Here is a 56,733-nt window from a genome sequence, read left to right as displayed (position 1 = left end):
AAGCGAGCGATAAGGAGACTTTATTATGACTCAAGCCAATAAAGGTTGGACAACCGTTTGCAGTGAAGGTGATCTTATTCCTAACCTGGGTGTTTGTGCCCTGGTGGAAGGCGTTCAGATTGCCCTGTTTAAAGTAGACGACCAAGTATACGCATTGGATAACCACGACCCATTCAGTCAGGCCAATGTTATTTCCCGTGGCCTGGTCGGCGATCTGGAAGGGAAGCTGGTCGTGGCATCACCGATTTATAAACAGCACTTTGAGTTGAGTACCGGTCAGTGTCTGGAAGATGAGACTGTTTCACTGAATGCCTATCCGGTTGAAGTGGTGGACCAGAAGGTTCAGGTGTCACTGGCATCGGCTACCGTAGAGGCAGCCTGATATGACAGCGGCATTACAGGCGGCCAGAAGCCCTGAGCGAGTAAAAGGCCCTGAGCGAGTAAAAGGCCTTCAGCGGGTAAATAGTGACCATCACTCGTCCGCAAAAAAACAGTTGCTGGTGGTGGGTAATGGTATGGGCTCGGTCCGCTTTCTCGAAAAGCTGACTGAGCAGCATGGCCATCAGTATCAGGTCACGGTTCTTTCTGAAGAGCATTGCCCGGGATACAACCGTATCCAGTTATCCAAACTGTTGGCAGGCAGTGTCGATCTTCAGGGCATTCAGCTGCAGCCAGAGTCCTGGTACCAGGATCAGAATATCAGCCTGTTGTCCGGTAGTGACTATCGGGTCAGTGCGCTCGACCTTGAATTAAAGCGAGTCGAGACCGAAGGCGGTCAAAGCTTTGATTACGATCATCTGGTTTTGGCAACAGGCTCTCTTCCCAATCGTATTCCTGTGTCTGGTGCTGATCTGGAAGGGGTTATGGCTTTCAGGAATCTGGATGATGTTGAGCAGATGCTGACAGCATCTTCCCATCCGGAAGCTCAGGCTGTTGTCATCGGCGGCGGTCTGCTGGGGCTTGAATGTGCCAGTGGTCTTGCCAGACGAGGCATGAAGGTCACCGTGGTTGATACCATGCCCATTCCCATGGCCCGTCAACTGGACGAAAAGGCCGGTAACCTTTTGCAGGAAGCGCTGGAAGAAACGGGTATTGAATTCCGCTGCAGTGCCATGCTGGATTCCTACACCGGCGAAGACGGAAAAGTCACCGGCGTTCAGTTGAAAGATGGCGAGTGGTTGCAGGCTTCGCTGGTAGTGGTCACTGCAGGGGTTCGACCCAATATCGAACTGATCAGGGAAACCGAACTGGAATACGACAGAGGTATTCTGGTCAATGATAGAATGCAGACTTCTGATCCATCGGTTACGGCTATTGGAGAGTGTGTTCAGCTGAACACCGATTTATTTGGTCTTGTTGCTCCCGTTTATGGTCATGCTGAAGTAGCTGTCCATCGTTTGTTGGGTACTTCGGGAGAGCGGTTTGAGCCGGTTCCCATCCCTACCAGCCTGAAAGTCGATGGTATTGATCTGTTTTCCAGCGGTCAGTTTGTCGCCCGGGAGAATGATGAAGAAATCATCATTGATGCTGCAGGGGTGGGGATCTATCGCAAACTGGTGGTCAGCGATAACAAGCTCAAGGGTGCATTGCTTTATGGTGATGCGTCCGATGGTCTCTGGTACCAGGAGTTGATGGAAACAGGGCAGGATATTTCGGATATTCGCGACCGACTGATCTTCGGAAAACGTTACCTGAGCGCAGCCTGAGAGCCTTTTAATTGTTTGCAGGCTCTTTGAATCAATAAGAAAGTACGGACAAAGGAAGTATGCCCATGGCTGGCAGCATCAATATAAGCAATGAACATCCGAAAGTCATCCATACAACGTGTGCCTATTGTGGTGTTGGCTGTGGCATCAAGGCGACAGTTACGGATAAAGAATTGCATTTGGTTGATATTGAAGGCCGGAAAGATCATCCGGCTAATCTGGGGCGACTTTGTTCAAAGGGCAGTGCACTGGGGGAGACGGTTTCTCTTGAGAACAGGTTGCTCACGCCATTTATTGATGAACAGAGAGTCGGTTGGGATAAAGCTCTGGATGAGGTTGCCAATCGACTGAAAGCGACATTGGACGAATATGGTCCGGAAGCCGTCGCTTTGTATGGCTCAGGTCAGCTGTTAACGGAAGATTACTATGTAGCCAATAAGCTGATGAAGGGTTTCATTGGCACCGGCAATATGGATACCAATTCCCGTCTTTGTATGGCCTCTACCGTTGCAGGACAGAAGAGAGCCTTTGGTTCGGACACCGTGCCTGGCAGTTATGAAGATCTGGAACTGGCGGATATGGTTGTTCTGGTCGGTGCCAATACGGCCTGGTGTCATCCGGTTCTGTTTCAAAGAATTCGGGCAGCCAAAGAGCAGCGTCCAGAGATGAAAGTGGTCGTCATTGATCCACGGGTAACCGACACCTGTGATATTGCTGATTTGCACCTGCCGCTGAAGTCAGGCACTGATACTGCACTCTTTAATAAACTATTCAGCTACCTCCAAAAGCACAATAAGGTGGATACAGCGTATGTTGATCAGCATACCCAGGGCTTTGAAGAGGCTCTGAAAGCAGCAGAAAAAGTAGGCGACTTTTCTGCAGTGGCTGAACTGTGTGGCGTTGAGAAAACGGCACTTAAGCAATTCTGCCAGTGGTTTGCCGACACTGACAAAGTCGTCACTGCCTGGTCTCAGGGGGTGAATCAGTCGGTTGCCGGTACCGACAAAGTTAACGCCATTGTTAATTGTCATCTGATCACTGGTCGTATAGGTAAGCCTGGAACAGGGCCATTGTCTCTGACGGGGCAACCTAATGCCATGGGCGGCAGGGAGGTGGGCGGATTAGCGAATCAGTTGGCTGCCCATATGGAATTTGCAAACGCTGAAGATATTGATCGTGTCAGACGGTTTTGGAATGCTCCCAATATTGCCCGGTCTCCTGGTAAAACGGCGGTTGATTTGTTTAATGCCATGGATAACGGTGAAATCAAGTTTGTCTGGATTATGGGCACCAATCCGGTGGTCAGTATGCCTGATGCCAATACGGTGATCAGTGCTCTTAAAAAGTGTCCGACTGTGGTGGTCTCTGATTGTATTGAGAAAACAGACACTTCTGAGTTTGCCCATATCCGTTTACCCGCCGCTGGCTGGAGTGAAAAAGACGGTACGGTCACTAATTCAGAGCGAAGAATCTCCAGGCAAAGAGCCCTGTTTGACCTTTCCGGAGAATCAAAACCCGATTGGTGGATTATTTCGAGAGTGGCTGAAAAAGTCGGTTTTGGTGAGGCATTTGATTACCAGAGTTCAGCAGATATTTTTCGTGAGCATGCAGCTTTATCGGCCTTTGAAAATAATTCGCAGGGGCGTGTTCGGGACTTTAATATCGGTGCGGTGGCGTCTATTTCTGATGCCGAATATGAAGCGCTTGAGCCATTTCAATGGCCACTGATTAAAGGTCATAAGGCAGCACAACCGCATACTCGTTTATTTGCTGATGGAGGCTATTTCACAGAGACGGGTAGGGCAACCGTAGTTTCTACCGAGTTCAAGGTCTCTTACCATCAGCCCAATACTGACTATCCACTGCTACTGAATACAGGCAGGGTACGTGATCATTGGCATACTATGACACGGACCGCTCTGTCACCCAGATTGAGTCAGCATATGGATGAACCTTTTGTAGAAGTTCATCCTGATGATGCTGAAAAATATGGCCTTGCCGATCAAGCTTTGTGTCGTTTGAGTACGGCCTTTGATTCCATCCTGATCAGAGTGACTGTCACACCTTCAGTGGGTAAGGGTAATGTTTTTATGCCCATGCACTGGACTCGTCAAAACAGTAAAACAGGGCATTGCGGTGTTTTGGTGAAGTCAGCCGTAGATCCCTGGTCAAAGCAACCGGGTTGCAAGCATACTCCGGCCAGTATTGAAGCGGTCTCATTGCAGCAACAAGCCGTTCTTCTGAGTCGTCAGAAACAGTGTTTTGATCGTTTTGACTATGGGACAGAAGTGAAGTTTCAGCAGGGATTTCGCTATGAGCTGGCGGGTCAATCTATTGATACGACCGCACTGGACATCATCGGCTCAGAGAAAGAGCGGATTGATTATACGGACCCTGAGACAGGCAGCAGCCGAAGTGCCTGGTTTGCTCTTGGTCAGTTGCAGGCGTTGCTGATTGTGGGAGAAACACTATCAGACAGTGACCGTTCATGGTTGCAGGGGGCTTTTGATAAAGAAGATATACCGTTTTCAGAGCGGTGGCGTCTTCTGGCAGGCATGCCACCCCAGGGCGAAGATACCGGTAAGGTCATTTGCGCTTGCTTTGGCGTTGGAGAAAAAACGATTTGCCGGGCCATTGAAGAAGAAGGCTTTAGTGATCCTGCTGAAGTGGGTCAGTCGCTGAAGGCAGGAACCAACTGCGGGTCCTGTATTCCTGAGATTCGTAAATTGATCAGTCAGGTTGAAGATTTGGCGATTAATGCTGCCAGTTAGTGCAGTTATGGACTAAGCCCGATACTGTTCGAACTGAGCCTGACGAAGTGCGTGTCCAGCATCCTTCGACAAGCTCAGGGTGAGCGGAGTTTGTATAGCAGCTCAGGGTGAGTAGAGTATTTATGAGCTGCACCTTTTGTCACTTCTCAATACAGCGATCAATGAGGTTGGGCTTTCTTAATGCTGAACCAGGTTGTTGCTATTCGATGGAGAATCAAAGCTCCCCAATACGTGTTCAAAGCAATAAAGACCCCGCCTGACGATAGAACAACTGGATTTATAATATGGCTGTTTTCATATTGTGCTTCTCCTCTATAAACAGCTAATGCAAACTTTAACCATTCATAGGGGAAAATACCCCATCGGAATACAAAAAATGAAGTGGCAAACAGTAGACGCATAGCGGCGTGGTATTTCAGGAAGTTCAGGTAGATGGTAGAGAACTCCACAATAAGTCCGTCAGTGACCAGATGTATCCGACCCAGAGCGCAAAACGTGGAACAGGTGACGAATATGGTTGTTCCATGAATAAAAAAGGCTGCGCTGCCATGTTGAATAGAGTCAAATATTTCCCAGGCGGCGTAACCAAAAGTAATCAGAGGTAGAACGATTTCCCAGACATTAGCAGGTTCTCTCTGAAGGGTGATGCGCTCAACATAGGATGTATTGCGGCTGAAATAAAGATAGTTGGAACCTGTTCCGGTAATAGCTGAGTGCACGAAGGAAGGGACGGTATCCCCTCCAGTGTATTGTTTAAGTGTGAGAAATAAACTGCCCGAGCCTCCTGCAATCCAGACCATCATATCCTGTGGAATGTATGAACTTGAATCATGAGTGACCATCGATGTATTAGAGTCAGGGGGCGTCGTCATTAACATCGGGCTGTTGGCTTTTTCTGCTGCGCGGCAGGCCAGTTCTTTGCGAATGATTTCTTCAGGCGTCTCTTTGAAACCTGAATGGGTAGTGGCGTCAGAAATTTTCACATGATCCAGAGGGACCTGAGCTTCATACAGCATGTCATTATTATCATGTTCACTTTTTACAATGCCTCGAAGTGACAGACTTTGGGCAGGAAAAGACAGGCTCTTCAGAGTGGTTTGTGCGCCTGTTGATCCGGAATCATCAGCCAGAGAGCCGTACACTTTAAGCCATTGTTCCGGGTCATTGCCCGAGGACTGCTTCAGTAAGCCCAGTGCTTCCTTAGGAACAATGATCTTTAACCAGCCTTTTCCCTTGTCTGACTTCTTTTGAACGATTTTGACCGTAGCGCCGTTCAGAATGAGTGGCGCATTTGTGTTATTTATTTCTGTGGTTGCTGACTGGCAATAACGTTTGAGTGTGATGGTGTATCCGGATGGGATGACTCTGGGGAGATCGACTTGAGGATCATCAGGGTAAAAGGTGAGGTCTGAAGTGGCATGCAGGGACTGAATGAAAAGAGAGGCTAGAACGAATAAATACAGACTTCTCACTTGGAGCTCCCTGGTCAGATAATCCTTTTGGATTGCTGAGAGTGAATGGGTGAGGAGTTAGTATAGTGACCACACGCCAGGGAGCTTTTTTTATTGCAAATTCACTTAATACCTGAATCGATATCAGATTCTTTTAACACCGGGTACTGATCAGCATCCGGTAACTGATAGTGCCACCATTCGCTTTGAATGGGGTTGAAGCCAGCCACATTCATGGCACCGGCCAGTATTAACCGGTTCTTTTGGGCGAGATCAGAAACCTGATCATTGCCATGGTGTGCAAGAGGGCGAAAGTCATCAAACTCGGTCCCCATCTCCAGCTCATTGCCAAACGGATCAATCAATGTGAGGTCAATGGCGATGCCTCTGCAATGAGGTCGCACACCGGTTTGTGGGTGAGAGACATATTCGGGGTCGGGTGCACAGCGGTAAAGTTCCTGCTGTGCCTCCTGAGGGCGAAAGGCGTCCCAGATTTTTAGCTTCAGACCCATTGGCTCCAGAACTTCAATGGCTCTTTGCAGTTTATTGGCTGCTGCTTCGTGCATCAGGCACAGAGGCTTTTTATAAATGGGCTTACCGGTAAAGTTGTTCTCGGTGGCATAGGCGATCTCGAGAATAACATCATGACTTTGCGGTGTAATTTCAACCAGAGAGTGAGTGTTCTTCATAAATTATGATCTGACCGTCAGGCATTCTCTTTGCAGAGTAACAGTAATTATCGACGACAGGCAGAATTTCTTTCTGCGAGGAAAGCTGGCACTTTGTGAAATTTTCGAGCCAGTGCAACCAAGCGTTTTACTTTGTAACGTTTGTTTTTAGCCTGTCGAAGGGCATGGTCAACATCCTTCGACAAGCTCAAGATGAACGCAATACAAGTTCAAGATAAACGCAATACAAGTTAAGGATGAGCAAAGTGCGCAAGATTATTAGCGCTTACTGATCGTTTTTATTCAGATTCAGGTTTGTAAGGTTTCATAAGGTTAACTGCCAGAGCTGTCACCAAAGTACCTGCAATAGTCGCCAGTATGTACCAGAGCCGGCCATCCACCACAGGCAGAACTATCCAGCCGCCCCAGGGCGCATGATTGATGACTCCTGCCATAAATCCAATAATATTGCCCGTAATGCCTCCCAGAACAATGGCGGGTATAACCCGTATCGGATCAGCAACGGCAAAGGGAATGGCTCCTTCCGAAATACCTATCATACCCATAGCCAATGCAGCTTTTCCGGCTTCTCGCTCTTCTGCCGAGTACTTTTTAGGAGACAGTAGCGTAGCCAGCCACATACCCAGTGGCGGGGTGCAGATGGCAACACCGACTCCGCCCATTAAATAAGGGTGATCCTTGACCTGAGTCTGGGCGAACAGGGTGGCCACTTTATTAATGGGGCCTCCCATGTCAAAAGCAGTCATACCACCCAGAATGGCACCCAGAGATACTTTGGAGAGCCCCTGTAAACTGTGCAGCCATTCATTCAAGTAGTTCATCATGTTGGCAATGGGCTGGCCAATCACCCAGATGACCAGTGCAGAAGTCAGGAACGTACCTGCCAGAGGGTAGATAAAGATTAAGGCGACGGGTCTCATGGTGGTGGAGAGAGGGATTTTTTTGAGGGCATTGACGATATAGCCCGCTATGAAGCCAACAATCATGGCACCAAGAAACCCTGCCCCGTATTGACCCGCCAGCCAGGCGCCAATCATGCCGGGTGCCAGTCCGGGGCGGCTGGCAATAGACCAGGCTATATACCCTCCAAGAACCGGTATAAACAGGGTGAATCCTGCAACGCCCATATCCCACAAATCTTTGAGGAGTCCATACTCGGGCGGTTCGCCTTTACCATGAAGCATGACTGACAGCGAGAGCAATACGCCGCCAGCCACCACAAAGGGAATCATGTGGCTGGTTCCCGTTAAAAGGTGAGACCTGAGCTTGATGAGTTCTGCTTTCAAGGTATCCATCGGTATTGCCAGCCTCAGTAGCTGATGCCCTGTGGGGTGTCGGGAGTGTGAGAGGTGTTAGTGTGATCCACCGGATAGTAAGTGCCCGGGATCGGTTGTTTGTTATCTTTGATCATTTCGTTTCGGCGCTTCTCGTCATTCCGGGCATTGTCTATTTCTGCGGTGGTTTTGTCTTTTTGCTCATGACACCAGGACTCAGTACATGGAGGTGCCTTGGTACTGTCCTGCTGACTCATGTCACTGGCACAAGCACTGAGTAGAAGGGCTGCACCTATCAGAATAAAGCGGCCAAGTGAGTAATGTCTGAACCGGTTGAGTCTCATGGGGACCTGTTGAGCTTTAAATGTGAGTTCTGAATTCTAGCAGTTCAGGGGGGGTGTCAAGTATGAAGGCAGGATTTGCCGCTTCCAGTGTTGGACGATCATGCCATCCCCATGCCGCAGCAACAGGAATAGCTCCGGCTTTACGGGCTTCGTGAAGGTCTCCGGAAGTGTCGCTGATGAAGTAGCAGGGCTGATCCGAATGCTGCTTCATAACAGTCCGGATTTTGTCTGTTTTGCTGAAGCTGTGTTCCATTCCCAGTACTTCTCTGAAGCAGCCAATGTTCTGGTTTTCCAGAAAGTGTTCAGCCGCTTCTGCAAAGTTGGAGGTGACCAGATAAAGAGGGAAGTCTTGAGAAAGGTGCTGCAAACCCTCGCTGACATGAGGGATTGATGGGCATTTCTTCATAAATTGTAAATGGGCCAGGCGGGCATGGCTCAGAAAAGCGGGTTGCATCCAGTTGCCAGGTACCTTGTGGCTCAATTCTTCAAAAAAATTGCCTTCGAACAATGCCAGTATTTGTTCTTCCGTCGCCATCTCTTCTGCACCCAGATTGATCAGAACCTCGGACCAGAATGAGAAAAAGGGTTCCCAGGAATCGGCAATCACACCGTCCATGTCAAACAGAATTGGGCAGGACATAACAGCTCCAGATGTCAGTGGTGTTATTCAGTGTGTGGCGAATGATCTGCTATTACTGCCCGGATTGTCGCGATCGCAAGCGACTATTGAGCATCTCGACAGCAAGGGAAAACGCCATGGCAAAGTAGATGTAGCCTTTCGGGATATGGAAGTCCAGACCTTCTCCCATAAGAGAGACGCCAACCAGAATCAGGAATGAGAGCGCGAGCATTTTGAATGTAGGGTGGTTGCTGACAAACTCTCCGATAGGGGCTGCCGCAAACATCATAATACCCACTGAAATAATAATGGCAGTGACCATGACCCACAAGTGTTCTGCCAGCCCGACTGCGGTGATCACTGAGTCCAGGGAGAAAACGATATCGATCAGCGCAATCTGGACAAGGGTAATGACATAGCCTCTTGGCTTAAGGTTAGGGCCTTCATCCTCTCCGGGCTCAATAGAATCATGGATTTCATGTGTCGATTTTGCCAGCAGGAAGAGGCCGCCACCCAGAAGAATCAGATCCCGACCCGAAATAGCATGATCGAACAGGTGGAAGAGAGGAACCGTGAGACTCATGATCCAGGTAATGGAGAGCAACAGGGCGATTCGTGTGAACATAGCCAGTAACAATCCCAGCCTGCGGGCACTGTTACGTTGATGCTCGGGCAGTTTATCAACAACGATTGTAATAAAAATAATGTTGTCGATGCCCAGAATGATCTCCAGGATCGTCAATGTTGCCAGAGCAATCCAGGGCTCCGGGGTTAGAAGAAGTTCAGTCATGTTTCTATCGTTTAAGCTCTGTTGTTGTTTTGTTGTCGTCAGCACTATGAGCCCAAAGCAAAATATTAACAGAGCTTTTGTTTTTGCTGGGCTTAAGGCTGAGGCACTCATTCACGGCCAGACATTTAGGTAATATCGGTTAAAAATAGCTGAGCTGAAAGCAGGCAGAAGGGTGTTTTGACCAGGCGGTATGGCTGGCTGACCTTAAAAAGTATTCTGAAGAGTGGTTCCTGCCTCTTTGGAGGAGGTGACATAAGGCTGGTGGGGTGGAATTTTTTTGTATTAATCCAGCGAATAATCTGTTGAATCAATAATTCTGAAGGCAGGGAGGGGGGTCGGGGGGGGAAATACCTGCTACGTTGTTTGAGGGTTGTTGGAATGTGATTTATAAACTAAAAATAAGTCACATTATTAAAGCTAATACATAAGTCTCAAAGTTTGGTTTAAGCTTATTGGTTTTATAGGATGTTATGATGTCTTCTTTCAGACTGAAGAGTCACAGTCTTTTTTTCTCTGGCCTTCTGTTCATTTCTACAATGCTTAACGCAATGACAATGACAGAGATTTCTTCTGCCCAGAGTTATGCATCAACAAAAATGTATCAGCCAATACCACTTGACCTGTTGCTCACTCTTTTTGGCTTGACTCTATTTAAATCAGACTATAGCAGAAGCTCCTATTTATCTTTCAGACAGGATAATGATAAGGCGGATGAATTTGCCAGTGAGTTAGAAAACTATCTGTTTTCGGATGAAAGCTATATTAATAAATTACTCATTTTTTTAGAAAAAACAAAAATTATTACTGAGAACAGTGTTATTCAGTTTTTCATAAAAACTCATGCCGATGAGCCTATATCTTTTCATGATAATATGAATGTAAAGGGTGAATATATTTCGTTTGCTGAGTCCGATCTTATCGATTATGGGCAAGGGGATCTATTAGATAATACCTATGCATTCACGTCCATTAAATTAATCGTTTTAGCATCAGGTAATAATTCCGAAGGTAATAACAGTTTCGATAATGGCTGTGATGAAAGTGGTGATGAAAGTAGTGATGAAAGTAGTGATGAGGATGAAGATTGCGATGTAAATAGTAGCGGAAGCTATGAATCTAGCAGTGACAGCGATAGTAGCAGCGTCAGCAGTGATATAGATACAAGCTCGTCAGGTTCTCAAATTACACATTATGGTTTAATAGACGATGTTTCTGATCCTCAGAAAACTGCAATACAATATAATGTCGTATCAAAGTTTGGCGTTGATTGTTATGTAAGGAAAGGCGAATCTCAAAGACGGATTTGTAGAGCAATTGCTGACTACAACCTAGGGCATCAATGTCAGATATTATATAAAAGAAAGCATATATTTATTGTAGGAGAAACGGTTGTTAAAAGCCTTTATCCTCCCGGAAAGCCCAAAAAAATAGTTGCTAAAATTTGTTGTAGTGAACAATCTGACATGCGGCATAGTGTCAATGAGGTAAGTTTTTTAAAACAGCTGAATCATCGAAATATAATTAAAATGTTAGGGTATTTAAAAGTATCGACAAAGAGCTATTTTGGCAAAATAATTATTCTTGAACGTATGGATTGTTCGCTGACCGAACTGGTAGTCGATAAATTTCCTAAAATTAAGCAGCAAATATTTTCAATTGCTTATCAAATATCTGCTGCTATTGCCTTTATACACAGTAAAGGGATCATTCATGCCGATATATCTATCCATAACATTCTTCTAAAAAAATACGGAAGTTTTTATCTCGTGAAAATCAGTGATTTTGGATTGACTCTTGATCATCCAATACTGTGCTCTCGGGGGAATCGAGATTTTATTGAGCCTGAAGCAGGCTATCAATCAAAAGGAATAGTGCAGGCATCGGATATTTATGGGATAGGCGTAGTGATGTTTTTCTTATCGGGGGCACAAGATTTAAATGATAAGGGATACGAGGTATTTAGAGCGATGTTAGAAGGAGAAGATCACTCAAATTATCATGGCTTCTTTTTTAAAATATTGACCCCTGATGTGTTCTCCCAGGCCAGTATCAGACTCAGTAATTGCGGTGTAAACCCATTAGATAAAGATAAGGTTCGTGATTTGCATAACGACTCTGAGTTTTTAAAGCTGATGAGCGTAGAGTGCACTCATAAAAGAGATCAGAGAATAACAGCTCATGAGCTGCGGGAGTATTTTTTACAGTATGAATCTGCACAAAAAAGAACAGGCCAGATAGAAGATTCTCCTGTTGACGATGATATCCATGAAGCTATGCATAGGTTGTTTGATGGCAACACTGAAGACTGATATCTGTTGCGAGCCGCAATAGGACAGTCTTAAGTTCGACGGTCTCCTGGTAGCTTGCATGATCATATAGTAACCGGTCATTTAAGGACGTCTTTCAACACTGGCAATTTATGATTATGCTGCCCGGCAATGTCATCCTCAGGGTGCGCCAGTAACATGTTCTTCCCTGTATCCGGTGTCCGAGTGTGGTTGTGCACCCAGCCCACCGATATGCGAAAGTCCTATGACGGGCTGTTAGCACTGGTCAAGAGCCAGCTTCAGGAAGATCCTCTCAGTGGCCAGCTGTTTGTGTTCATCAACCGCAAAGGCAACTAGGAGGCTGACCGAGAATAGACAGTCCGGCCTAAAATTCAGAAAGAACGGCCATCTTTTCCACTGAATTTGCTTAAATAGGTCAACTATTCGCACAAATTCAGTGAAAAAGCTGACTCGTTCTACTGAATTTTATGCTCGGACGCTATTCTCGGTCAGCCTCCTATATTCTCGGTCAGCCTCCTAGAAGGAGGTCCTCCTTATTCACCCCGTAATATGATGGGTTTGATTCTCTATGGCATTATGCAAGGCATTACCTCGTTGAGAACTCTGGAACGATTAGCCCGTGTCGATCTTGGCTGTATGTGGGTTACCGGAGGGATTTTTCCAGACCATGCCATTATTGGTCGCTTCATCAATATGCACAGCGAGTCCATGACCGGTGCTTTCTTTGAAAGCCTGACACGAGCCGTTCTCAAAAAAACAGACTCCGATGGAAGTTGTCTGGCTGGTGATAGTGCTGTCGTAAGCCCTACAGAGCCTGAAGCTGTTGTCCAAAAGATGAGTTGATTCCCATTGGTAAGATAAAAGGGAGCGCTCGCACAAAGGAGCAGAAGATATATGGCAATGGGCCTTGCGAAAGCTGCCTTCTCAAAGATAAATGCACGAGCAATAAGAAGGGGCGGCGCATAAAGCGCTATGCAATGGATGATGCTAAAGATGCACTGAGGTAGGTTATGCAGCATCCGAAAGCCAAAAAGTCTTTCAGCAAAAGGAAGGCGATGGTTGAACCTGTGTTTGCCTATTTACGGGATGTACAGGAATTAAACCGCTTCCGTCGCAAGGGGCTGGAAAAGGTTAAACTGGAATTTGGTTTGCACTTGCTGGCTTACAACCTGAGTAGGGCTGTAAAGGCCAATATTTACGCTATTTTATGGTACAACTGGCTTCTCTGGGTGTTGTTTGAGAAGTGTCACCCATTTATAGAAAAAATGGACAGCTGGGAAAGAGTCCCAATGAAGTGTCATTCTACACCGAGCAAAGCGCCTCACTGGGTTTGAATTTTGGCTTTTAAGACACCCTCTTACTCCATGGTATGACAACCGCATAAGCAATACCCAGGCGCATAGGGTCGCGGCCAGTCATAAGAGCAGCACGTGTAGGTGAACATATAGGGGTTGTATAAAAACGATCCAGTTGCACACCCTGAGCTGCCAGCTTATCCAGAGAGGGAGTGTCTATATCCTGATTGCCATGAAAGCCTACATCGGCCCACCCAAGGTCGTCTGCCTCCATCACGATAATATTAGGTTTTTCTGTGGTCATTTCATAAGCGTTCAGTGTCGTCAGGAACACCATCAGGAGTAAGCGGCTTATTGTTATTTTCATGACCGTGGACTCATTGATTAGTGAAATTCATGAGCAGAAAAATCCAGCTTCCTGCGAAATAAAAAACATCTTTATCTAAAAGTGCTTCACAATCTTTCATAAAATGGGATTAAATACAATAAAATACCACTTTGAGATTTTTCTTATAGCTTTGGATCGTCTGTCATTGGCAGGAAAGGGTCATCGGTTTTTAAAAGGCTGAGTCATAACTGCTCTGGCGTATGGCGAAAGGACACAGTGTCCATTGCGAAAGAAAAGGCAGTATTGAGAAACTTTATGTCTAAAAGCACTACAAAAGCCCGCGCAACTCATGAGTGTATTCTGAAGGCAACGATTCACTGTTATGGCGTTTACGGTGTAGAAAATACGACTTTGGAGCAAGTAGCTGCTGAAGCGGGTATGAGTCGTACGACAGTTTATCGTTATGCAGGGAACCGTCGTGAGTTACTGAATAAAGTATTGCTCAGAGATGCCAATCAAGCTCTGTCAGAACTCGAGGTGATCACCCGTTACTACGACAATCTGGAAGAGGTGGTATTAGAAAGCATTCTGTTCTTGATGCGACGACGCAATAACTTCGAAATGCAGCATATTCTTTACGGAGATTCATCCGGAGCACAACAGGATGATGGGCTTCCTCTGAATATTCTCACTGATCTGGTTGAGCAATCCCTAACTCATCATTATGCCAACGCAGAAAGCAAGGGTCTTGTTTCCAGCAAGTTGCCGCTGCCTTTGCTGGCTGACTGGTTAGGCAGAATCACGATATCCCTGATCAGTCAGCCTTCTCATTTTACACAGACAGAAGAGTCACTCCGAACCTATTTGAAAGCAGTGCTCTGCCCGATTTTTCACCTCCCTTCGTCTACTCCCCAACCAAGGAACGAATAATGGGCACAACCTCTATCATGGGTAAAACCCTGCTGGTGACTGGCGGAGCGTCAGGTATAGGCCGTGGAATCTGTGAACTGTTTTCGGAGCAGGGGTCTATTGTTTATGCCGCAGATATCAATACCGATGCGCTCAATGCACTTTGTTCCGATTACCCCGGTATATTGAGAACAATGATCGTTCTATTATTTTCCCGGCGATCAACAAAGTCATTACACGGCTCTATCAGCTGATTCCTGGTTTGATCACGCGAGTGGCTGTAGCGCCCATGGCCAAACCCAATCAATAATAACATCAGGGAGAGTGGTTCAAGTGATGAATTCAACGACCCGGGTTCTCTGTGCGGGCAGTTTGCCCAATGTCCGTTTTCACGAACGAGTCGAAGCTGCACACTCAGCGGGGTTTGATGCTATATCCCTGTTTCCACATCACTACCTGAATGCCCGCACCCGGGAAAAGCTCAGCGTGGCAGATATGCAGGCACGACTCAGGGAACGGGAGATCAAGGTAGTCACCATTGACCCATTATTGGACTGGTTCAGCCCCGATGAATCAGCGGCTGAAACACTGATTTATGAAGCTGCGACAGCATTGGAAGCACCGAGCATCAATGTGTCTCCTGCTTTTGCCCCGAAATTGAGCCAGACAGCACTCACCGAGACGGTCTACAGAGTATGCCAGCGAGCAGCCAGGCATGGTTTGCGTGTGGATTTTGAAATTCTGCCATGGACGATTATTCCTGATTATCTTACGTTGTTTGAACTCATCTCGGCTTCAGGGCAAGACAATGCCGCTGTCACTTTTGACTGTCTGCACTTTTACCGCAGTGGCGGTAGAGTTCAGGATTTGAAAAGGCTGGGCCGTCAGCAGCTTCGGCGCATCAGTAATATTCAACTGTGTGATATCTCTTCTCAACCTCAGCCGTTGACTTGGCATCAGGATATTAAAGCCAACCTTTCCCTGCTAGCCACTGGCTGGGAAAGCAGCCGATCCATCGGTTTTAGAAAATTGCTTCACATCGCTTCAAAAGGCTACACAGGTAGAAAAGATGCACAAGTCTTGATGAAGGAGGCTTCGTGCAGTCGCCTGTTGCCAGGGCAGGGAAGCATTCCTCTCGTCGAGATCTTGCAAACCCTGTCAGATCATCAATGTCAGCCTTTATTGGGGATGGAGGTTTTCTCCCTTAACCAGAACAGATTGCCTGCCCATCAATCCGCAAAGCATTTAATGAATGCCTTACAACGGCTTGAGCAACAACTTGAGCAACAACTTGAGCAACAACTTGAGCAACAACTTGAGCAACAAGTAGTGGGCACACCATCAGTCATATCCTCTGACTCAAACAATAAGTCAATGTCCTGTTAAATGAACACCTGAATGGCTCGAACAGAAAAATAATTAAACTGAGTAAAAGCATGAACTTTCGCAAAAATAAGAAAAAGCCCTCTAAGAAAATCACCATGGCTAAACCGGTTGATCTTAAGGGCAAGCATATGATTGTTACAGGGGCTGCACCGGGCTCTCTGGGTTATGAAACCGCCAAGCAGCTCTTGCTCTGGGGTGCATCTGTCGTCATAACAACGCGCAATGACACCCAGGACGTCGCAGCAACACTTAAACAAGAGCTGGGTCTACCCGCAGATAAAGTGAGTTTGGGCAGCCACACTCTTGATCTTGCCAATACAGCCTCCGTACAAAATTTTGTCAGCTGGTACACAGCGAATTACGGCTCACGGCTTGATGCCTTGATCAATAACGCCGGTATCCATCTGGATTTATTGTCAAAATGGAAGGAGCCACGTCTGACTGAAGATGGCCATGAAATGCATTGGCGCATAAACCACCTCGGCACAGCCCATTTGACAGATGAACTCCTGCCTCTGCTGCGTAAAACTGGACGAGAGCATGGCGAAGCGCGGATTGTAAATGTGGTTTCTCAGTTGCATTCACGGGGTAACAACACGCTTTTGTTCAACCCCGATCGTCCGTACGAATCATGGCAGGCTTATGGGTTGTCAAAACTGGCGACGATGCACTTCAGTAATGAACTCCATCGACGTTTTAATGCAACAGACAATATAAAAAGCTACAGCCTGCACCCTGCGCTGAAGAGTGGGGCCACCTCGAACATTGCAAAAAGGGGGCTTGAAGAGCAGCCCTTCTTGAAGTGGTTGTTAACCATTTCTTCCAGGCTGGGTGAGGCATTTATGGCATCGACACGGGAAGGTGCACAGACGCAACTGCATTGTGCCACGGATAAAGAGGCTGAAGGAGGGCACTATTACGTTAATTGCCTGATAGCGCCGGTCAGCTCCGATGCAAACGATAAGGAAGCAGCAAGACGGTTATGGGAACAAACGAATCGTTGGTTACGAGATAGTGGGTTGCAAGGCAAAGAGGTCAGTAATAAGGAAGGTGAACATGTTCTTGAAGTCTAATAAAGTTCATCAGGAAGTCATCGACTTAAAGGCAAGTCCCGATCAGGTACGGGACTTTATCATGACGCCGCAGCGTATTATGGATTACTACCCCTCGCCACTGGAAGCTGGAGTCCTTGAACCCGGCTCCAGCTTATATTGCAAGGGAAAGTCGGGTATATCGCTTCTGGAAATTCAGGCCGACCAAAGTCACGAACAACGCTCAAGCATCAAAGTGGTCGTCAAAGTCACTACCGCATTGAAACTCAAACCTCCTTTTACCACTGAGCGTATAAGAGAAGCTGCTTTTTTTACGATGTTTGAAGACTGGCAGCTGGAGCCACACTCCAGTGGTACCAGACTCACAAAAACCTGGAGAGACGTACATAAAATCAAACACAAGATACTCCCCATGAGCTGGATTGTTCGAAAGTCGGCCAAAGGTGAATCGGCTCATTTAAAAAAAGCCTGGGATAGCGTGGCAGACTAACCCAAAGATCAATCGATAGCGTTGTTCTTTGTCTCTTTGGAGAAGATAACAAAAAGCAGGTGGGTCAGGGCCAGCAGCGTGATGTAATAAACCAGCGAGTATATGTCACCGGTAAGCTGGTAGATTTGCTGGCAGATGACCGGAGTCAGCCCCCCTGCAAAAGTTAGGGCAATATTGTAACCGATGGCACCACCAGTGCATCGGGTTTCAAAAGGGAACATTTCGGTGATGGCTGTTGTTAATACTGCGGATGTGGGAGCCAGGGCTACAGCATACATGGAGAGCCCTATAATGGTGTACATCAGTTGCCCTTTAGCAATGAAAAAGAACATGGGATAACTGACAAGGATGAACAGAATCGCTCCGAACGCCATGACTGGCCTGCGACCCACCCGATCCGAAATATAACCACAAACAGGGATGAGAAGAGTACTGATGAGTAAGCTGACCAGAATTGCCAGGTTGGTTTCTTTTAGGCTCAAGTGAGTGCTGTGGGATAAAAACGAAGGAACAAAGCCCAGTAGAAAGTAGTTCCCCATCGCCATCATGATGCCATACCCAAAGGACATGAACAGAGAGCTCATCTGGTTAAGGAAAGAGGCTTTAATAGGGTTCTTGGTAAGCTCTCCCTTTTTCTGGTGAGCAAGAAAAACCGGGGACTCGTCTACTTTCAAAAGCAGGTAAGCGACAATCAGTCCAATAACCAGGAAAGAGAGAAAAGGTATTCTCCAGCCCCAGAGATGAATTTGCTCTTCACTTAATTCAACACTGATTAGATAGAAAGACAGAATTCCGACTGAAAAGCCGAGAAAAACACCGCACATCACACTGCTGGAAATCAAACCACGACGCTCGTTTAAGCCCAGTTCAATCAATAGTGCGGTGGAGTTGGTGGGTTCGGCAGATATGGCCATGGTCTGAAAGATACGAATGAGTACCAGAAGGACAATGGAGTAATAACCGAATTGATCATAACCCGGCAGTATTCCGATCAGCGCAGTACACACGGATGAAATAACAACCGTCGCCAGAAGCGTTTTTTTTCGACCATATCGATCGGCATAAGCACCTGAAATGAGTCCGCCAATCGGCCTGAACAAGAAGCCAACAGCGAAGATCAGGGAGTAGAGCAACAATGACGTTGAGTAAGAGGCGAAGGGGAAAAAAACCTTCGACAGAATGGGAGCAAAATAGGAATAAAGAGCAAAGTCGGCCCAGGCTATAGTGTTGCCAATAATGGCAGCTGCGACGAGTTTGGAGTGGACTTTCTTGTTCATCACGGCTCTGTCTGATGTGTAAGGAGGAGTAGCGCACGTGCTTTGCGTTATCCTCTGCAGAAAATAGGAAGAAAAAGAGATGTAAGAAGGGGCTGAATGAGTATAGGTCAATAAAATAAAAATGAAAAAAAGCTCAGAATTTCATTGGTTAGCTGAATCTATCTGGCGAAATAAGTCGCGCACAAAAAGCAATTTTGGGCATGTAGTCAGCCTCAGTATTGAATGGTTTCTCTTCAATAGATATTGGAGTTGAAAGGATGACACTGAATTCAACATTGGGTTTGTCACAGATATTTCTCACCTGGAAAAAAACCAATTGCCATTATCTGGGGTCTGGTGCTGGCTGAAACTGTTTTTCTTGCTCTTTTTCCCCTTAAAGCGGGTCAGGTATTGATGATGATCTTCTGGCAGGAGGAATAGGCTCTTTAATGAATCTGGCAGGTGTGTTAATGGTTTTGGCCTTATTGATGATGTTTCTCAGATTCTACGACACCTGGACTTGTGGGCAGATTCGAATTTCTTGAAGTTTGACTGGAAGTGAATGAAGGCGACGATGCTCTGAAGGTAATTTATAACCCGAAAGTACTGCTGAATGAAGCGGACGCAGTGAAAATGATCCTTTTCGTGCCATTATCTGATAGAACTGAGGGTTGAACAATTTATAGGAGGAGTAGCTGAAAGCCGATCAGGATGCCGGCTTTCAGCTAAAACGGTGACTAGCGATCAGAAACTGGAACAAAGTCTCTGGAAGTTTCACCGGTGTATAGCTGACGAGGACGACCGATACGGTATTCGCCGCTGATCATTTCATGCCAGTGAGCAATCCAGCCTGGTGTACGGCCAGTTGCAAAAATAACCGTGAACATTTCAGTAGGAATGCCCAGTGCTTTCAGAATGATGCCGGAGTAGAAATCGACATTCGGGTACAGTTTCTTGGAGACGAAATATTCATCTTCCAGAGCAATCTTCTCGAGACGCTTGGCGATCTTGAATAAAGGATCATCTTCCAGGCCCAGCTCACTCAGAACTTCGTCACAGGTCTGTTTCATTACCTTGGCACGTGGGTCAAAGTTTTTGTAAACACGGTGACCGAAGCCCATCAGACGGAACGGGTCGTCTTTATCTTTGGCGCGGGTAATGAACTCATCGATGTTCTTCTCATCACCGATCTCGTTCAGCATAACCAGAACTGCTTCGTTGGCACCGCCGTGTGCAGGTCCCCACAGAGCAGCAATACCTGCAGCAATACAGGCAAACGGATTTGCGCCACTGGAGCCAGCCAGACGAACAGTAGAAGTAGAAGCGTTTTGTTCGTGGTCAGCATGCAGCAGGAAAATACGATCCATGGCGCGGGCCAGCACAGGATTGACTTCGTACTCTTCACAGGGAGTAGCAAACATCATGTGCAGGAAGTTGCCGCCATAACCCAGGTCGTTACGAGGGTAAATGAAAGGCTGGCCGATGGAGTATTTGTAGGTCATGGCTGCCAGAGTAGGCATTTTGGAAATCAGGCGATACGCACAAATTTCACGATGACGCTCGTTAGTGATATCGAGTGAGTCGTGGTAGAAGGCAGAAAGTGCACCTACTACACCACACATTACGGCCATTGGGTGAGCATCGCGACGGAAACCGGAAAACAGATCAACCATTTGTTCATGAATCATGGTGTGACGCATGATAGTGGCTTCAAAGTGCTTTTTCTCTTCCTTGTCAGGAAGTTCGCCGTAAATCAGCAGATAGCAGGTTTCCAGGTAGTCAGAGTGCTCAGCAAGCTGCTCGATAGGGTAGCCACGGTGCAGAAGGACGCCTTTGTCACCATCTATGTAGGTGATTTTAGACTCGCAGGAAGCAGTGGATACAAAACCTGGGTCGTATGTAAACAGACCGTTGGCAGTCAGACTGCGAACATCAACAACATCTGGGCCCAGGGAGCCCGCATGTACAGGGAGTTCCAGCTGCTTGCCGTCAATCGAGAGGGTTGCTTTCTTTTCAGCCATCATAGGCTCCTGTCTTGCCGTTTATTCTGTCGTTATCGTCGAATCGGACCCATAATTATGGCGCTGGCAGAATAAGTTTTTATGGTGGGCCCCTTTCACGGTTCGACCACTATAGAGCCAGAAATTTGTTTGTCAAACGTGTGTACCGATGAAAAAGTCTGCGCAATATTTCAGGGTCCTATAGTAAATTTGCTTAGTGGGTTAATCAATTGTAATTAAAAACCGAACTGTATATACTTCGCCTCCGAAGTCGTGGAGGGCTTCATGAGGGGGGGTGAGAAAAGAACGTTAACAACAATTAACGCGGTTTCTTAACCTGCAGTCAGGGTGGCCTGTTCAGGTAACCTTGATTTGAGAGGACATGATCCGAGAGATCATAACCTCTGGATAATGTTGCTGATTCAGCTGTGCACGCCTCGGGCGTTGGGACAAAAAACGTGAATAGCAAAAGACCTGTCAATCTAGACATAACCACTATAAAACTACCTCTGCCAGCCTATACCTCGATCCTTCACAGGGTTTCGGGTATTTTGCTGTTTGTCGGGGTCGGTTTCCTGCTCTATGCACTGGACCTGTCACTGTCTTCAGAACAGTCCTTTGCGGAAATGAAAGCACTCATGTCGGGTGGCCTGGTCAAATTTATTGTCTGGGTTCTGCTTTCCGGTCTGATCTACCACTTTGTTGCAGGTGTTAAACACTTGTTGATGGACGTGGGTATTGGTGAAGGTAAGGAGTCCGGCAAGACCGGTGCTATCGTCACCATTATTGTATCAGCTGTACTGATTGTGCTCGCGGGGGTGTGGGTATGGTAACCAATATTACCAACTTGTCCCGAAGTGGACTCTACGACTGGATGCTGCAGAGACTGTCTGCCATCATCCTGGCTGCCTACACGCTGTTTATAGGCGGCTATGTTCTGATGAATCCAGGTCTGGACTTTCAACAATGGAGTGGTCTGTTTGATCAGACCTGGGTGAGGGTGTTTACCTTGCTCGCCATCCTGTCCATCGCTGCCCACTCCTGGGTAGGTATGTGGACTATTGCAACGGACTACCTGAATGCTCGTGCATTTGGAGAAAGGTCTGTTCTGATTCGTTTCCCCTTCCAGCTGATCTGTTTTGTCGCAGTATTCAGTTACATCGTCTGGGGCATTCAAATTCTCTGGGGGAATTGATCTATGTCAGCACTACGCACACTGACTTACGACGCCATCGTAATCGGCGGCGGTGGCGCTGGCATGCGCGCTGCACTGCAACTGACTCAGGCGGGTATCAAAACCGCTTGTGTAACCAAGGTGTTTCCGACCCGCTCTCATACGGTATCAGCTCAGGGTGGTATCACCTGTGCGATTGCAAGTTCTGATCCGAATGATGACTGGCGCTGGCATATGTTCGATACCATAAAAGGTTCGGACTATATCGGTGACCAGGACGCTATCGAATATATGTGTTCTGTAGGGCCTCAGGCAGTATTTGAGCTGGAACACATGGGGCTGCCTTTTTCCCGTACAGAAGAAGGTCGTATTTATCAGCGTCCATTCGGTGGTCAGTCCAAAGATTTCGGTAAGGGTGGTCAGGCTGCCCGTACCTGTGCTGCAGCTGACCGTACAGGTCATGCTCTGCTGCATACTCTTTATCAGGCCAACCTGAAGGGTGGTACTACATTCCTGAATGAATGGTACGCCGTCGATCTGGTGAAAAACCAGAACGGGCAGGTGGCTGGTGTTATTGCGATTTGCATGGAGACGGGTGAGACCGTTTATATCAAATCCAAAGCGACAGTGATGGCAACCGGTGGTGCTGGACGTATTTATGCTTCCACAACCAATGCTCTGATCAATACCGGCGACGGAATTGGTATGGCACTGCGCGCCGGTTACCCCATGCAGGACATGGAAATGTGGCAGTTCCACCCAACCGGTATTCACGGTGCGGGTGTGCTCGTAACGGAAGGTTGTCGTGGTGAAGGTGGTTACCTGATCAACAGTGAAGGCGAGCGTTTCATGGAACGTTATGCGCCTAATGCTAAAGATCTGGCTGGCCGCGATGTTGTTGCCCGTTCCATGATTCTCGAAATTCTGGAAGGTCGTGGTTGTGGACCTGATAAGGACCACGTACTGCTGAAACTGGATCACCTGGGTGAAGAAACTCTGAACCTGCGTTTGCCTGGTATTTGTGAATTGTCCAAGACGTTCGCTCATGCCGATCCGGTTAAGGTGCCGGTACCTGTTGTTCCAACCTGTCACTACATGATGGGTGGTATTCCGACCAATGTCGGTGGTCAGGCTCTGTTCCCTGACTCAGAAGGCAGTGACAAAGTTGTAGAAGGTCTGTATGCCTGTGGCGAAGCCGCTTGTGTTTCTGTTCACGGTGCTAACCGTCTGGGTGGTAACTCTCTGCTGGATCTGGTGGTCTTTGGTCGTGCAGCGGGTATTCAGATCGAGAAAAACCTGAGAGAAGGTTTTGACGGTGTTGATGCTTCTGATAGCGATATTGAAGCAGCTATGTCCCGTCTGGATCGTCTGAACAAGTCCAACAGCGGCGAGAAAGTGGCCGATGTTCGCAAGGACCTGCAAAACACCATGCAGCTGTACTTCGGGGTATTCCGTGAAGGTGACAGTATGCAGGAAGGTCTGAAGAAACTGGATGAGTTGGGCGAGCGACTGCAAAATACTCATCTGGAAGACAAGAGTCATGCTTTCAATACTGCACGTATTGAAGCGCTGGAACTTGAAAACCTGTATGAAGTGGCTTATGCGACTGCAGTTTCTGCAGAAGAGCGTAAGGAGTCTCGTGGTGCTCATGCCCGTAATGACTTTACCGAGCGTGATGATGAAAACTGGCTGGCTCATTCCCTGTACTTCCCGCTTGAAAAGCGTGTAGGCAAGCGTCAGGTCAATTTTGCACCGAAGACGATGGAAGCTTTCCCACCGAAAGCAAGAACCTACTAAGGAGGAGGCAGGAAAATGTTGGTAAGTGTCTATCGCTACAACCCGGAGACTGACTCCAAACCTTATATGCAGGACATTGAGGTAGAAATTCCTGAAGGTAAAGACCTGATGGTTCTCGATGTATTGAACCTGATCAAGGAAAAGGACGAAACATTAGTGTATCGTCGTTCCTGTCGTGAAGGTGTTTGCGGTTCTGATGGTATGAGCATCAATGGCGTTAATGGCTTGGCCTGTGTAACTTCTTTGTCAGAAGCCATGGGTAGTAAGAAGAAGCTGGTTATTCGCCCGCTTCCTGGTCTGCCAGTGATTCGTGATCTGATCGTGGATATGAGTCTTTTCTATAAACAGTACGAAAAGATCAAGCCGTTCCTGATTAATGATGAACCAGAGCCTGCTATTGAGCGTCTGCAGAGTCCTGAAGATCGTGAGAAACTGGATGGTTTGTACGAGTGTATTCTCTGTGCATGCTGTTCCACTGCTTGCCCATCTTTCTGGTGGAACCCTGACAAATTTGTTGGTCCATCTGGTTTGCTGCAGGCCTATCGTTTTCTGGCTGACAGTCGTGATACTGCGACGGAAGCGCGCCTGGCTGACCTTGACGATCCGTTCAGTGTGTTCCGTTGCCGTGGGATCATGAACTGCGTCAGTGTATGTCCAAAAGGTTTGAATCCAACCAAGGCTATTGGTCATATCAAGCAGATGCTGTTCGATAGTGCTACCTAATCAGGCACTATAGTCGCAAGCGGCTTAAACCGTGTATTTCATTTCGTGCCATTTGGAGGAAGTGAAATACCTGGTGAAAAGGAGCTTCTTTTGTAACTACAGAGAAGCTCCTGATAAGAATTTAGAGGTTAAGGGGGAGTTCTTGATCCTTGAAAGAGGGTGGTTCCTTAACATGAAAAGTGTGAATGCTGTCTGGTCGTACGTTTAATTTTTATAAACAGCATCTACACTAGGGTTCGAAGGCTGACACCAGAGTACTGGGGAAGCTGACGATCTGAAATAGAATTTCTGACTACAGTTTTACTGTCGCACAATACATTGCCATGTGAGCAAAGTGGGACTGTAGTTTACTCTAGAGCTTGGCTGGCTACTGATCCCATGAATCAATGATGGACAGGGCTGGCGGGTTTTACCAGCGGGGTGGCCGGTCAATCACCGGTCTATCTGTGGAGTTTGATAAACGAGGGAGGCGAAAGCCCCGGTTTTCAGCGTTTTGCCTGTCATGCACAACAGACAGCTGACCACAGTGCGACTCTCATGATTAGACAGCCCTTCATTCACGGGGTAGTGACGATGCAAGAAGGTGTGATGCAGCAAATGTGGGATACCTCACATATTTCCGGGGGAAATGCTGCATACGTCGAAGAACTGTACGAGCAATTCCTTCGCGACCCGAATTCGGTCTCTGAGGAATGGCGTGATTATTTTGAGAAACTTCCTCAGGTCAATGGTGGTGGACCCGATGTACCCCACTCGACCATTCAGGAAAATTTTGTCTTAATGGCGCGTCAGCGTCAGACAACACGTCCAATTGAAGCCGGTACAGTTTCTAGTGATCATGAGCGTAAGCAGATTCAGGTATTGCGTCTGATCAGTGCCTTCAGAATACGAGGGCACCAGCAGGCCAAGATTGACCCACTGGGTTGCATGCAGCGTGAGCAATTTCCCGATTTGAGTCTTGAGTATCACGGTCTGAGCGAGGCAGATCTTGATACAGAATTCCAGACCAGTACCATTTTTATCGGTAAAGAACGAGCAACTTTACGTGAGATTCTGAACTCGATGACAACCACTTACTGTGGTTCTATCGGTGTCGAATACATGCATATTGTGAATACCGAAGAGCGTCGCTGGTTCCAGAGCCGAATGGAGAGCGTCCGTGGTAAGCCTGAAGTTGGGGCCGAAGCACGACAGCACCTTCTGGAGCGTCTGACCGCAGCTGAAGGTCTTGAAAAATACCTGGGTACCAAATTTCCGGGCACCAAACGTTTTGGTCTGGAAGGGGGGGAATCCCTGATTCCCATGCTGGATGAAATTATCCAGCGCTCCGGTTCCTACGGTGCCAAAGAAATCGTTATCGGCATGGCCCACCGTGGTCGACTGAACGTACTGGTTAACATTCTCGGTAAGAATCCTTCTGAGCTGTTCGATGAGTTCGAAGGCAAGAAAATGGCTGATACCGGTTCTGGTGATGTGAAATACCACCAGGGGTTCTCATCTAACGTGATGACCCCGGGCGGTGAAGTTCACCTGGCACTGGCATTCAACCCTTCTCATCTGGAAATTGTTTCTCCTGTAGTGGAAGGTTCTGTACGTGCCCGTCAGGATCGTCGTAATGATGAAGTCCGTGGTCAGGTCATTCCCTTAGCCATTCATGGTGATGCGGCGTTTGCCGGTCAGGGTGTGGTTATGGAAACCCTGCAGATGTCTCAGACTCGTGCCTATAAAACCGGTGGCACTCTGCACATCATCATTAATAACCAGGTTGGTTTTACTACCAGTAAGCAGGAAGACGCACGTTCTACTGAATACTGTACGGATGTCGCCAAGATTGTGGGGGCTCCGATTCTCCATGTGAATGGTGATGATCCTGAAGCGGTTCATTTTGCGACCAAACTGGCGCTTGATTACCGGATGGAATTCAAGCGTGATGTTGTGATCGACATGGTTTGTTATCGTCGTCGTGGTCACAACGAGGCCGATGAGCCTTCTGGTACCCAGCCTTTGATGTACCAGGTCATTAAGACTCACAAAACAACCCGTGATCTGTACGCTGGTAAGCTTGTAGAAGCAGGTGTTATGGATGCAGAGCAGGACAAGACGCTGGTAGACAGCTATCGAAATGCTTTGGATAACGGTGGTTATGTTGTTAAAGCGTTGGTTAAAGAGCCCAATAAAGAACTGTTTGTTGATTGGACTCCTTACCTGGGACATGAATGGACTGCTCGTCACGATACTCGTGTAGCGCTCGCTACACTGCAGGGGCTAGGCCAAAAGCTGTGCAAGGTTCCTGAAGGTTTTGTTGTGCAGCGTCAGGTCAGCAAGATTATTGATGACCGTCTGAAAATGGCTGCCGGCGCGCAATCCATTAACTGGGGCGCAGCTGAAATTCTGGCTTACGGTTCCCTGATTATGGAAGGTCATCCGGTTCGTATTACCGGGCAGGACGTGGGGCGTGGTACTTTCTCGCACCGTCATGCAGTTCTGCATAATCAGAAAGACGGTTCTACCCATGTGCCACTGGCTAATATCTCTGAGAATCAGCCTGACTTCCAGATCTGGGACTCCCTGTTATCTGAAGAAGCTGTGCTGGCCTTTGAGTATGGGTATGCGACAACAACACCAAGTGCTCTGGTCATCTGGGAAGCTCAGTTTGGTGATTTCGCCAACGGTTGTCAGGTCGTTATCGATCAGTTTATCACCAGTGGTGAGCATAAGTGGGGGCGTCTCTGTGGTCTGACCATGCTTCTGCCTCATGGCTATGAAGGTCAGGGACCTGAGCACTCTTCTGCGCGTCTTGAGCGTTATTTGCAGCTTTGTGCCGAGCATAATATCCAGGTTTGTGTACCGACTACGCCAGCTCAGGTGTTCCATATGTTGCGCCGTCAGGTATTGCGCCCTCTGCGTAAACCGCTGATTGCCTTTACACCCAAGAGCCTGCTGAGACATAAACTGGCGGTTTCTACGCTTGAAGATCTCGCGGAAGGTAGTTTCCAGACCATTATTCCTGAAATTGATGAGCACGATTCTGCGGAAATTACTCGCATGATCATGTGCAGCGGCAAGGTCTACTACGACTTGCTGGAGTACAAACGTGCAAATGAATTGAAGAATACAGCCATTATTCGTATCGAGCAGCTGTATCCTTTCCCTCAGGATGATCTGGATGAGTTGATTGCCAGCTATCCAAACCTGAAAGATGTTGTCTGGTGTCAGGAAGAGCCCATGAATCAGGGTGCCTGGTATTGCAGTCAGCATCATATGCGCCGTGCTCTGGATAATCATACCAACAGCCTGCGTTTGGAATATGCAGGCCGGGACGCTTCAGCCGCGCCAGCCTGTGGTTATATGTCCAAGCATGTTGAAGAACAACAGAAGCTGGTAAAAGACGCTTTTAACGTATAATTGACGACGCCCCGGTGGCTCCGGGGCGTCTGGTCGCAACCCCGAAAGGATCCATAATGGCCACTGAAATAAAAGCACCAACATTTCCGGAATCTGTCGCTGACGGTGTGGTTGCCACATGGCACAAGAAACCTGGAGAAGCCTGCTCCCGTGATGAGTTGTTGGTTGATATTGAGACCGACAAAGTAGTTCTCGAAGTAGTTGCTCCAGCAGACGGTGTGCTTAAAGAGATTCTCAAGAACGAAGATGACACCGTTCTGAGTGCTGAAGTTATTGCTATATTTGAAGCTGGCGCTGCAGCCTCTGCTTCGGCTCCAGCCGCTGAGTCAGCGCCTGCAGCAGAAGTAACTGCTGCTCAGGAAGAGCCAATCCTTAGCCCGGCAGCCCGTAAAATGGCTGACGAAAAAGGTATTGATCATGCTGCCATTGCCGGCACTGGCAAAGGTGGTCGTGTGACCAAAGAAGACGTGGTTCGTCATGCTGAGCAAAAGCCTGCTCCTGCATCTGCTGTCCAGGCTTCTTCTGCTCCACAGGTGGAAGCTACTACCCCGGTATTTGCGGGTGAGCGTACGGAAAAACGTGTACCAATGACACGTCTGCGTGCTAGAGTTGCGCAGCGCCTGGTAGAAGCACAGCAAACCGCAGCTATGCTGACCACATTTAATGAGGTCAACATGAAGCCGGTAATGGAACTGAGAGCCCGTTACAAGGACCAGTTCGAGAAGCGTCATGGTGTCCGTCTTGGTTTCATGTCCTTCTTTGTTAAAGCCTGTGCTGAAGCCCTTCGTCGTTATCCTGCAGTGAACGCCTCTATTGATGGTAATGACATTGTTTACCACGGCTATCAGGATATTGGCGTAGCCGTCTCCAGTGATCGTGGTCTGGTAGTACCTATTCTGCGTAACGCTGAAAACATGAGCCTGGCTGACGTTGAGGCGAAAATCCGTGAATACGGAAAGAAAGCCCAGGGTGGCAAGCTGGATATTGAGGACATGACCGGTGGAACCTTTACTATTTCCAACGGCGGTGTGTTTGGTTCGCTCTTGTCTACACCGATATTGAATCCACCTCAGTCCGCTATTTTGGGTATGCACAAAATTCAAGAGCGCCCCATGGCTGTCAATGGCCAGGTGGAGATTCTGCCCATGATGAACCTGGCTCTGTCCTATGACCACAGGTTGCTGGATGGCAAGGAAGCGGTCACCTTCCTCGTTACCATCAAGGAACTGTTGGAAGATCCAGCACGCATCCTGTTGGAATTGTAAGCTCTCATGGGTTTTGCGGCGGCTGATAAGGCCGCCATTCTCATTTTCTTGGAATAGAAGATATGGCAAATCAGTTTGATGTTGTAGTCATCGGCGCAGGTCCTGCAGGTTATGTTTGTGCAATTCGCGCAGCGCAACTGGGCCTCAAGACTGCTTGTATCGAAAAGTGGACTGATGACAAAGGCAAAACAGCTCTGGGTGGAACTTGCCTGAATGTGGGCTGCATTCCCTCCAAGGCGCTGCTGGACAGCTCTCACAAGTTTGTAGAAGCTCAAAAAGACTTCAAATTGCACGGCATCAATCACTCCGGTGTTGAGATGGACGTGCCACAAATGGTTGCCCGCAAGAACAAGATCGTTAAAACCCTGACAACCGGGGTGGGTGGTCTGTTCAAGGCGAATGGCGTAACCCTGCTGGAAGGTGCTGGTAAAGTACTGGCTAACAAGCAGGTTGAGCTCACCAAAGCTGACGGCACTGTAGAAGTGTATGAAGCCGCTAATGTTGTAGTTGCAACCGGATCACGTCCTGTTGAAATTCCACCAACACCGACTGATGGTGACCTGATTGTTGACTCTACCGGTGCCCTGGAATTCCAGGAAACACCTAAGCGTCTGGGGGTTATTGGTGCAGGTGTTATCGGTCTTGAACTGGGCAGTGTGTGGGGCCGTTTGGGCTCTGAAGTCATTGTTCTGGAAGCTATGGATCGTTTCCTGGCAGCAGCTGATGAGCAAATCTCCAAGGAATCTCTGAAGATTTGCAAGAAGCAGGGACTGGACATTCGTATGGGGGCCCGTGTCACTGGCTCTGAGATTAAAGGCAAAGAAGTCCATGTGACTTACGCTGACTCAGACGGTAGTGAAAAAGTAGTGGTTTTTGATAAGTTGATTGTGGCTGTAGGTCGCCGTCCTTATACCGAAAACCTGCTGGCTGCTGATTGCGGCGTCAACATGGACGAGCGTGGCTTTATCTTTGTTGATGATCACTGTGCAACTGACGTACCAGGCGTATACGCGATTGGTGACGTTGTTCGTGGTCCAATGCTGGCACACAAAGGCAGTGAAGAAGGCATCATGGTTGCTGAAATCATCGCCGGCCAGAAAGGTCACATGAACTATGACCTGATTCCTTCGGTTATCTATACCCACCCGGAAATTGCATGGGTAGGAAAAACCGAGCAGGAACTGAAGGCAGAAGGCGTTGACTACAAGGTCGGTACCTTCCCGTTTGCTGCCAGTGGTCGTGCTCTAGCGGCTAACGAGACTGAAGGCATGGTTAAAGTCATTGCTGACAAGGCAACTGACCGTGTACTGGGTGTGCATGTAGTCGGCCCAAGCGCTGCTGAATTGGTTCAGCAGGGTGTTATTGCCATGGAATTTGCTGCAAGCACTGAAGATCTGGCTCTGACCATCTTCTCTCACCCAACACTGAGTGAAGCTCTGCATGAAGCAGTTCTGGCTGTAGACGGTCATGCGATTCATATTGCTAATCGCAAGCGCCGCTAACTGAGGGTCTGAAGGCTGGTCAGCTTTATAACCAGCCTTCACCAGGATCGTTTACTGATGTGTGGAAGGCGCAGTTGATTCAGTAAGCCTTCTCAGTGAGCAACTGATACGAAGATGTATCAGAGGGGGTGGGAGTCTTTCGGGCGCCTGACCTCCAAAGTTTAATGTCGACACCTGAGGGGCTGGGGTCGAAATAAAGAAACCTTTTATCCACGGATGTGGATAGGAATTTGATTAAAAAACAACAATGGTAGTGTCAGTATGAATCTCCATGAATATCAGGGCAAGCAGCTGTTTGCTGAATATGGCCTGCCGGTATCCAAGGGTATTGCCTGCGATACGCCGGAAGAAGCAGCTGCAGCAGCCGATGAAATTGGCGGAAACCAGTGGGTTGTAAAAGCACAGGTTCATGCAGGTGGCCGTGGTAAGGCTGGCGGCGTTAAGCTGGTCAGCACCAAGGAAGAAATCCGTGAATTTGCTGAAAAGTGGCTGGGCAAGAACCTGGTTACTTACCAGACAGACGAAAATGGTCAGCCGGTTAGCAAGATCCTGGTTGAAACCTGCACCGATATCGCTCAGGAACTTTACCTCGGTGCGGTAGTGGATCGTTCAACCCGTCGCATCGTTTTCATGGCCTCCACAGAAGGTGGCGTGGAAATTGAGAAAGTGGCTGAAGAAACACCAGAAAAAATCCTGAAAGCAACGGTTGATCCTCTGGTAGGCGCTCAGCCATACCAAGGCCGTGAACTGGCTTTCAAACTGGGTCTGAACGCTACTCAGGTTAAGCAGTTCACCAAGATCTTCCTGGGTCTGGCGAAACTGTTCCAAGATCTGGATCTGGCTCTGCTGGAAATTAATCCGCTGGTTATCACTGAAGCGGGTGATCTGCACTGTCTGGATGCCAAGCTGAACATCGACAGCAACGCTCTGTACCGTCAGCCTCGCCTGAAAACCATGCACGATCCTTCTCAGGAAGATGCTCGTGAAGCTCACGCCGCTCAGTGGGAACTGAACTACGTAGCTCTGGATGGCAACATTGGTTGCATGGTAAACGGCGCTGGTCTGGCTATGGGCACCATGGACATCGTTAAGCTGTCTGGTGGCGCTCCAGCAAACTTCCTGGACGTTGGTGGCGGTGCTACCAAAGAGCGTGTCAGCGAAGCTTTCAAAATTATCCTTTCTGACGACAGTGTTAAAGCGGTTCTGGTTAACATCTTCGGTGGTATCGTTCGCTGTGACCTGATTGCTGACGGCATCATTGGTGCAGTGAAAGAAGTAGGTGTTGAAGTGCCAGTTGTTGTTCGTCTGGAAGGCAACAACGCTGAGCTGGGTGCTAAGAAACTGGCCGAAAGTGGACTGGATATCATCGCTGCAAGCAGTCTCTCCGACGCTGCAGATCAGGTAGTAAAAGCAGCGGAGGGTAAATAAGAATGAGCGTCCTGATTAATAAAGACACCAAAGTGATCTGCCAGGGCTTTACTGGTTCTCAGGGAACTTTTCACTCCGAACAAGCGATTGCTTATGGCACACGCATGGTTGGCGGTGTAACTCCGGGTAAAGGTGGTCAGGAGCATCTGGGTCTGCCTGTATTCAACACAGTTGCTGAAGCTGTAGTAGAAACAGGCGCTGAAGCTTCTGTTATCTACGTACCTGCTGCATTCTGTAAGGATTCTATCCTGGAAGCGGCTAATGCTGGCATCAAACTGATTGTCTGCATTACTGAAGGTATTCCTACTCTGGACATGCTGGACTGCAAGGTTCGCTGTGATGAGCTGGGTGTTACCTTGATCGGACCTAACTGCCCAGGTGTTATCACTCCGGGTGAGTGCAAGATCGGTATCATGCCAGGTCACATTCACAAGTCAGGTAAAGTGGGTATCGTATCCCGTTCCGGTACCCTGACTTATGAAGCAGTCAAGCAGACCACTGACTTCGGTTATGGTCAGTCTACCTGTGTCGGTATCGGTGGTGATCCGATTCCTGGTTCCAACTTCATCGACATTCTGAAGCTGTTCGAAGAAGATCCACAGACTGAAGCCATCGTTATGATCGGCGAAATCGGTGGTACAGCGGAAGAAGAAGCTGCTGCTTACATCAAAGAGAATGTAACCAAGCCGGTTGTCTCTTACATTGCCGGTGTTACTGCACCTCCAGGCAAGCGTATGGGTCACGCGGGTGCGATCATCTCTGGTGGTAAAGGTACTGCTGACGAGAAGTTTGCTGCTCTGGAAGAAGCCGGTGTTAAAACCGTTCGCTCCCTGGCAGAAATCGGTCAGGCTCTGAAAGAGAAAACAGGCTGGTAAGTTCTGGTTTAGCCTCTGGCGACAGAATCAGTCTGGACTGATCAAACGGCTCACCTCTCAGGAGGTGGGCCGTTTTACTTTGGTGCGCTGAGTATGTCACACAGCTTGGGGGTGAAAGTCCCCTGTCCAGCCAGATGAGGGCGAAGGACTAGCGAAGCACAAGGTTTGTATCGTGAGGTGCAGGTGTGGAGCAAAACCGCGAGCCGACGAACAGAAACCAGATATGAGGCTGTCTGTGTGAGGACGAGTCAGCATGTGATGACGAAGTCCATACTCATCCGGACACTCAGGCAGTAGATCTGGCGGTTGTGCGGCGAAGGCGGTGTGACTTACCTCGGGAGGTCTGTGTGGTGTCTGATATTTCGGACTGAGGCTATCGTAAGGTGGTCTGATCGCCATACAGAAGTCAGCAGACGGCATAGTAGCTGGCGAATGTCAGTGAAGGCCTGCACGGTACAGAGTGGTGAATAGTTTCTGTTATTCGATACACAGGACGCAGACAAATCCAGCAAACACTGGAACTCATGCCAAGTGGTCACGGCGGAACCGGAGGCTGCGACGTTATGAGGGCTGAGGTTGTGTCGGCATCATAGGATTACGAAAGCCCGGCAAGCGATGCAAGCCTGATGGCACGCATCGCTCATCCCAATAGCCTGAAGAAGGTTTGATCAGGTTGTTGGTCGCTTAACTGGCCGAAACGCCCAGTACGGACCCGTATGCTGGGTGTTGTGGGAGGAGCGTAGCCGTGAGGCTACGCCCTATCCCGATCATGGGCGAAATTCACAGTCGATATTTCTCAGCCAGTCGTCTGTATTCTGTCAACTATAAGCTCAGCACTCTTCTCATTTATTTATGGTTTCATCTTGCGGTTGTCGAGCTGCTATCCTCTTTTACTCAGCCTGATATGTCGTAGCCATCCGTGTCCGCTGAATAGCTTACGGAATGTCGTTATAGGCTGCAGCCGTTAAATGGCACATAGTCCCATGTTTATCTCCACCCTCAGGGAATCCTCCAGTGGATACACCAAATCTGAATCCAGATAAGTACTGTTTTTTCAGGGCGCTGAGGCCCTTCTCTTTCTCCGTTGCTTTGATCACCTGTGGGGTAGGGATTGCTGTCGCCTATGTGAGAGACGAAGGCGATCTAGTCAGAGCCATAGCTGTGATGATTGCTGGCCTTTTATTGCAGGCTGCCAGTAATCTTGCCAATGATCATGCTGATCTGCATTTTTGGAATGGTCGAACAGGTTTGCTGGCAGGGCAGGTGATTCAACAGATCAAAAGGAATTTTTATATTGCGGGTCTTTTTGCTCTGATTGCGATTGTGATTGGTCTTTGGCTTGTCTGGATGACAGGCTTACCGCTGTTCCTTTTGGGTTTGTTTGGTGTCGTCGCAGGCTATTTTTATACGGGTGAGCCTGTTGTCTACAAACACCGGGGGTTGGGTGTGCCAGCAGTCTTTCTTCTGACTGGGGTCTTGATGGTGAGCGGATCTTACTATGCCGTTTCTGGAGTATGGAGTAATGAGTTGCTATGGATATCAATACCGGTGAGTTTGCTAACGGCTGCCTTGCTGGTGTCCAATGAAATTCGTGATTATCTGGATGATCAGTCTTCCAGTATTCGTACCCTGACAGTCAGGATCGGTTTTGACATGAGCAGGGCTTTGTATGTTGCATTGCTCTTGTCAGTATATCCAGTCAGCTACTACCTCTATCTCAATAACTTATTGGTAAACCCGGCTTACCTTGTATTCTCATTGTTGGTCATTTGGCAGCCTGTTAGATTACTAAGATGCGTTCCTGGTGATTATCAGTTAATGAAATTACCTCCAATGACTGGACGATTCTTTTTGGTGTTCGGAGTCTGTTTTATATTGAGTGTTTTTTGATTGCTGATGTGAGCTCCCATATTGGCGATGAAAACTATTAGTCAATGGGTGGGTTTTAAGATGAATAATTTATAGACGGTTTTTTTATTTTTAATGTCAGTTTTTTGAAAATTAAGAGTCAGTGTTTTGCAATTAGTTCTGACGTTGTCATGAAGTTATAAAAATAAAAAAAGCCAGGTTGGTAACCTGGCTTTTTTGGGTAGGAATAAAAATCAGTTGTTGGTCTGCCAGATTTTTTTATCCTTGTTACGTAGATCAAATGCTTCTGGCTCAAACAGAGTTGATGGGTCTTCAGGTAACATGTCCGGTGCTTTCTTGTTATGTTGATGAATGACTTTGAGTTTGGTGTAGCGGTCTTTTGTCGCTTTGGCCAGAGTTTCAGAATTTCTCATGATAGTGGGTCTAACAAATAACATGAGATTACGTTTCTGACTTTTATCCTGTTCATAACGGAACAGGTTTCCGATGATCGGGATATCGCCCAGCAGGGGAACTTTCTTTTTGGTCTGACTCTTTATGTTTTCAATCAGGCCACCAATGACAATGGTTTGCCCGTCATCCACCAGAACGGTAGTTTTCAGCGTTCTGTTATTGAAGATAAGGTCATCATTCTTCAGAAGAGACTCTGATGTACCTACGTCAAGAGAAGACACTTCCTGCTCCAGTTCGAGCCGGATACCATTACCTTCACTGAGGTGAGGTGTGATCTTGAGCTTGATGCCGACATCTTTTCGATTAGTTGTGGTGAAAGGGTTGTTGCTGCCACCACTGGCTGAAGTCTGATAGGAGCCGGTCTTGATGGGGATATTCTGACCTACCAGGAATTCGGCTTCCTGATTATCGAGTGTCAGCATACTGGGTGTAGAGAGAATGTCATTATTAGACTTTGCACTCAAGGCTGAGACCAGTACACCAAAGTTATCGCCTCTAAGGGCTAGAGAGCCCAGAGTGATTGCAGAGTTGTTCAGTATATGGCCTGTTATGCTGCTCTTTGAGCCAGAAATACTGGTGGTCGATTTACCGTCTGTGCCGCTCGTAGTGGCCTCACCACGAATAGTTTTCTTACCGTCTATTCCCCACTGCACTCCCAGGGCGTCGTCAATACCACCTGACACTTCCACAATAACGGCTTCCAACAGTACCTGAGACCTTGGTATGTCGAGCTGGCGCACGATGTGCTCCATCTCTGCCAGAGTGTCAGGATCCGCAATCATGATGAGAGCATTCTGAGTCTCGTCGGCTTTAACAAATACGTTAGCCGCAGATTTGGCACTCTTGCTCTTGCCGGAAGACTGCCCTTTGGTTTGAACCGGCTGCTGAGGTAAAGGTTGTTGCGATGATGATTTGGATTGCTTCTCCTGGCTGTCCTGAATGGTTGAGGACGCTTCTGCAAGAATGTCTGCGATGTTTTTGGCATCGCCATAGCTGAGGAAAATAACCTTGGTGTTGGACTTGCGAATCCCCTCTTTGTCCAGGGTTTCAACCAGCTTTCTGACCCTTTGGCGCTTGCTGGCGTTGCCTTTGATAACCAGACGGTTACTGCGCTCGTCAGCAATAACTTGAAGTCCACTGGGAAGTTGCCCCTTACCGGAGATCAGGGTGTCCTGGATGATTTTTGATACATCACCGACCCAGGCGTGTTTTAGCTGAAGTACTTCGTAATCGTTATTGCCTGTTTCATCCAGCTCTCTGACCAGCTTGGTGATACGGTCAACGTTATCAGCCAGATCGCTGACAATCACCGCATTACTGGACGCTGACGCAGCTGCGTGTCCGTACTGGGCAATCAGAGGTCGAATAATTGGAATCAGCTCTATGGCTGAAACGCTGTGGAGTTCAATGACTCGGGTGGTCATAACAGCATCACGAGGCTTCTGTTTATCGTTGGGAGAGCTGGTTTTTGCCGTTGTACTGGGCACTATGCTGATAATGTTGCCCTTGGGGATTACGGCATATCCGTTTGCAGAAAGTACTTCCAGGAACACATCGTAAACTTCGTCGCCGTTTAAAGGTTTGGAGGAAATGACCGTAACGGTGTTTCCGCCCTTGATTCTGGGGTCAATGACAAAGGTCTCACCGGTAATTTTTGCGATCTGTCCAATGAACTCTCTAATATCAGCATTCTGGTGGTTCAGTGTCCACTTTTTGTCTTTAGTGTTTTCAGGCTTATGAGCCTGTGCAGATGCTTTTGATACTGGAACGGCAGTTGTGTTTGCTGGAGCTGTTGCTGCAGATACGCTGCTATGGAGGCTTAAAGTAAACAACACAGCAAGCAGAGGTCTGGAGGCCATGGATACTAATGGGCAGTCTTTAGTTTTCATCACTTAACCATATGAAGAGGTTTTAATTCTTTTATCAAATCCCTTGATTCGCCTGCTGAAGTTTGTCTCTTAACTCCTGCATGCGCTGTTCAAGTGATTTTTCATCCGGCTCTTGAGTATAGCCGGGGCGTTCTGTTTTCTTATCCATAGCGTCGGTAGAGCTTTTGTATTCCTGTAAAGCCCGGTCATCTTTGCCTGCATCAGGGAAGTACAGGGTTTCAAGCTGGCCATTTCGACTTAAAACCACATGATCCGAATGCACTTCCCTCAGTATTGCACCTCCGGGAAGAGTGTCTCCGATACCATAAAGCTTGTCCTGATTGCTGCCTTGGATAATAGCACTTGAATTTTTATTCTTCTGGTCACGTTCACCAACGGCACCCCTAAGTACTAAGTTCAGTCTTGTTTCAGGAATATCGGCGGACTGCTGGGTGACTTCAGGTTGATGATTAATACCAAAGAGTAACTCAAAGTCTTTAGGTGTTAGAACTTTTTCCTGAGGTTGGATTTGAGACACTTGTTCAGAATTATCAAGACCACTATCTTTTATCATTGATTCATAAAAGGAAAATGACTGAATACCTAATGAGAAAATCATGGCGATTGTCAGCAATCCTGTCAGTGCGAAGCGGTTTTTTCGATGGCCCCATTTTAAATAGGTGGCCATGACCTCTGAATTCATAGTGTTCTCTATTTAGTATTTACTTGATTGAAAAAAAACGTGCTGGGTCATGGACTATTCTTAATCTAAATAAAGCATAAGAGTGCTACTTTTAAAAGCTGACGCTCTAACCAAAAACAGTTTTCAATTAATCGAGAGTAAACAGAAAATTCTGTTTGATCAAAATCTTGGGGTTGTGTTTTAGTCATTTTTAAAATTCAGTTGTAAAATTCGGATATTGGATCACACTTCCTGTGACGTGCCTGAAGAATAATTCAATTTCCAAGGCTCAGAGCAAAAAAATACCTGATTGATTCTAGTCGTCGTCAATCAACCCTAATAGAAGTTCTGGAATTATTAATTATCCAAGGAGTTAGCCTTGACTGACACAGCTGCCCTTCCAGAAGATCCCGAATCCCAAAATCAGGGACTGATGCTGCAGCGTCTGCCATTTACGTTTGCCAAGCGGCATGGGGTGGTACTGGTTTGGGAGCAGGAACAACCAGTGCTTTATTTTCGTTCTGTCCCCTCTGCTGATATTTTTTCTGAAATTACCCGGATCACCTGTCAGTCCCCCATGTATCGTAAGGTAGATACGGATAAACTCTCTGAAGTTCTGTCTGAGTGTTATCACAATGACAGTTCTGAAGCGTTGCAGAATGCAGCCGGAATCAGTGATGACATGGATCTCAGTAGTCTTGCTGAAGCCGTGCCTGTTACAGAAGACTTGCTTGAGCAGAGTGATGATGCGCCTGTTATACGCTTGATCAACGCTTTGTTGACAGAAGCTATCAAAGAAGGGGCCTCGGATGTCCATATCGAGACTTTTGAAAGTAATCTGGTTGTCAGGGTCAGAGTAGATGGAGTTCTCAGGGAAATTCTCAGTCTTCAGAGAACCCTGGCGGCACTGCTGGTTTCAAGAATCAAGGTTATGGCTCGACTGGATATTGCTGAGAAACGGATCCCGCAGGATGGGCGAATTTCTTTGAAGGTGGCCGGTAAAGAGGTCGATGTCCGGGTTTCTACATTACCTTCCAGTAATGGTGAGAGGGTCGTTCTACGTCTTCTTGATAAAGCAGCCGGTCGTCTTGAATTGAAGCATCTGGGAATGGACAACCAGGATCTTAAGAGGGTTTCCAGCTTACTGGCCAAACCTTATGGCATCATTCTGGTGACCGGGCCAACTGGTTCAGGTAAAACGACATCACTTTATGCCTGCCTTACTTCATTGAATGATAAGTGCCGAAACATTCTTACCGTTGAAGATCCTATCGAGTACAACTTGCAAGGTATTGGCCAGACTCAGGTTAATACCAAAGTAGATATGACATTTGCCCGTGGGCTTCGGGCTATTCTCCGACAAGACCCGGATGTGGTCATGGTGGGGGAAATACGAGATACCGAAACTGCAGAAATTGCCGTTCAGGCCAGTTTAACCGGACACCTTGTACTCTCAACTTTGCATACCAATACCGCCATTGGTGCATTAACGCGTTTACAGGATATGGGCGTTGAACCTTTTCTACTCTCATCCAGCTTACTGGGTGTGATTGCTCAGCGTCTGGTGAGAATGCTATGTGATCAATGCAAGCAGTCATATCAGCCCGATGAAGCGGAATGTCGAGAGTTGGGCGTGGACATGGCCAGTGCACCTAATCTTTATCATGCAAAAGGTTGTAAGGAATGTAACCACAGCGGATACCGTGGTCGTACAGGTATCTATGAAGTTGTCGTGGTGGACGAACAGGTCAGAAGGATGATCCATGCTGGCGAAGGAGAACAGGCGATTACTGACTATGTCAGGCATAGCGCCACAGGTATACGGGAAGATGGCGCCAAAAAGGTACTGGCTGGTCTGACAACACTGGAAGAAGTGCTCAGGGTGACCCAGAAAGATTAATCCGTATCGGAGGCGGATGACCGCACAACATGGCTGCATATGAATACATCGCCCTTGATCAGCAGGGCAAACAGCATAAGGGTACTCTGGAGGCCGACAGTAATCGGCACGTCCGGCAAATGCTTCGTGACAGGGAGTGGACCCCTTTATCGGTCAATCCGGTATCGGAGCAGAAAAAAAATAACGCTGGTGGTTTGTCTACCGTGTTTCAGCGAGGTGTTTCGGCCGTAGAACTGGCCACTTTGACCCGTCAGCTAGCAACACTTATTCAGGCTGCGATGCCGGTTGAGGAGGCTCTCTATGGAGTTGCCTCACAGCAAGAGAAGCGCCGGTTGAAAAACATGTTGCTGGCGATTCGTTCAAGGGTTCTGGAAGGCTACACACTGGCGCAGAGTCTTGAAGACTTCCCTCATATTTTTCCTCAGATGTTTCGGGCTACCGTATCGGCAGGTGAGCATGCGGGTTATCTGGACAAGGTGCTGAACAGGCTGGCGGACTATACCGAAGCCCGGATGAAATCCACACAGAAAGTCCAGCAGGCGTTGTTGTATCCGGTCATTCTACTGGTGGCTGCCCTGGGCATTGTCAGTTTTCTGCTTGGGTATGTGGTGCCGGATGTAGTAAAAGTTTTTGTCGATACCGGTCAGGATTTACCTGGTATTACGATAGCTCTAATTGCTGCCAGTGAAGGTTTTCAGTCGTATTGGCCTTTTATTTTCAGCATTATTTTCTTCGGTATTGTGACTTTTAAACAGGCACTTAAAAAACCAGCCGTGAGAATGTCATGGGACCGTTTCTTTTTACGTCTTCCGATTTTAGGAAGGTTCAGCAAAACACTGAGTGCGGCCAGGTTCGCCAGTACATTGAGTATTTTGACGCGAAGCGGTGTTTCTCTCGTAGAGGCGTTGGTTATTGCAGCACAGGTTATAGATAACCGTGCCATTTGCGATGCGGTAAAAAATGCAGCCCGAAGGGTTAGTGAAGGTTCCAGTCTGAACAGAGCGTTGGCAGAAACCGGATATTTTCCACCTTTGATGCTTCATATGATTGGTAGTGGTGAATCAACAGGTGAGCTCGATGAAATGCTCGACAGGACTGCCCAGAATCAACAAATGGAATTAGATGGAAGAGTTTCACTTCTGCTTGGACTTTTTGAGCCGTTAATGCTGGTAGTCATGGGAGGGGTTGTCATGGTGATTGTTCTTGCCATATTGCTTCCCATTTTGAATATGAATCAGCTGCTGAACTAAATGCAGAGGATGCTGTCACTCCTGACAGCATTCGCAAAGATAGAAACAGGACGTACAGGACAGGATCTGCAGATCACCGGGCAGATTGCTCTGGAAGTGTCGACAAAGTCTTCACTTCTTAGGTACGGAATCCATTGATGAGGTCGTGAAAATGATGAAAAGACAGGTGCAAAGAGGTTTTACTCTTATCGAGATCATGGTGGTTGTCGTGATCCTGGGGATATTAGCGGCAATGGTAGCACCAAAAATCCTGAGCCGACCTGATCAGGCTAAGGTGACGGTGGCTCGATCCGATATCGAAACGATCTCTCAGGCACTGGAACTTTTCAGGCTTGATAATGGTTTTTATCCTTCAACGGATCAGGGGCTCGATGCGCTGGTTAAGAAGCCTACCATTACGCCTGAGCCCAGAAATTGGAACCCGGAGGGGTATCTGAAAAAAGCGCCCGTTGATCCTTGGGGGAATGCTTATATCTATCTCCAGCCCGGAAATCACGGCAAATACGATCTCTATTCTCTGGGAGCGGATGGGCGTGAAGGAGGTGAAGGCCTTGAGGCAGATATCACTAATTGGGAAGAGTCGTGAGATTAACATCGGCATCTGATCAAACTTGTCATAACTGCAGGAGCTCAATGAACAGTCCGGTGTTAGAGAATAGCAGGCCAGAAAAGAGAAAAAACCGGGGATTCACTCTGGTTGAATTGCTGGTTGTCATTCTGATTATTGGTATTTTATTGGGCATCACGCTTCTCAGCCCAGTGACCGGAAATACACAAAAAACCGTTCAGGAGCAGGCTGCGAGATTGCAGGTACTGTTCTCGCAGGTGAGGGATAAGGCGCTACTGGACAATGCTGAATACGGTTTCTCAATTGATGAAAGCGGTCGTTACCACTGGTGGGTATTACCTCTGGAAAGTACTGAGTGGATCGCTATTACGGAGACGCCTTTTCAGCCCTATAAGATGCCTGACAGTCTGGATGTCTTTCTGAATACCGCAGAGGGTGAGCTCCCTTACCTGGAGCCCAGAGATAATGAAGGCCCTAGAGTAGTATTTTATTCTGACTACCAGGTGACCCCTTTTTCTCTCTACGTAGTCCCCAATGAAAACAAGAAGCAAAGGGTGGTGTTGAAAACCGATGGCTTGTCCGATGTCGAAGTCGTCCGCTAGTTCCAGAGGTTTCACCCTGATCGAGGTGATGGTGGCACTGGTTGTGTTTGCTGTTGCTGCGTCCATGTTGATGCTGGTAGACGGTAACAGTATTCGCCAAACGCGATACATGCAGGAAAAGGTTCTAGCTGCCCAAGTGGCGGATCAATATCTGAGTCGGCTCCAGGCAGAGAAGAGCTGGCCCGAAAAAGGTATCAAGGGGAAGGTTGAGAATTATGCCGGATATTACTGGTATGTTCGGCGGACCGTTAGAGACACCAGTGAGCGAGATTTTAGAAAAATAGTTGTAGATGTTTTCGTGGGTAATCAAAAGCCGGGTGATGATGATACTCCGATATTTTTTCTGGACTCCTACCTGAGGAAGCCCAAGAAATGAAGGGGAGTAAAGGGTTCACTCTGCTTGAGCTAATGGTTGCCATTATGCTGTTTGCCATGATCAGTACAGCGGCTTATAAGCTATTTGATTCGGTCAGTCGTGCACAGCAAGTGACTGACGGAATTCTGGATAATCTCGATGAAATTCAACGAGCGCAATTGATTCTGGAAAAAGATCTTTTCCAGATGGCTGCTCGATCAGTGAGGGATGAATTTGGTGACAGTCAGCCTGCTGTCAAATCGCCCAGTCGAGATGGCTTTGCTATTGAATTTACCCGGTCAGGCTGGCGTAACCCCTTAAAAGAGCTGAGGAGCAATCTACAGAGAGTGGCGTATGACCTGGAAGAGGGTGAGCTGGTTCGTTACTACTGGCTAATGTTGGATCGCGCACCTGACCCTGTTCAGACCCGGCAGGTTCTGCTCAGCAATGTGCATGGGTTGAAAGTACGCTTTATGGACGAGAAGAAGCGTTGGAGCAGTCGTTGGCCTCCGGCAAAGCAAACTGAGGAGCAAAAGCCAGCGGGAGAAGCCAGGAAATCAGAAGATCCAGTGATGCCTCATGCCATTGAATTGACTTTGCAACATGGCAATTTTGGGGCGCTGGTAACGGTTTTGCCTGTGATGGATTACAAACCCTCCGATGCCCATAAAAGTCTGGATCAGGATCAACAGGGAAAAGATTCGAAGAAAGGAGGGCAGCAGAGAGCACTGTGGCCAAAGTCTGATAATGAAGGCGGTTTTGATGAGGATGAACAATGAGGTCAGTTAGACGGCAGCAAGGCATCGCCCTGATCTATGTGCTCCTGATTTTCGCCATGATTACACTGATGTCTTCCCAGATGGTGACCAGTCTCTGGCTTCATACTGAAAAAAACACACGTTATCTGGAGCGCATTCAGGCCAGACATCTTGCATTAGGGGCTGAGCAGTACGTTGCTCTGCTTCTTGAGCAGGATGCAGAAGAAGATAAGAAAAAGCAAAAGGTCATGGATCACGAAAGTGAGCGCTGGAATATACAGGAAGTGGGTTATGCCGTGGATCAGGGGGGTGTCGAGCTGGTGATTGTTGATGAAACCAGCCGATTTAATTTGAATTGGCTCGCTGCAGAAGCTTTGGGTGGTCAGAGGTTTGACGCCATGTTCCAGCAGATATTGCAGAATCTGGGGCTTGATGTACAGATTGGTTCAGCCATTAAGGACTGGATTGACAGTGATCAAGAGCCCACTGAAACCGGCGCAGAAGATAATCATTATCTGGTCATGGAACCTCCAAGAAGGACGGCAGATGCGCCACTTGTTTCATTATCCGAATTAAGACTGATCGAGGGGGTCGGCAGCGTAGAGTTTCAATTGCTGGCGCCACTGGTAACGACTTTGCCTAATAATACCAAGATCAATGTTAATACAGCGCTCCCAGAAGTCATGCGTTCCCTCTCTGATAAACTCACAGAAGGGGATACAGCGACTATTATTGATGCTCGGAGTGCGAAAGGGTTTGCCAATCTGGAAGATTTGGCCAATTTACCAGCCTTGAAAGATAAAACGGAGGCTCTCAAAGAAGTGCCCCTGGGTGTTACTAGTAATTATTTCACTGCTTATATCAAGGCAACGTATCGTGATACGACATTCTATTTAAGAACCCTCCTGTATCGTAATGCAGAAGGGCAGGTTCAAATCGCCGGTCGTGAGATTGGACCCAACGATTATTGGGTAAGTGCCAAGAAGGAATCCTGAGGTCTAATAATGAAAAACATCCTGTTGATTCGGATACCACCACCGATTTCCCGGATTGAGCCAGATACCCGAGTTCAGTGGGGGGCTTTCGCTGGGAATGGACAGCTTTTAGGAGATGTTCATATCTCGGAGCTGAGGGAGGTCAAAAAGGACTGGATCCAGTTTGTTGTCCAGCAGCCTGACAATAAGGAACTGGATGAAACAGCTCTGGAAGATGAAATGCCAGACCAGGTGGTTATTTTACTACCAGGCACTCTGGTCATGCATAGACAGCTGCCTATAAACAGTGGTCAGAGAAAGCATCTTTCAACAGCATTACCTTTTATGATTGAAGAGTCACTGGCAGATGACATTGAGTCCATGCATCTGGCCAGTTATCTCCATCGAAAACGTGACCAGGTTTCAGTATCGGCTGTGCCTCATGAGCAGATGCAGTCTTTATTAGCCTGCCTTGATGAACAGGGGTTTTCAGCTCAGCAAGTGATGGCAGAGCTTCAATTTGTTAATGCTCAGCCTCAGGAGCTAAATCTCCTGCTTGAAAATGACACTGTCATTCTTTCTGCTCCAGATCAATCCAGTGTTTGTCTGGATTATGAGGCTTTGAAATTTGTTTTGAGTCACTGGGGGGAAAAGGCCAGTGATACCATTCTTCAGACCGATGCTGATTCAACTACAGAAGAATCAACGGCGCTTGTTAATGCCAGAATGAAGTTTGCTGATGGTCTGGTGCCGTTAGCCACGGATAAACAAGAACAAGTCAAACAGTGGTTGGATGAAAGTGGCTGGCTAGTGGAAGAGGACCCTTTGACCGGGAGTGCTTTTGAATATCTGGCTGAGCTTTATTTTTCCTCCATGCGGTCCGCTGAACTGGTGGATCTGCGCCATGGGCCATATCAGTGTCCAAAAAGAGCCAGTCGCAAGCTCAGACGCTGGAAGCCTTTTGCCTTAGTAGCTTCTGTCTGGCTATTACTGGAGCTGGGTCTGAAAGTTGGGGAAGGTGTTCTATTGCATCAACAGGCTCAGGACTACTGGCAGAATAACGCTGCATTGTATCTGGAGGTTTTTCCTCAAGATCAGCAGGTATTGGAAGCCAAGACCCAGTCAGTTGGCAGCATTAACCTTAAAAGTCGTATGGAAAGTCGGTTAAAAAGTGTTGGGCAGAAAGCAGGAGGAGAACCTTTCTTGCCTCTGTTACAACAAGTATCGGCGGTGTCCTCAGCGTTGCCTGACCTTAAGTTGAAACCCGTCAGCATGGATTTCAACGAGGCATCGGGGAAGCTGGTGCTTGAGCTCAAGGCAGACAATCTTGAAGGGGTCGATAAATTGCTCGCAGCAGTGAAATCCTCAGGGCTGAGTGCACGACTTGATAGCGCTAATCAAGAAAAAACGGGTGTGAATGCCCGTATGACGATAGGCAGGTGAAGCTGATGAAACTGACTAGTCTACTCCAGAAAAGTCCGCTCTGGTTACAGCTTCAGGCTAAGTATGAGCTTATGCCAGAGAAAGATCGAAGAGCGTTTCATCTTCTGTTGTCTTTCCTGTTGCTGGGGGCTGTTTATCTTTTTGTCTGGGAGCCTGTTACAGTCTGGAATGAAAAACAGAAAGAAGAGTTCGCACACCAGCAAACCATTCACGAATGGATGGCAGATAATATTGGTCAGGCAAAAATGGCCCAAAGGAAACAAAAGTCTTCAGGTGCCAAAAAGGACTTGTCTTCCATTGTGTCAGGCAGTGCCAGACAGGCAGAGCTGACATTGAGTCGTGTACAGCCAGACCGAAAAGGGTTGGGCGTCTGGATCGAAGATGCAGCCTATCAGAAGCTACTGGCCTGGATGGTCGCTTTGGATACCCGTTATGAGGTAACCATTCAGCAGGTTAAAATAGACCGAGGAAAAGAAGAGGGTCGGGTGAAAGTTTATATGCATCTGGCTAATTGAACGGGCCTATACCCATTGTGCTTCAATATGCTTCAGGGTAATAACTGAGCATAGCCCCATGAGTTTACGAAGAGTGGATGATTGGATTGATTGAACGCAGACAGCAACGTAGCCTTTGAAAGGCGATGGGTATATTGCAAATATTTCTTGAATCCAGCAGCACTCATAGAACATTTGTTCTTATCCAAGGGAGAAGTTTCGCTTCTTCCAATCTGTGGGAATAAACGAGTAGAAAAATCTAGAAGAGTGCCTAAGTTCTGATTTTACCTTGTTTTCCCCCTTGACACTTTCGTCTGATCTACATAATATTCGCCTCACTTCAGCGCAACGCACCGCGCAGAGAAGTCGGGTGATTAGCTCAGCTGGGAGAGCATCTGCTTTACACGCAGAGGGTCGGCGGTTCGATCCCGTCATCACCCACCATTTTCTCGAAAGAGAATGCGTGACCGCATACTTGGTTTGATAAAAAGTATGTGAAAAATGCAGCGGACCGGTAGTTCAGTTGGTTAGAATGCCGGCCTGTCACGCCGGAGGTCGCGGGTTCGAGTCCCGTCCGGTCCGCCATATATTGAAAGCCCCGTAGACTTTCGTCTACGGGGTTTTTCTCGTTTGAGCCTACGTATAAAGGGTTTTTGCCTTTTTCCCCGGTTTGGCAAAACCATCCCTTTCCCCGTTTTCCTTTCTGTTCCTCTTGGTTTTTCTCTCTTCTCTGGTTTTCTGGAGGAACTGGGGTACTACTGCCTCCACTTTAGTTTTCCTTTTTAAAACAGCACTTTGGTTTCTTTTTCGGGCTGGAGGTCGTTGGCCGGTTTGTTATTGATCATACGGTAGCCTTAGGGAACTGAAACAGGCAGTCTAATATAGTACTAAATGGGTAAACTCTTAATATGAAGAATGAGACAAAAATTTCAAATACTGCCAGAGGAGCAGCCGCTTATTGAAGCTGCAATAAAGCTTGGGGATTGGCTTGGGAAACAGAAGTCAGTAACAAAGCAGCAGAAACAAATCATAAAAGACCTTCAGTATGCGCTAAGTAATTTGCCTGACTCAGCACCAGGCGTGTCTGGGAGTTATGGCTTTAGTGTATGTGATAAGGCTGTCTCGACTTGGAATGGGGAAATGCCAGTACCAACCGGAAAATTTCAAGAATGGTGTGTTTACTACTCTTCGGGCAATAATAATGATGAAAGTATTAGGGAATACTGTGTTTTGGAAATTTTTAGTATCTACAGTCCATATCCAGAACAGCATTTCGATGATTTGGCAGGGGTTTCAAAAGAATTAGGCTTATACAGGGCAACTACTGAGTCTAAGGGAGGGATTTGTTCAGAGGATCATGAGGTGATTCTCGATTGGATTGAATCGGTCAGTGATCCTGAACAGTTTCTGGTTGAAGGAGTGGATTTCAAGATTGAGATACTGGATTAATGATATCTGTTTGAGGTGAGATTACTTTGAAATGTTCCCGCTGCTCAGACCAGAGCATCGGAAAGGGTTTCATGCAATCTTTCATCGATAACTGCCACTTGCCCTGATAACACAGAATATCTTCCTGGATATCCGGGGCCAGGCAGGTCAGGCGGATGCACTTTGAGACCCTGGCCTTATCCACCTTTTCCTTCTCAGCCAGCTGTTTGATGCTGGAGAACTTTTGCCGGGTGAGCATCTTTAGCCAGCGATGACCCTGAATCAGGGCTATTTGTATCTGCTTCATTTCCGGTGGGTCAATGGCTCCAGCTGGTGTTTCAATGGTGGTCTTGCCCCCTCGTTGATTCATGCGAATCGGCAGGGTTACTTTGATCAGATTTTCCTCTTCAAGAAACTCAACCTGCTCCTCGCCGTTTTTAAGTACGTAGGCCATGGTCTTCGATCTCCGTGTGAGTGGGGGATAGTTCTGATACGACAGAATCAATGCCATCCGGTTTGAACAGGATGGTCAGAGTCGTTGGGGTCAGGTCAATGCGGTGAATCAAAAGCTCGATTAAACGGCGCTTTTCAGGAGTAAATAGCTCCTCCCAGATGCTTGATAAGTCATTCAGGGCCAGGCGAACCCTGTCAATGCTGATCTGCGGCTCAGTCTTTTCCACCTTCTCCCATACGTGCAGTAACAGCTCCGGGCTGGCCAGCTGTCGTTGTGTACTCTCCAGCACCAGTTTTTCCAACACAGAGGCCGACAGGGGCGGCAGTGGGCCGTTTGAGTAGCCTTTGGACTGTGCTGAATAGCTGACGTAGTAACGAAACAGTTTCCCGTTTTGCTTTCGTGTGCTGGTGGCTGACAGGGCATGGCCATCCGGCCCAAAAAGAAGGCCTTTCAGGAAGGAGGGATTCTTTCTTAATCGAGACTGCCGTGAGCGCTGTATGGATTCAATGTCGAACGCTGCCACTGCCTTGGCCCAGAGGTCATTGGAAATAATGGCCGTATGCTCCGCTGGAAACCATTCTCCCTTGTTGCCAATTTCACCCATGTAAATCCGGTTTCTGAGAATGCGATAGACGGCGTTTTTGGCAAAAGCTATACCACCACGAAAGCCTCCATTTCTTAAAGGGATCTGTTTGGTCCTGTAACCCTTGGCATTGAGCATCTCACAGGTGGCTATGATCGAGCGGGTGGCTGCAAAGTGTTCAAAAATAAGTCGTACAACAGAAGCCTCTTTCCTGTTAATCAATAGCTTTCGGTTTACTACGTCGTAGCCCAAGGGTGGATTGCCTCCCATCCACATGCCTTTCTTCTTGGACAACAGAAACTTGTCACGGATACGCTCACTGGTCACCTCTCGCTCAAACTGGGCGAAGGAGAGCAGAATATTCAGGGTCAAACGGCCCATACTGCTGGTGGTATTAAATTGCTGGGTGACAGAAACAAAGGAAACACGATGCTGGTCAAACAAATCCACCAGCTGGGCAAAGTCGGCCAGTGAACGACTAAGGCGATCCACTTTATAGACAACGATGATATCCAGCAGGCCTGCCCTGACATCACGAAGCAGACGTTGAAGGGCAGGACGCTCAATGTTTCCCCCAGAGTAGCCCCCATCATCATAGTCGTCGGGTACCAAAACCCAGCCTTCATGTTTCTGGGAGAGAATATAGGCCTCGGCTGCATCTCTCTGGGCATGGAGTGAGTTGAATTCCTGTTCCAGTCCTTCTTCTGAGGACTTTCGGGTATAGACAGCACAGCGCTTTTTAACTGATTCAGCGTTATTCTTTGCCATTTTTATCCCCTCTCAAACCAAAGAACAGAGGTCCAGACCAATAAGAGCCGGTGATCAGGTTGGCTATCTTCGACAGGCTTGAGTAGGTCTGTCCCCTGTACTCAAAGCCCTCCGGCGTTACCACTACCCTATGTGATTCACCGTTGTAGTCCTTGGTGAGAACCGTTCCTGGTGGTGGCTTTACTGTACGCCGTTTTAGGGTTTTTTGTTGGTGTTCCCTATGGCGGTTGGCATCCTGCAGACGCTCCTTGGTTCTCTCCGTCATACCTCCCAATACCAGCTCCTGTATTCTGACCGCAAGGCGCTGGCGAAGAATACGTTGGTCCAGTTCTGGTGCCGGTTTTCCATAGAGCTGAAACCATTTCTGTCTAAGCTGTTCTGTATTCATTCTCTGAAGCTCCAGCACTCGAACTGCCAGAGTTTTTTCTTCTTGGCTGTCTTTCATAATCAGTCTCCGTCGTTTTTCTCAGCAGTGTTAACAGTCATGCATGAGTTGGCCGGTATATCCAGTCGAACAGAGTCTTTTTCAGGGAATGTAGTGGATTTGGGGTACTGTCGGTAATAGCTTCTCAGAATGGCGTGAGCCAATAATTCGGTTATCTCTTCTCTAGAGGATACCGGTTGTTTTGATAAAAGTTCTTCCATGATGTACGCCGGATTGTTTTTCGAATTCTTATCTGAGTGTTGTCTTTTCTTTATATAAGATCCATACCGGGGTAACCGGTTCCATCCGGTGTTTTCCGGGGGATTGACAGAGTAGACAATCAGGGACAAGATGAGTGACTTAAAAAAATTACAAAAACTCTGTTGTATAAGAGGTCAAGGTGTAGATGTAGAGAAAGTCTAAAACCGGAGGATAGGATGCCCCATATAAAACGAGTCCTGAAATATGTTCGGGGTGACTATTGTCGTCAGCTATTACAGCTAACCGGGGTGACGAGAGCGCAAAGGATTCTTGCTCATGAACCGGAATTCAGTACCACCATCAATCTGAAAGACGCCTGTGCCAACCTCGACAAGAGACAGCGGCAGACCTTTGATGACCTGACCCGGCGCATTGACCAGATGACGGACGAAGTGGGTCAGGAGTTACTGGCCAGGCTGGTCAAGAATAAAGCCGAGTATATTGCCCAGGATGATCCTTATAATCAGGCAGCCTGGGTTCTTCTTCATGAACAATCCATCTTTGAACAGGCTGAAAGTGAGCGCTTTGCCGATGAAGCTCGTCTGACAGCGAAGTGGGACAGTTTCAAAGTGTTGTCCAGCGTCAATCAACTCCCGGATCTGGAAGGATTAAAAGAGTATCTCACACAGCACTTTGGTGGTGATGATGAAGTGCTGGTGGAGTTGTTTCAACGTGAACGCCCAAGCATCGATGGCACCACAGAAACCCTGCAGCAAGTGATGGTTTACCGGGAAGGTGTGCCCAGCCTACTTAAGGAAGTCTCCAAAGAGAAGAAAGCACTCCGGGAAACCATGGTCAGACCAGCGAGGGAGTATGCTTTCCTCTGGAATCCGCAGAAGGGTGAACTGGAAGTGGTGATTCGCAAGAAGCAGGAACGCGAGCAGCTGGCCCAGTTGTTCACCAGCAAGGGACTGGGGATAGAGCAGGCTCCAGAGAAGTTGGAAAGAAGACAGCTTACGCTTGATGTCCTGAAGTCAAATCCAGTGTTGCCATTCACCCGGAAAGAAGGGATCGAACAGGTCTCTGTCTCCTATCTGAAATTTAAATCGACCCGAACCAAGGCACCTTACACCGTTCGATCTCCGGCTCATAAAGCCCATGAAAAAGATGTCTATCAGGTGCTGAAAGAGGATGAGATAGAACACTTTCTGAATTGTGGCCAGTATTCTGTTGCTGAGGCTTCCATTGCCGTGAAGTTCAGGAAAAAGGAAGGGCAGAGTCGTGCTAACAGTACCATCATTATTCTGAAAGAGCCCTGTACCTCCAATTTGCAGGATCTAACCGAACGAGAGCGTCATCTCAGTTGGAATAAGCTCAGGGAGTGGGGGTTGACTCATGACTGACGCGTTAAAGCTGCCTGATAAACAGCGTTCATTTCGTTATCTGGCTGGTCTGTACGAAACCGATTTTGACACGGTTCTGAAAGCGAGCCTGGATATAGACAGGCCTAATGAAGCTGCAGACATCGTCAGCTCTGGAGCTTTGACTCCTGGTGGGCTGACTTATGATATACCTATCGATACCGACGACGGAGAGCAATGGTTGGAAGTGGTTGAGCGGGAGCCGGGCGTCTATACCTGTTACTGCGTCTCCGAAGGCTTTGTTGAGGTCACGGAAGAGCAGCAGCGACAATACAAGTACGACCGGGGCTGGCTAATCAAAGTGCTCAAGAGTCACCTTAAATTGTCAGGCGAACAGGTCACGGTGATTCCTGAACTGCTCGAGTGGTTGGGGAATACTCAGGTAAGTGGGTAACCCTATCAGGTTCTGCTTGCCCGACATCTGACCAGTATGAGCGGCTTCAAAAGCATTTATCAAAGCTTGGAAAGCTGGAAGGGTAAGGCTCCCGGAGTGGTCCTAACGGTATCCGAGCGCTTTGACCATCTGCTTCCCTTGCCAGGCCCGTATCCGATTGTGTCGATTATGTCGTTGCTGTCTTCTGAAGGTCCCTGTGAGATAAACGCCCGAAAGCTGAAAGATGTACTGCGGGCAACCTTCCAGCCTGATCTTGGATCACTCGAAGTACAGTGGTCGGTACAAGGGCTTGTTGGCCGGTTTGAAGCGGATGATAGAGAACCCTGGGATATTCGTGGTGAGAAACGCTGTACGGTGACCACCCTGATCTATGATGCCTGGTTAGCAGGTAATGCAGGGATTACGACTGAGCAGTTGAATGAGGAGGGCTTTAAAGTCACTCACCCTGGTAACTGTTATAACGACAACCGATGGAAGGATTACATTTGTTATGAAAACAAACTCTGGAGTATCAAGGCGGAGAGATTAACTCGGCGGAAACTTTCAGCTTGATTCTTGGCTATCCTTATTTCGCTGGGGCAGTAAAGTCCTGGTGATCTTCAATTTATGACTGAATATTACGGTCTACAGCGAGGTTGTTATGTCCAAGAAGTCAAACCATCCAGCTGACATGGGTAATTCAAATAAAGGTACTCCAGGTCAAAATCAGACTCATTCCAAAAATCAAGGTAATAGAGGGAAGCAGCTGAACCCTAACCAACAGAAAGGAGATAAGTAAACTCCTTTGTTAGTGGCGGGTTTTCAGCTCGCCACTCTCACGCCTTTCCTGCCGCAAAAGTTCTCATTTTTTCATAAATATACGCCAGCTACTTCCCAGCTACGCCTCAGCTACCTCCCGGCTACTCCGACTGCCCCATGATTGTTCCTGCCTTTGGAAAAAACAAGAAGGAGCATGAAATGGAAGTGCAACACCTGAGCCAGAAAGAACTGGCCGACCGCTGGCGGATCAGCCCCTATACCCTGGAGAAGTGGCGTATGCGCGGGTTGGGTCCTTGCTATATCAAGCTGGGCAATCGTGTCGTTTATCGGTTGTCAGATATTGAAGCGCATGAAGCTTCGCATACCCATGCGGGTACATCGCAGCCAATCGTCTGTCAGGAAGGTGATGTATGAGCAGTGAGCTGGAAAATATTCAGGGTATGGGGGTTGCTGAGTTGGCTGCTCGCTCTGGAGAAGAGTTGGCGAAGCTCGAGAAAGAGGTGGAAAGAGGCCTGTCCCATTTAGCGGTTCAGAAAGAATGGCTGGCGTCGGTGATCGCCTACAAGTATGTCTTCAAGGCTTCTCAGATCCGGGCTCAACTGCAGCAAGAGTTCGGTGAAATCAGCTTTGAAGATGAAGGTGTGCGAGTGCTGGTGGATCTGCCCAGGGAAGTTAGCTGGGATCAACAAAAACTGAAGGCCATAGCTCAGCGGATTCAGGAGCAGGGAGAAGATCCTTCTGAGTTCCTGGATGTTCATTACTCAGTGCCCCAGGAGAAGTTTGATCGTTGGCCTCAGGAAGTTCGTCGATCCTTTGAGCCAGCCTTGCAAGTGAAGCCAGGACGTTGCACCTACCAGCTGGTGGGAGGGTAGTCATGAGCCTTCCCATTCTCAACTCGCAACAACGTAGCCAGGAACACAAGGGCATTAAGTGTGTACTGCTGGGCAACAGTGGGGTGGGTAAAACCACCCAGCTGCTGAGTCTCAACCCTGACGCCACTCTGTTTGTGGATCTGGAAGCCGGTGATCTGGCAGTGCAGGAGTGGCCTGGTGATACCCTTCGTCCAGCCACCTGGTCTGAGTTCCGAAACTTTGCCGTCTATCTGGCGGGTCCCAACCCAGCCCTTCGGGACGATCAGGTGTATTCGAAAGCGCATTATGAAGCCGTGTGTCGTAAGTACGGTGACCCCAAATCGCTGGAGAAGTACGACACCTACTTTATCGATTCCATTACGGTGCTGGGTCGGCTCTGCTTTCAATGGTGCAAGGGACAGCCCCAGGCTTTCTCGAGAAAACCGGCAAGCCGGACACTCGGGGAGCCTATGGGCTGCACGGTCAGGAGATGATTGCGGCACTGACTCATCTGCAACATGCAAGGGGCAAGAATGTGGTCTTTGTCGCCATCCTGGAAGAGCGGGTGGACGACTTTAACCGCAAGCTCCATCAGCCCCAGATCGAAGGCAGTAAAACCGGTCTGGAACTGCCTGGCATCGTTGACCAAGTGATTACCCTGGCCAGCCTGCCCGATGAAGAAGGAAACCTGCGTCGTACTTTTGTTTGCCAGACCCTCAACCCCTATGGCTACCCGGCCAAAGATCGCAGCGGTCGTTTGGATGTATTCGAACCGCCTCACCTCGGACAGCTGTTTACCAAGATCCGCAGTGGATCAAGGCAGCCTGTCCAGTTTGAAACTCAATCCCAAGGAATGGAGCAACAGCCATGAGCCAACAAAGAGCAATGAATCAGCAAAAACCGATGGCACGCTGGAACGACTTTAATGATGCCACTGACCAGGGCAGCTACGACGTCATTCCTTCAGGAACCCTGGTCAAAGTTCGTATGACTCTTAAACCCGGAGGATATGACAATCCCGAAATGGGCTGGACGGGTGGTTACGCTACCTGTGGTGATACTGGAGCCATCTATCTCAATGCCGAGTTTACCGTGCTGGAAGGTCAGTACGCCAAACGTAAGGTCTGGTCCCTGATCGGGATGCACAGCCCCAAAGGCCTGGAGTGGGAGAACATGGGCCGGTCTTTTGTCCGGGGTATCCTGCAATCAGCACGTAATATCAAGGCCGAGGATAACAGTCCACCAGCTTATAAAGCCCGACAGTTGCAGTCTTTGTCAGAGCTGGATGGTATTGAGTTTGTCGCCAAGGTCAGTACTGAAAAGGATCAATACGACGAACCCAAGAATGTCATCAAGCAGGCCATCACACCGGAGCACAAGCAGTATGCCCAGCTGATGTTTGGACAGACAGCACCTCAAGGTCATCCACAAACCGCTCAACAGGGAGGTCATTCCCAGGCTCAGCTGCAATCACAGCTCTACAGTCCTCCGGATTCAGCGCCCCATCCGGCTGAAAGCTACAACAACCAGTGGGATTAAGGCTCTGATGCCCACCCGCTGGTGGGCTTTTCCCTACAGGGACTGTGACAATGAAGAACAAATGGCTTGATTTTAATGATGCCCCAGAGCAGGGCACGATTCAGAAACTGGATGCAGAAGACGTTAAACGTCGTATTCAGGAACGGATGCCAGAGTATCTGGCCTGGCTGTTTCCCAACGGCAAAAAACGAGGTCAGAAGTTTGTGCTGGGCAATGTCCAGGGCAAGAAAGGCAAGAGTCTGGAAGTGGAACTGGGCAGCGGGCTTTGGCACGACTTTGAGAGTGGTGAAGGCGGCGACATCATCAGCCTCACGGCAGAACATCAGAAGCTGGATGCACAAAGGGATTTCCCCGAGATCATTCAGTTTATGGCGGACTGGCTGGGTATGCCGTCATTCACTCCACCAGCTACTGCCAACCACCAGGAAGAATATGAGGATCTGGGTCACCATACCGGCAAGTGGGACTACCAGGATGCTGAAGGTAATCTGATCGCCTGTGTTTACCGTTATGACACATCGGATGGAAAGGAGTTCCGGCCCTGGGATGTAAAGACCCGCAAAACCAAAACCCCCAACCCCAGACCGCTCTACAACCAGCCGGGCATTAAGTTAGCGGACGAAGTGTTGCTGGTGGAGGGAGAGAAAGCAGCCCAGGCTTTGATTGATAGCGGCTATTGCGCTACTACAGCTATGAACGGTGCCAAGGCTCCTACGGATAAAACGGACTGGTCACCTCTCAAGGGCAAGCGAGTGACGCTTTGGCCTGATAATGACGACGCTGGGCTGGAATATGCCTTCAGTGCAGCCAAAGCCATCGCTGATGCAGGAGCCTTGTCGGTAGTGATTTTGAAACCACCCGCAGACAAACCAGGGAAATGGGATGCGGCTGATGCTGCTCAAGAAAGTTTTGATATCGACCATTGGCTAGCCAGCACCGAACGCAAGACAATCAAGTCAGCAGCTGTCAGACTGGAGTGCGCTTCGTTATAAAGGCAAGGCTCCTGAACAGCATTTTCTTATTGAAGGCTCGTTTCCATTGGGGGTTGTGTCCATTCTTGCTGCAATGGGTGATACCGGCAAAGGGATGCTCACCCTGAAACTGGCGCTGGAAATTGCCTGCTGCGACGGTCTCACGGTCGAAGTATTTGGTGGCAAGGTTTTACAGCACGGAACCGCAGTCGTCTTCACATCTGAGGATGATCAGGCAGAAGTGCATCGCCGCCTGGAAAAACTGGACCCAACTGACTTGAGACTGAAGTCACCTGAGAAGCTGGTCATCATTCCCTTACCCAATGCAGGTGGGCCATTCCCTATGGTCAGGGAAACTCCGGAAGGGCCAAGAACGACAACGGAGTTTACCCAGGTGGTCAGGCAGTTACAGGCCATTGAAGATCTCAAACTGGTGGTTTTTGATCCTTTATCGTCTTTTGTCCATGCCGATGTGAATGCCGATCCTGCGGTGGGCAGCTACCTGACAGGGCTGTTAGCAAACCTGGCCAGTGAAACTGGAGCCACTGTGATTGTGGTACACCATATGCGAAAGCCACCAGGGCAGAAACCTATCGAAAACGCAGAGCAAGCCAGAGATGCCATCCGAGGCAGTAGTGCGCTGGTGGATGGTGTTCGTATGGCTTATGCCTTCTGGCCTGCTCAGGATCTGGTGGTTCAACAGGTTTGTCAGACCCTGAACCTGATTCCCGAGTCGAGAAGTTTTTACCAGGGAGCGGTGGTGAAATCCAATGGCCCGGCGGATCGGACAATCCGGACCTATAAACGCAACGGTATCGGGTTGTTGGAAGATCTGACCGCAAGGATAAAAGGTCAGCAGCCTTCTACCTATGACCTGCTGGGAGTGCTGGCAGGTGGCATCAGAATG

General features: G+C 48.1%; 55 protein-coding genes, 2 tRNA genes and 1 pseudogene (1 of these 58 running past the window's edge). 43 read left to right on the top strand and 15 right to left on the bottom strand.

From position 1 onward, the window contains the following. Positions 1-25 precede the first annotated feature (25 nt). The 3 genes from nirD (at position 26) to GZ78_RS13940 (ending at position 4,477) form a co-directional block, all read left to right on the top strand. Positions 26-382, top strand: a complete 357-nt coding sequence (gene nirD / locus GZ78_RS13950; protein WP_034837174.1) for a nitrite reductase small subunit NirD — start codon at positions 26-28, stop codon at positions 380-382. Position 383: 1 nt separating this feature from the next. After that, complete coding sequence (locus GZ78_RS13945; protein WP_051786186.1) at positions 384-1,706, top strand: NAD(P)/FAD-dependent oxidoreductase; 1,323 nt, start codon at positions 384-386, stop codon at positions 1,704-1,706. Positions 1,707-1,771: 65 nt separating this feature from the next. Next, positions 1,772-4,477 carry a nitrate reductase gene (locus tag GZ78_RS13940; protein ID WP_051786266.1) on the top strand — a complete coding sequence of 902 codons (2,706 nt, stop codon included), beginning with the start codon at positions 1,772-1,774 and terminating at the stop codon, positions 4,475-4,477. 158 nt (positions 4,478-4,635) lie between these two features. On the opposite strand, the gene GZ78_RS13935 is transcribed toward GZ78_RS13940, so the two are convergent. The 6 genes from GZ78_RS13935 to GZ78_RS13910 form a co-directional block, all read right to left on the bottom strand. Beyond that, a complete protein-coding gene (locus GZ78_RS13935; RefSeq protein ID WP_034837172.1) occupies positions 4,636-5,949 on the bottom strand; it encodes a TLC domain-containing protein in 1,314 nt (437 codons plus the stop codon). 101 nt (positions 5,950-6,050) lie between these two features. After that, positions 6,051-6,617 (bottom strand): D-alanyl-D-alanine dipeptidase, encoded by a 567-nt coding sequence (gene ddpX / locus GZ78_RS13930; protein WP_034837169.1) that lies wholly within the window; start codon positions 6,615-6,617, stop codon positions 6,051-6,053. Between the two features lie 278 nt (positions 6,618-6,895). Beyond that, on the bottom strand, positions 6,896-7,912 hold the full coding sequence (locus GZ78_RS13925) for a PTS fructose transporter subunit EIIC (RefSeq protein WP_201772714.1): 1,017 nt from the start codon (positions 7,910-7,912) through the stop codon (positions 6,896-6,898). Between the two features lie 14 nt (positions 7,913-7,926). Further along, on the bottom strand, positions 7,927-8,235 hold the full coding sequence (locus GZ78_RS13920; RefSeq protein ID WP_034837167.1) for a hypothetical protein: 309 nt from the start codon (positions 8,233-8,235) through the stop codon (positions 7,927-7,929). 16 nt (positions 8,236-8,251) lie between these two features. Beyond that, positions 8,252-8,875, bottom strand: coding sequence for an HAD family hydrolase (locus GZ78_RS13915; protein ID WP_034837164.1), 624 nt, complete (start codon positions 8,873-8,875; stop codon positions 8,252-8,254). 52 nt (positions 8,876-8,927) lie between these two features. Further along, positions 8,928-9,644, bottom strand: coding sequence for a TerC family protein (locus tag GZ78_RS13910; RefSeq protein WP_034837161.1), 717 nt, complete (start codon positions 9,642-9,644; stop codon positions 8,928-8,930). 554 nt (positions 9,645-10,198) lie between these two features. Here GZ78_RS13910 and GZ78_RS13900 point away from each other — a divergent pair. From GZ78_RS13900 to GZ78_RS13885, 4 genes are all read left to right on the top strand, one after another. Further along, positions 10,199-11,953, top strand: coding sequence for a protein kinase family protein (locus tag GZ78_RS13900; protein WP_161787384.1), 1,755 nt, complete (start codon positions 10,199-10,201; stop codon positions 11,951-11,953). A gap of 156 nt (positions 11,954-12,109) precedes the next feature. After that, on the top strand, positions 12,110-12,268 hold the full coding sequence (gene tnpB, locus GZ78_RS13895) for an IS66 family insertion sequence element accessory protein TnpB (protein WP_161787383.1): 159 nt from the start codon (positions 12,110-12,112) through the stop codon (positions 12,266-12,268). A gap of 126 nt (positions 12,269-12,394) precedes the next feature. After that, positions 12,395-12,775, top strand: coding sequence for a transposase (locus GZ78_RS27555; RefSeq protein ID WP_330217620.1), 381 nt, complete (start codon positions 12,395-12,397; stop codon positions 12,773-12,775). Between the two features lie 167 nt (positions 12,776-12,942). Further along, positions 12,943-13,266 (top strand): transposase, encoded by a 324-nt coding sequence (locus GZ78_RS13885; protein WP_034837153.1) that lies wholly within the window; start codon positions 12,943-12,945, stop codon positions 13,264-13,266. A 10-nt stretch (positions 13,267-13,276) separates the two neighbouring features. On the opposite strand, the gene GZ78_RS13880 is transcribed toward GZ78_RS13885, so the two are convergent. Beyond that, positions 13,277-13,594 (bottom strand): sulfatase-like hydrolase/transferase, encoded by a 318-nt coding sequence (locus GZ78_RS13880; RefSeq protein ID WP_034837151.1) that lies wholly within the window; start codon positions 13,592-13,594, stop codon positions 13,277-13,279. A 276-nt stretch (positions 13,595-13,870) separates the two neighbouring features. Between GZ78_RS13880 and GZ78_RS27550 the strand changes: the two genes are divergently transcribed. The 5 genes from GZ78_RS27550 (at position 13,871) to GZ78_RS13855 (ending at position 17,392) form a co-directional block, all read left to right on the top strand. Continuing rightward, a complete protein-coding gene (locus GZ78_RS27550) occupies positions 13,871-14,485 on the top strand; it encodes a TetR/AcrR family transcriptional regulator (protein ID WP_152558729.1) in 615 nt (204 codons plus the stop codon). Next, a complete protein-coding gene (locus GZ78_RS13870) occupies positions 14,485-14,718 on the top strand; it encodes an SDR family NAD(P)-dependent oxidoreductase (protein WP_034837148.1) in 234 nt (77 codons plus the stop codon). Before GZ78_RS27550 ends, GZ78_RS13870 begins: the two co-directional genes overlap by 1 nt. A gap of 82 nt (positions 14,719-14,800) precedes the next feature. Beyond that, positions 14,801-15,850, top strand: a complete 1,050-nt coding sequence (locus GZ78_RS13865; protein ID WP_034837145.1) for a sugar phosphate isomerase/epimerase family protein — start codon at positions 14,801-14,803, stop codon at positions 15,848-15,850. A 50-nt stretch (positions 15,851-15,900) separates the two neighbouring features. Next, positions 15,901-16,923 carry an SDR family NAD(P)-dependent oxidoreductase gene (locus GZ78_RS27545; protein WP_051786183.1) on the top strand — a complete coding sequence of 341 codons (1,023 nt, stop codon included), beginning with the start codon at positions 15,901-15,903 and terminating at the stop codon, positions 16,921-16,923. After that, complete coding sequence (locus GZ78_RS13855; RefSeq protein WP_034837143.1) at positions 16,907-17,392, top strand: SRPBCC family protein; 486 nt, start codon at positions 16,907-16,909, stop codon at positions 17,390-17,392. Before GZ78_RS27545 ends, GZ78_RS13855 begins: the two co-directional genes overlap by 17 nt. 8 nt (positions 17,393-17,400) lie before the next feature. On the opposite strand, the gene GZ78_RS13850 is transcribed toward GZ78_RS13855, so the two are convergent. Continuing rightward, complete coding sequence (locus GZ78_RS13850; RefSeq protein WP_034837140.1) at positions 17,401-18,669, bottom strand: MFS transporter; 1,269 nt, start codon at positions 18,667-18,669, stop codon at positions 17,401-17,403. Between the two features lie 716 nt (positions 18,670-19,385). Then, positions 19,386-20,669, bottom strand: a complete 1,284-nt coding sequence (gltA, locus tag GZ78_RS13845; RefSeq protein ID WP_034837138.1) for a citrate synthase — start codon at positions 20,667-20,669, stop codon at positions 19,386-19,388. Between the two features lie 437 nt (positions 20,670-21,106). On the opposite strand from gltA, the gene sdhC reads away from it, so the two are divergent. The 10 genes from sdhC to GZ78_RS13795 all read left to right on the top strand — a co-directional run bounded on the left by sdhC (position 21,107) and on the right by GZ78_RS13795 (position 34,707). After that, a complete protein-coding gene (gene sdhC / locus GZ78_RS13840; RefSeq protein ID WP_034837135.1) occupies positions 21,107-21,481 on the top strand; it encodes a succinate dehydrogenase, cytochrome b556 subunit in 375 nt (124 codons plus the stop codon). After that, the gene (gene sdhD, locus GZ78_RS13835; RefSeq protein ID WP_034837133.1) at positions 21,475-21,843 is read left to right on the top strand and encodes a succinate dehydrogenase, hydrophobic membrane anchor protein; all 369 of its coding nucleotides are present in this window, start codon (positions 21,475-21,477) and stop codon (positions 21,841-21,843) included. Before sdhC ends, sdhD begins: the two co-directional genes overlap by 7 nt. 3 nt (positions 21,844-21,846) lie before the next feature. Then, positions 21,847-23,619: a succinate dehydrogenase flavoprotein subunit gene (gene sdhA / locus GZ78_RS13830; RefSeq protein WP_034837131.1), complete on the top strand. Its 1,773-nt coding sequence runs from the start codon at positions 21,847-21,849 to the stop codon at positions 23,617-23,619. A gap of 15 nt (positions 23,620-23,634) precedes the next feature. Next, positions 23,635-24,342 carry a succinate dehydrogenase iron-sulfur subunit gene (locus GZ78_RS13825; protein ID WP_034837129.1) on the top strand — a complete coding sequence of 236 codons (708 nt, stop codon included), beginning with the start codon at positions 23,635-23,637 and terminating at the stop codon, positions 24,340-24,342. Between the two features lie 573 nt (positions 24,343-24,915). Beyond that, positions 24,916-27,747, top strand: coding sequence for a 2-oxoglutarate dehydrogenase E1 component (locus tag GZ78_RS13820; RefSeq protein ID WP_034838274.1), 2,832 nt, complete (start codon positions 24,916-24,918; stop codon positions 27,745-27,747). A 56-nt stretch (positions 27,748-27,803) separates the two neighbouring features. After that, entirely contained in the window at positions 27,804-29,012 is a 1,209-nt protein-coding gene (odhB, locus tag GZ78_RS13815; RefSeq protein WP_034837127.1) for a 2-oxoglutarate dehydrogenase complex dihydrolipoyllysine-residue succinyltransferase, read from the top strand. 62 nt (positions 29,013-29,074) lie between these two features. After that, positions 29,075-30,514, top strand: a complete 1,440-nt coding sequence (gene lpdA / locus GZ78_RS13810; RefSeq protein ID WP_034837124.1) for a dihydrolipoyl dehydrogenase — start codon at positions 29,075-29,077, stop codon at positions 30,512-30,514. 261 nt (positions 30,515-30,775) lie between these two features. Beyond that, entirely contained in the window at positions 30,776-31,942 is a 1,167-nt protein-coding gene (gene sucC / locus GZ78_RS13805) for an ADP-forming succinate--CoA ligase subunit beta (RefSeq protein WP_034837122.1), read from the top strand. Positions 31,943-31,944: 2 nt separating this feature from the next. Further along, entirely contained in the window at positions 31,945-32,817 is an 873-nt protein-coding gene (sucD, locus tag GZ78_RS13800) for a succinate--CoA ligase subunit alpha (protein WP_034837119.1), read from the top strand. A gap of 1,014 nt (positions 32,818-33,831) precedes the next feature. After that, positions 33,832-34,707 (top strand): prenyltransferase, encoded by an 876-nt coding sequence (locus tag GZ78_RS13795; protein ID WP_161787382.1) that lies wholly within the window; start codon positions 33,832-33,834, stop codon positions 34,705-34,707. Between the two features lie 212 nt (positions 34,708-34,919). Here the strand turns inward: GZ78_RS13795 and gspD are convergent, their stop codons facing one another. Then, positions 34,920-37,028 carry a type II secretion system secretin GspD gene (gene gspD / locus GZ78_RS13790; protein ID WP_051786182.1) on the bottom strand — a complete coding sequence of 703 codons (2,109 nt, stop codon included), beginning with the start codon at positions 37,026-37,028 and terminating at the stop codon, positions 34,920-34,922. 34 nt (positions 37,029-37,062) lie between these two features. Next, positions 37,063-37,710, bottom strand: coding sequence for a type II secretion system protein N (locus tag GZ78_RS27540; RefSeq protein ID WP_081869859.1), 648 nt, complete (start codon positions 37,708-37,710; stop codon positions 37,063-37,065). Between the two features lie 412 nt (positions 37,711-38,122). Here GZ78_RS27540 and gspE point away from each other — a divergent pair, with 412 nt between their 5' ends. The 12 genes from gspE (at position 38,123) to GZ78_RS13725 (ending at position 47,482) form a co-directional block, all read left to right on the top strand. Further along, on the top strand, positions 38,123-39,589 hold the full coding sequence (gspE, locus tag GZ78_RS13780; RefSeq protein WP_051786265.1) for a type II secretion system ATPase GspE: 1,467 nt from the start codon (positions 38,123-38,125) through the stop codon (positions 39,587-39,589). Positions 39,590-39,618: 29 nt separating this feature from the next. Next, complete coding sequence (gene gspF, locus GZ78_RS13775) at positions 39,619-40,839, top strand: type II secretion system inner membrane protein GspF (protein ID WP_034837115.1); 1,221 nt, start codon at positions 39,619-39,621, stop codon at positions 40,837-40,839. Positions 40,840-40,990: 151 nt separating this feature from the next. Beyond that, positions 40,991-41,425: a type II secretion system major pseudopilin GspG gene (gene gspG / locus GZ78_RS13770; protein ID WP_034837113.1), complete on the top strand. Its 435-nt coding sequence runs from the start codon at positions 40,991-40,993 to the stop codon at positions 41,423-41,425. 47 nt (positions 41,426-41,472) lie between these two features. Next, complete coding sequence (gene gspH, locus GZ78_RS13765; protein WP_034837110.1) at positions 41,473-42,009, top strand: type II secretion system minor pseudopilin GspH; 537 nt, start codon at positions 41,473-41,475, stop codon at positions 42,007-42,009. Continuing rightward, positions 41,990-42,385 (top strand): type II secretion system minor pseudopilin GspI, encoded by a 396-nt coding sequence (gspI, locus tag GZ78_RS27535; protein WP_161787381.1) that lies wholly within the window; start codon positions 41,990-41,992, stop codon positions 42,383-42,385. Before gspH ends, gspI begins: the two co-directional genes overlap by 20 nt. Next, the gene (gspJ, locus tag GZ78_RS13755; protein WP_051786179.1) at positions 42,382-43,143 is read left to right on the top strand and encodes a type II secretion system minor pseudopilin GspJ; all 762 of its coding nucleotides are present in this window, start codon (positions 42,382-42,384) and stop codon (positions 43,141-43,143) included. The genes gspI and gspJ overlap by 4 nt, the downstream gene beginning before the upstream one ends. Continuing rightward, the gene (gspK, locus tag GZ78_RS13750) at positions 43,140-44,117 is read left to right on the top strand and encodes a type II secretion system minor pseudopilin GspK (protein ID WP_034837107.1); all 978 of its coding nucleotides are present in this window, start codon (positions 43,140-43,142) and stop codon (positions 44,115-44,117) included. Before gspJ ends, gspK begins: the two co-directional genes overlap by 4 nt. Positions 44,118-44,126: 9 nt before the next feature. Next, positions 44,127-45,539, top strand: a complete 1,413-nt coding sequence (gspL, locus tag GZ78_RS13745) for a type II secretion system protein GspL (protein ID WP_034837105.1) — start codon at positions 44,127-44,129, stop codon at positions 45,537-45,539. Positions 45,540-45,544: 5 nt separating this feature from the next. Next, a complete protein-coding gene (gspM, locus tag GZ78_RS13740) occupies positions 45,545-46,054 on the top strand; it encodes a type II secretion system protein GspM (RefSeq protein WP_034837102.1) in 510 nt (169 codons plus the stop codon). A 347-nt stretch (positions 46,055-46,401) separates the two neighbouring features. Continuing rightward, a tRNA-Val gene (locus tag GZ78_RS13735) sits at positions 46,402-46,477 on the top strand. 64 nt (positions 46,478-46,541) lie between these two features. Further along, a tRNA-Asp gene (locus GZ78_RS13730) sits at positions 46,542-46,618 on the top strand. Between the two features lie 330 nt (positions 46,619-46,948). Then, positions 46,949-47,482 carry a hypothetical protein gene (locus GZ78_RS13725; protein WP_034837099.1) on the top strand — a complete coding sequence of 178 codons (534 nt, stop codon included), beginning with the start codon at positions 46,949-46,951 and terminating at the stop codon, positions 47,480-47,482. Here GZ78_RS13725 and GZ78_RS13720 read toward each other — a convergent pair. Genes GZ78_RS13720 through GZ78_RS13705 form a run of 4 tightly spaced genes read right to left on the bottom strand, consistent with a single transcriptional unit; the run spans position 47,460 to position 49,911 of the window. After that, the gene (locus GZ78_RS13720; RefSeq protein WP_034837097.1) at positions 47,460-47,915 is read right to left on the bottom strand and encodes a hypothetical protein; all 456 of its coding nucleotides are present in this window, start codon (positions 47,913-47,915) and stop codon (positions 47,460-47,462) included. The two genes, GZ78_RS13725 and GZ78_RS13720, sit on opposite strands and share 23 nt — an antisense overlap. Continuing rightward, positions 47,899-49,266: a recombinase family protein gene (locus GZ78_RS13715; protein WP_034837094.1), complete on the bottom strand. Its 1,368-nt coding sequence runs from the start codon at positions 49,264-49,266 to the stop codon at positions 47,899-47,901. Before GZ78_RS13715 ends, GZ78_RS13720 begins: the two co-directional genes overlap by 17 nt. Further along, positions 49,253-49,711 (bottom strand): DUF2924 domain-containing protein, encoded by a 459-nt coding sequence (locus GZ78_RS13710; protein WP_051786178.1) that lies wholly within the window; start codon positions 49,709-49,711, stop codon positions 49,253-49,255. The genes GZ78_RS13715 and GZ78_RS13710 overlap by 14 nt, the downstream gene beginning before the upstream one ends. A 2-nt stretch (positions 49,712-49,713) precedes the next feature. After that, positions 49,714-49,911: a hypothetical protein gene (locus GZ78_RS13705; protein WP_034837091.1), complete on the bottom strand. Its 198-nt coding sequence runs from the start codon at positions 49,909-49,911 to the stop codon at positions 49,714-49,716. 216 nt (positions 49,912-50,127) lie between these two features. On the opposite strand from GZ78_RS13705, the gene GZ78_RS13700 reads away from it, so the two are divergent. From GZ78_RS13700 to GZ78_RS29985, 9 genes and pseudogenes are all read left to right on the top strand, one after another. After that, the gene (locus tag GZ78_RS13700) at positions 50,128-51,294 is read left to right on the top strand and encodes a hypothetical protein (protein WP_152558727.1); all 1,167 of its coding nucleotides are present in this window, start codon (positions 50,128-50,130) and stop codon (positions 51,292-51,294) included. After that, positions 51,287-51,706 carry a hypothetical protein gene (locus GZ78_RS13695; protein ID WP_034837086.1) on the top strand — a complete coding sequence of 140 codons (420 nt, stop codon included), beginning with the start codon at positions 51,287-51,289 and terminating at the stop codon, positions 51,704-51,706. The genes GZ78_RS13700 and GZ78_RS13695 overlap by 8 nt, the downstream gene beginning before the upstream one ends. A 36-nt stretch (positions 51,707-51,742) precedes the next feature. Beyond that, complete coding sequence (locus tag GZ78_RS13690; protein ID WP_034837083.1) at positions 51,743-52,258, top strand: hypothetical protein; 516 nt, start codon at positions 51,743-51,745, stop codon at positions 52,256-52,258. 405 nt (positions 52,259-52,663) lie between these two features. Further along, entirely contained in the window at positions 52,664-52,879 is a 216-nt protein-coding gene (locus GZ78_RS13685; RefSeq protein WP_034838256.1) for a helix-turn-helix transcriptional regulator, read from the top strand. Then, a complete protein-coding gene (locus GZ78_RS13680; RefSeq protein ID WP_034837080.1) occupies positions 52,876-53,337 on the top strand; it encodes a hypothetical protein in 462 nt (153 codons plus the stop codon). The genes GZ78_RS13685 and GZ78_RS13680 overlap by 4 nt, the downstream gene beginning before the upstream one ends. Before the next feature lie 2 nt (positions 53,338-53,339). After that, positions 53,340-54,187: pseudogene (locus GZ78_RS30985) on the top strand (ATP-binding protein). After that, a complete protein-coding gene (locus GZ78_RS13670) occupies positions 54,184-54,855 on the top strand; it encodes a hypothetical protein (RefSeq protein ID WP_152558726.1) in 672 nt (223 codons plus the stop codon). Before GZ78_RS30985 ends, GZ78_RS13670 begins: the two are co-directional and overlap by 4 nt. Before the next feature lie 50 nt (positions 54,856-54,905). Further along, positions 54,906-55,847, top strand: coding sequence for a toprim domain-containing protein (locus tag GZ78_RS29990; RefSeq protein WP_201772713.1), 942 nt, complete (start codon positions 54,906-54,908; stop codon positions 55,845-55,847). Beyond that, positions 55,819-56,733, top strand: the 5' portion of a protein-coding gene (locus GZ78_RS29985; protein WP_201772731.1) for an AAA family ATPase. It continues 267 nt past the right edge of the window; 915 of the gene's 1,182 nt are visible here — the first part of the coding sequence; the start codon lies at positions 55,819-55,821; its stop codon lies off the right edge, out of view. The genes GZ78_RS29990 and GZ78_RS29985 overlap by 29 nt, the downstream gene beginning before the upstream one ends.

It is taken from the genome of Endozoicomonas numazuensis, assembly GCF_000722635.1.
Classification (GTDB): Bacteria; Pseudomonadota; Gammaproteobacteria; order Pseudomonadales; family Endozoicomonadaceae; genus Endozoicomonas_A; species Endozoicomonas_A numazuensis.
The sequence above is the reverse complement of the archived record's forward strand: the minus strand, read 5'-3'. Positions and strand labels throughout refer to the sequence as shown.

Excerpts from the sequence above, each read along its gene's own strand:
- nirD (WP_034837174.1), top strand. The coding sequence starts at position 26 with ATGACTCAAGCCAATAAAGGTTGGACAACCGTTTGCAGTGAAGGTGAT.
- GZ78_RS13945 (WP_051786186.1), top strand. The coding sequence starts at position 384 with ATGACAGCGGCATTACAGGCGGCCAGAAGCCCTGAGCGAGTAAAAGGC.
- GZ78_RS13940 (WP_051786266.1), top strand. The coding sequence starts at position 1,772 with ATGGCTGGCAGCATCAATATAAGCAATGAACATCCGAAAGTCATCCAT.
- ddpX (WP_034837169.1), bottom strand. The coding sequence starts at position 6,617 with ATGAAGAACACTCACTCTCTGGTTGAAATTACACCGCAAAGTCATGAT.
- GZ78_RS13925 (WP_201772714.1), bottom strand. The coding sequence starts at position 7,912 with ATGGATACCTTGAAAGCAGAACTCATCAAGCTCAGGTCTCACCTTTTA.
- GZ78_RS13920 (WP_034837167.1), bottom strand. The coding sequence starts at position 8,235 with ATGAGACTCAACCGGTTCAGACATTACTCACTTGGCCGCTTTATTCTG.
- GZ78_RS13915 (WP_034837164.1), bottom strand. The coding sequence starts at position 8,875 with ATGTCCTGCCCAATTCTGTTTGACATGGACGGTGTGATTGCCGATTCC.
- GZ78_RS13910 (WP_034837161.1), bottom strand. The coding sequence starts at position 9,644 with ATGACTGAACTTCTTCTAACCCCGGAGCCCTGGATTGCTCTGGCAACA.
- GZ78_RS13900 (WP_161787384.1), top strand. The coding sequence starts at position 10,199 with ATGACAGAGATTTCTTCTGCCCAGAGTTATGCATCAACAAAAATGTAT.
- tnpB (WP_161787383.1), top strand. The coding sequence starts at position 12,110 with ATGTTCTTCCCTGTATCCGGTGTCCGAGTGTGGTTGTGCACCCAGCCC.
- GZ78_RS13885 (WP_034837153.1), top strand. The coding sequence starts at position 12,943 with ATGCAGCATCCGAAAGCCAAAAAGTCTTTCAGCAAAAGGAAGGCGATG.
- GZ78_RS13880 (WP_034837151.1), bottom strand. The coding sequence starts at position 13,594 with ATGAAAATAACAATAAGCCGCTTACTCCTGATGGTGTTCCTGACGACA.
- GZ78_RS27550 (WP_152558729.1), top strand. The coding sequence starts at position 13,871 with ATGTCTAAAAGCACTACAAAAGCCCGCGCAACTCATGAGTGTATTCTG.
- GZ78_RS13870 (WP_034837148.1), top strand. The coding sequence starts at position 14,485 with ATGGGCACAACCTCTATCATGGGTAAAACCCTGCTGGTGACTGGCGGA.
- GZ78_RS13865 (WP_034837145.1), top strand. The coding sequence starts at position 14,801 with ATGAATTCAACGACCCGGGTTCTCTGTGCGGGCAGTTTGCCCAATGTC.
- GZ78_RS27545 (WP_051786183.1), top strand. The coding sequence starts at position 15,901 with ATGAACTTTCGCAAAAATAAGAAAAAGCCCTCTAAGAAAATCACCATG.
- GZ78_RS13855 (WP_034837143.1), top strand. The coding sequence starts at position 16,907 with ATGTTCTTGAAGTCTAATAAAGTTCATCAGGAAGTCATCGACTTAAAG.
- GZ78_RS13850 (WP_034837140.1), bottom strand. The coding sequence starts at position 18,669 with ATGAACAAGAAAGTCCACTCCAAACTCGTCGCAGCTGCCATTATTGGC.
- gltA (WP_034837138.1), bottom strand. The coding sequence starts at position 20,669 with ATGGCTGAAAAGAAAGCAACCCTCTCGATTGACGGCAAGCAGCTGGAA.
- sdhD (WP_034837133.1), top strand. The coding sequence starts at position 21,475 with ATGGTAACCAATATTACCAACTTGTCCCGAAGTGGACTCTACGACTGG.
- sdhA (WP_034837131.1), top strand. The coding sequence starts at position 21,847 with ATGTCAGCACTACGCACACTGACTTACGACGCCATCGTAATCGGCGGC.
- GZ78_RS13825 (WP_034837129.1), top strand. The coding sequence starts at position 23,635 with ATGTTGGTAAGTGTCTATCGCTACAACCCGGAGACTGACTCCAAACCT.
- GZ78_RS13820 (WP_034838274.1), top strand. The coding sequence starts at position 24,916 with ATGCAAGAAGGTGTGATGCAGCAAATGTGGGATACCTCACATATTTCC.
- odhB (WP_034837127.1), top strand. The coding sequence starts at position 27,804 with ATGGCCACTGAAATAAAAGCACCAACATTTCCGGAATCTGTCGCTGAC.
- lpdA (WP_034837124.1), top strand. The coding sequence starts at position 29,075 with ATGGCAAATCAGTTTGATGTTGTAGTCATCGGCGCAGGTCCTGCAGGT.
- sucC (WP_034837122.1), top strand. The coding sequence starts at position 30,776 with ATGAATCTCCATGAATATCAGGGCAAGCAGCTGTTTGCTGAATATGGC.
- sucD (WP_034837119.1), top strand. The coding sequence starts at position 31,945 with ATGAGCGTCCTGATTAATAAAGACACCAAAGTGATCTGCCAGGGCTTT.
- gspD (WP_051786182.1), bottom strand. The coding sequence starts at position 37,028 with ATGAAAACTAAAGACTGCCCATTAGTATCCATGGCCTCCAGACCTCTG.
- GZ78_RS27540 (WP_081869859.1), bottom strand. The coding sequence starts at position 37,710 with ATGAATTCAGAGGTCATGGCCACCTATTTAAAATGGGGCCATCGAAAA.
- gspE (WP_051786265.1), top strand. The coding sequence starts at position 38,123 with ATGCTGCAGCGTCTGCCATTTACGTTTGCCAAGCGGCATGGGGTGGTA.
- gspF (WP_034837115.1), top strand. The coding sequence starts at position 39,619 with ATGGCTGCATATGAATACATCGCCCTTGATCAGCAGGGCAAACAGCAT.
- gspG (WP_034837113.1), top strand. The coding sequence starts at position 40,991 with ATGATGAAAAGACAGGTGCAAAGAGGTTTTACTCTTATCGAGATCATG.
- gspH (WP_034837110.1), top strand. The coding sequence starts at position 41,473 with ATGAACAGTCCGGTGTTAGAGAATAGCAGGCCAGAAAAGAGAAAAAAC.
- gspI (WP_161787381.1), top strand. The coding sequence starts at position 41,990 with ATGTCGAAGTCGTCCGCTAGTTCCAGAGGTTTCACCCTGATCGAGGTG.
- gspJ (WP_051786179.1), top strand. The coding sequence starts at position 42,382 with ATGAAGGGGAGTAAAGGGTTCACTCTGCTTGAGCTAATGGTTGCCATT.
- gspK (WP_034837107.1), top strand. The coding sequence starts at position 43,140 with ATGAGGTCAGTTAGACGGCAGCAAGGCATCGCCCTGATCTATGTGCTC.
- gspL (WP_034837105.1), top strand. The coding sequence starts at position 44,127 with ATGAAAAACATCCTGTTGATTCGGATACCACCACCGATTTCCCGGATT.
- gspM (WP_034837102.1), top strand. The coding sequence starts at position 45,545 with ATGAAACTGACTAGTCTACTCCAGAAAAGTCCGCTCTGGTTACAGCTT.
- GZ78_RS13725 (WP_034837099.1), top strand. The coding sequence starts at position 46,949 with ATGAGACAAAAATTTCAAATACTGCCAGAGGAGCAGCCGCTTATTGAA.
- GZ78_RS13720 (WP_034837097.1), bottom strand. The coding sequence starts at position 47,915 with ATGGCCTACGTACTTAAAAACGGCGAGGAGCAGGTTGAGTTTCTTGAA.
- GZ78_RS13715 (WP_034837094.1), bottom strand. The coding sequence starts at position 49,266 with ATGGCAAAGAATAACGCTGAATCAGTTAAAAAGCGCTGTGCTGTCTAT.
- GZ78_RS13710 (WP_051786178.1), bottom strand. The coding sequence starts at position 49,711 with ATGAAAGACAGCCAAGAAGAAAAAACTCTGGCAGTTCGAGTGCTGGAG.
- GZ78_RS13705 (WP_034837091.1), bottom strand. The coding sequence starts at position 49,911 with ATGGAAGAACTTTTATCAAAACAACCGGTATCCTCTAGAGAAGAGATA.
- GZ78_RS13700 (WP_152558727.1), top strand. The coding sequence starts at position 50,128 with ATGCCCCATATAAAACGAGTCCTGAAATATGTTCGGGGTGACTATTGT.
- GZ78_RS13695 (WP_034837086.1), top strand. The coding sequence starts at position 51,287 with ATGACTGACGCGTTAAAGCTGCCTGATAAACAGCGTTCATTTCGTTAT.
- GZ78_RS13690 (WP_034837083.1), top strand. The coding sequence starts at position 51,743 with ATGAGCGGCTTCAAAAGCATTTATCAAAGCTTGGAAAGCTGGAAGGGT.
- GZ78_RS13685 (WP_034838256.1), top strand. The coding sequence starts at position 52,664 with ATGGAAGTGCAACACCTGAGCCAGAAAGAACTGGCCGACCGCTGGCGG.
- GZ78_RS13680 (WP_034837080.1), top strand. The coding sequence starts at position 52,876 with ATGAGCAGTGAGCTGGAAAATATTCAGGGTATGGGGGTTGCTGAGTTG.
- GZ78_RS13670 (WP_152558726.1), top strand. The coding sequence starts at position 54,184 with ATGAGCCAACAAAGAGCAATGAATCAGCAAAAACCGATGGCACGCTGG.
- GZ78_RS29990 (WP_201772713.1), top strand. The coding sequence starts at position 54,906 with ATGAAGAACAAATGGCTTGATTTTAATGATGCCCCAGAGCAGGGCACG.